The 57,671-nt window shown below is 33.8% G+C and carries 54 protein-coding genes (2 of these 54 only partly in view); 14 read left to right on the forward strand and 40 right to left on the reverse strand.

All coding sequences use genetic code 11. The features are described 5' to 3' along the window. The 10 genes from BMX64_RS02045 to BMX64_RS02090 form a co-directional block, all read right to left on the reverse strand. Positions 1-260 carry the start of a helix-turn-helix domain-containing protein gene (locus tag BMX64_RS02045; protein WP_091165604.1) on the reverse strand. 301 nt of this gene lie to the left of the window's left edge, so the window shows 260 of its 561 coding nt (coding positions 1-260); the start codon lies at positions 258-260; the stop codon falls past the left edge of the window. A gap of 2 nt (positions 261-262) precedes the next feature. Continuing rightward, entirely contained in the window at positions 263-994 is a 732-nt protein-coding gene (locus tag BMX64_RS02050; protein ID WP_091165607.1) for a DUF3347 domain-containing protein, read from the reverse strand. 76 nt (positions 995-1,070) lie between these two features. Then, positions 1,071-1,880 carry a hypothetical protein gene (locus BMX64_RS02055; RefSeq protein WP_091165609.1) on the reverse strand — a complete coding sequence of 270 codons (810 nt, stop codon included), beginning with the start codon at positions 1,878-1,880 and terminating at the stop codon, positions 1,071-1,073. Next, positions 1,880-2,410: a heavy-metal-associated domain-containing protein gene (locus BMX64_RS02060; RefSeq protein ID WP_091165612.1), complete on the reverse strand. Its 531-nt coding sequence runs from the start codon at positions 2,408-2,410 to the stop codon at positions 1,880-1,882. The genes BMX64_RS02055 and BMX64_RS02060 overlap by 1 nt, the downstream gene beginning before the upstream one ends. Then, on the reverse strand, positions 2,407-2,886 hold the full coding sequence (locus BMX64_RS02065) for a TlpA family protein disulfide reductase (RefSeq protein WP_091165615.1): 480 nt from the start codon (positions 2,884-2,886) through the stop codon (positions 2,407-2,409). Before BMX64_RS02065 ends, BMX64_RS02060 begins: the two co-directional genes overlap by 4 nt. A 21-nt stretch (positions 2,887-2,907) precedes the next feature. Then, complete coding sequence (locus BMX64_RS02070; RefSeq protein ID WP_396180310.1) at positions 2,908-3,756, reverse strand: DUF3347 domain-containing protein; 849 nt, start codon at positions 3,754-3,756, stop codon at positions 2,908-2,910. A gap of 177 nt (positions 3,757-3,933) precedes the next feature. Beyond that, complete coding sequence (locus BMX64_RS02075) at positions 3,934-4,257, reverse strand: hypothetical protein (protein ID WP_143056045.1); 324 nt, start codon at positions 4,255-4,257, stop codon at positions 3,934-3,936. Positions 4,258-4,391: 134 nt separating this feature from the next. Then, positions 4,392-4,736, reverse strand: coding sequence for a phage holin family protein (locus tag BMX64_RS02080; RefSeq protein WP_091165627.1), 345 nt, complete (start codon positions 4,734-4,736; stop codon positions 4,392-4,394). A 53-nt stretch (positions 4,737-4,789) separates the two neighbouring features. Continuing rightward, positions 4,790-5,548: an alpha/beta fold hydrolase gene (locus BMX64_RS02085; RefSeq protein WP_091165630.1), complete on the reverse strand. Its 759-nt coding sequence runs from the start codon at positions 5,546-5,548 to the stop codon at positions 4,790-4,792. A gap of 104 nt (positions 5,549-5,652) precedes the next feature. After that, the gene (locus BMX64_RS02090; RefSeq protein WP_091165634.1) at positions 5,653-6,366 is read right to left on the reverse strand and encodes a pyridoxine 5'-phosphate synthase; all 714 of its coding nucleotides are present in this window, start codon (positions 6,364-6,366) and stop codon (positions 5,653-5,655) included. A gap of 114 nt (positions 6,367-6,480) precedes the next feature. On the opposite strand from BMX64_RS02090, the gene BMX64_RS02095 reads away from it, so the two are divergent. From BMX64_RS02095 to murI, 8 genes are all read left to right on the forward strand, one after another. Continuing rightward, positions 6,481-7,140, forward strand: a complete 660-nt coding sequence (locus BMX64_RS02095; protein ID WP_091165638.1) for a CBS domain-containing protein — start codon at positions 6,481-6,483, stop codon at positions 7,138-7,140. An 80-nt stretch (positions 7,141-7,220) separates the two neighbouring features. Beyond that, positions 7,221-8,105: an NAD kinase gene (locus BMX64_RS02100; protein ID WP_091165642.1), complete on the forward strand. Its 885-nt coding sequence runs from the start codon at positions 7,221-7,223 to the stop codon at positions 8,103-8,105. A 169-nt stretch (positions 8,106-8,274) separates the two neighbouring features. Then, positions 8,275-8,958 (forward strand): type IX secretion system protein PorG, encoded by a 684-nt coding sequence (porG, locus tag BMX64_RS02105; protein WP_091165645.1) that lies wholly within the window; start codon positions 8,275-8,277, stop codon positions 8,956-8,958. A gap of 4 nt (positions 8,959-8,962) precedes the next feature. Then, positions 8,963-9,703: an isoprenyl transferase gene (locus tag BMX64_RS02110; RefSeq protein WP_091166525.1), complete on the forward strand. Its 741-nt coding sequence runs from the start codon at positions 8,963-8,965 to the stop codon at positions 9,701-9,703. Continuing rightward, positions 9,636-12,365: a BamA/OMP85 family outer membrane protein gene (locus BMX64_RS02115; protein WP_091165651.1), complete on the forward strand. Its 2,730-nt coding sequence runs from the start codon at positions 9,636-9,638 to the stop codon at positions 12,363-12,365. The genes BMX64_RS02110 and BMX64_RS02115 overlap by 68 nt, the downstream gene beginning before the upstream one ends. Positions 12,366-12,401: 36 nt before the next feature. Next, a complete protein-coding gene (locus tag BMX64_RS02120) occupies positions 12,402-13,424 on the forward strand; it encodes an OmpH family outer membrane protein (RefSeq protein ID WP_091165654.1) in 1,023 nt (340 codons plus the stop codon). Positions 13,425-13,445: 21 nt separating this feature from the next. Further along, positions 13,446-13,946: an OmpH/Skp family outer membrane protein gene (locus BMX64_RS02125; RefSeq protein WP_091165658.1), complete on the forward strand. Its 501-nt coding sequence runs from the start codon at positions 13,446-13,448 to the stop codon at positions 13,944-13,946. 110 nt (positions 13,947-14,056) lie between these two features. Next, positions 14,057-14,836: a glutamate racemase gene (gene murI, locus BMX64_RS02130; RefSeq protein ID WP_091165661.1), complete on the forward strand. Its 780-nt coding sequence runs from the start codon at positions 14,057-14,059 to the stop codon at positions 14,834-14,836. An 8-nt stretch (positions 14,837-14,844) separates the two neighbouring features. On the opposite strand, the gene BMX64_RS02135 is transcribed toward murI, so the two are convergent. Continuing rightward, on the reverse strand, positions 14,845-15,360 hold the full coding sequence (locus BMX64_RS02135; RefSeq protein ID WP_091165664.1) for a gamma carbonic anhydrase family protein: 516 nt from the start codon (positions 15,358-15,360) through the stop codon (positions 14,845-14,847). Between the two features lie 11 nt (positions 15,361-15,371). Beyond that, positions 15,372-16,370 (reverse strand): PorP/SprF family type IX secretion system membrane protein, encoded by a 999-nt coding sequence (locus BMX64_RS02140; RefSeq protein WP_091165669.1) that lies wholly within the window; start codon positions 16,368-16,370, stop codon positions 15,372-15,374. Between the two features lie 161 nt (positions 16,371-16,531). Between BMX64_RS02140 and BMX64_RS02145 the strand changes: the two genes are divergently transcribed. The 4 genes from BMX64_RS02145 to BMX64_RS02165 all read left to right on the forward strand — a co-directional run bounded on the left by BMX64_RS02145 (position 16,532) and on the right by BMX64_RS02165 (position 19,944). Continuing rightward, positions 16,532-17,431 (forward strand): NifU family protein, encoded by a 900-nt coding sequence (locus tag BMX64_RS02145; RefSeq protein ID WP_091165674.1) that lies wholly within the window; start codon positions 16,532-16,534, stop codon positions 17,429-17,431. Between the two features lie 114 nt (positions 17,432-17,545). Further along, positions 17,546-17,746 (forward strand): dodecin family protein, encoded by a 201-nt coding sequence (locus BMX64_RS02150; protein ID WP_091165677.1) that lies wholly within the window; start codon positions 17,546-17,548, stop codon positions 17,744-17,746. A gap of 764 nt (positions 17,747-18,510) precedes the next feature. Next, positions 18,511-19,017, forward strand: a complete 507-nt coding sequence (locus BMX64_RS02160; protein WP_091165685.1) for a hypothetical protein — start codon at positions 18,511-18,513, stop codon at positions 19,015-19,017. Positions 19,018-19,098: 81 nt separating this feature from the next. After that, positions 19,099-19,944 carry a mechanosensitive ion channel family protein gene (locus BMX64_RS02165; protein ID WP_091165689.1) on the forward strand — a complete coding sequence of 282 codons (846 nt, stop codon included), beginning with the start codon at positions 19,099-19,101 and terminating at the stop codon, positions 19,942-19,944. 25 nt (positions 19,945-19,969) lie between these two features. Here the strand turns inward: BMX64_RS02165 and tsaB are convergent, their stop codons facing one another. From tsaB to BMX64_RS02180, 3 genes are all read right to left on the reverse strand, one after another. Then, entirely contained in the window at positions 19,970-20,638 is a 669-nt protein-coding gene (gene tsaB, locus BMX64_RS02170) for a tRNA (adenosine(37)-N6)-threonylcarbamoyltransferase complex dimerization subunit type 1 TsaB (RefSeq protein ID WP_091165693.1), read from the reverse strand. An 82-nt stretch (positions 20,639-20,720) separates the two neighbouring features. Continuing rightward, positions 20,721-22,025: an efflux RND transporter periplasmic adaptor subunit gene (locus BMX64_RS02175; protein WP_091165695.1), complete on the reverse strand. Its 1,305-nt coding sequence runs from the start codon at positions 22,023-22,025 to the stop codon at positions 20,721-20,723. 6 nt (positions 22,026-22,031) lie between these two features. Then, entirely contained in the window at positions 22,032-23,468 is a 1,437-nt protein-coding gene (locus BMX64_RS02180; protein WP_091165698.1) for a TolC family protein, read from the reverse strand. 194 nt (positions 23,469-23,662) lie between these two features. Here BMX64_RS02180 and BMX64_RS02185 point away from each other — a divergent pair, with 194 nt between their 5' ends. Continuing rightward, the gene (locus BMX64_RS02185) at positions 23,663-25,063 is read left to right on the forward strand and encodes a DUF4403 family protein (RefSeq protein WP_091165701.1); all 1,401 of its coding nucleotides are present in this window, start codon (positions 23,663-23,665) and stop codon (positions 25,061-25,063) included. Between the two features lie 26 nt (positions 25,064-25,089). Here BMX64_RS02185 and BMX64_RS02190 read toward each other — a convergent pair whose 3' ends face one another. From BMX64_RS02190 to BMX64_RS02290, 20 genes are all read right to left on the reverse strand, one after another. Next, positions 25,090-25,356, reverse strand: coding sequence for a hypothetical protein (locus BMX64_RS02190; protein ID WP_091165704.1), 267 nt, complete (start codon positions 25,354-25,356; stop codon positions 25,090-25,092). Continuing rightward, positions 25,346-25,888, reverse strand: coding sequence for a DUF420 domain-containing protein (locus BMX64_RS02195; protein WP_091165708.1), 543 nt, complete (start codon positions 25,886-25,888; stop codon positions 25,346-25,348). Before BMX64_RS02195 ends, BMX64_RS02190 begins: the two co-directional genes overlap by 11 nt. Before the next feature lie 2 nt (positions 25,889-25,890). After that, positions 25,891-26,577, reverse strand: a complete 687-nt coding sequence (locus BMX64_RS02200) for an SCO family protein (RefSeq protein WP_091165713.1) — start codon at positions 26,575-26,577, stop codon at positions 25,891-25,893. An 11-nt stretch (positions 26,578-26,588) separates the two neighbouring features. After that, the gene (locus BMX64_RS02205; RefSeq protein WP_091165717.1) at positions 26,589-27,230 is read right to left on the reverse strand and encodes a hypothetical protein; all 642 of its coding nucleotides are present in this window, start codon (positions 27,228-27,230) and stop codon (positions 26,589-26,591) included. Positions 27,231-27,304: 74 nt separating this feature from the next. After that, positions 27,305-27,655, reverse strand: a complete 351-nt coding sequence (locus tag BMX64_RS02210) for a cytochrome C oxidase subunit IV family protein (RefSeq protein WP_091165720.1) — start codon at positions 27,653-27,655, stop codon at positions 27,305-27,307. 20 nt (positions 27,656-27,675) lie between these two features. Beyond that, the gene (locus BMX64_RS02215; RefSeq protein WP_091165724.1) at positions 27,676-28,653 is read right to left on the reverse strand and encodes a cytochrome c oxidase subunit 3; all 978 of its coding nucleotides are present in this window, start codon (positions 28,651-28,653) and stop codon (positions 27,676-27,678) included. 42 nt (positions 28,654-28,695) lie between these two features. Next, complete coding sequence (locus BMX64_RS02220) at positions 28,696-29,283, reverse strand: cytochrome c oxidase subunit 3 (RefSeq protein ID WP_091165727.1); 588 nt, start codon at positions 29,281-29,283, stop codon at positions 28,696-28,698. Between the two features lie 2 nt (positions 29,284-29,285). Further along, entirely contained in the window at positions 29,286-30,188 is a 903-nt protein-coding gene (gene cyoE, locus BMX64_RS02225) for a heme o synthase (RefSeq protein WP_091165731.1), read from the reverse strand. A gap of 104 nt (positions 30,189-30,292) precedes the next feature. After that, positions 30,293-32,416 carry a gliding motility protein RemB gene (locus BMX64_RS02230; protein ID WP_091166526.1) on the reverse strand — a complete coding sequence of 708 codons (2,124 nt, stop codon included), beginning with the start codon at positions 32,414-32,416 and terminating at the stop codon, positions 30,293-30,295. A gap of 19 nt (positions 32,417-32,435) precedes the next feature. Further along, the gene (gene deoC, locus BMX64_RS02235) at positions 32,436-33,179 is read right to left on the reverse strand and encodes a deoxyribose-phosphate aldolase (RefSeq protein WP_091165735.1); all 744 of its coding nucleotides are present in this window, start codon (positions 33,177-33,179) and stop codon (positions 32,436-32,438) included. Positions 33,180-33,343: 164 nt separating this feature from the next. Continuing rightward, positions 33,344-33,727 carry a VanZ family protein gene (locus BMX64_RS02240; RefSeq protein ID WP_091166527.1) on the reverse strand — a complete coding sequence of 128 codons (384 nt, stop codon included), beginning with the start codon at positions 33,725-33,727 and terminating at the stop codon, positions 33,344-33,346. Then, entirely contained in the window at positions 33,720-34,100 is a 381-nt protein-coding gene (gene gcvH / locus BMX64_RS02245; protein ID WP_091165738.1) for a glycine cleavage system protein GcvH, read from the reverse strand. The genes BMX64_RS02240 and gcvH overlap by 8 nt, the downstream gene beginning before the upstream one ends. A 94-nt stretch (positions 34,101-34,194) precedes the next feature. Next, the gene (sov, locus tag BMX64_RS02250) at positions 34,195-41,343 is read right to left on the reverse strand and encodes a T9SS outer membrane translocon Sov/SprA (RefSeq protein ID WP_091165741.1); all 7,149 of its coding nucleotides are present in this window, start codon (positions 41,341-41,343) and stop codon (positions 34,195-34,197) included. Positions 41,344-41,368: 25 nt separating this feature from the next. Beyond that, the gene (gene ruvA, locus BMX64_RS02255) at positions 41,369-41,950 is read right to left on the reverse strand and encodes a Holliday junction branch migration protein RuvA (RefSeq protein ID WP_091165744.1); all 582 of its coding nucleotides are present in this window, start codon (positions 41,948-41,950) and stop codon (positions 41,369-41,371) included. Between the two features lie 99 nt (positions 41,951-42,049). Continuing rightward, the gene (locus tag BMX64_RS02260) at positions 42,050-44,332 is read right to left on the reverse strand and encodes an NADP-dependent malic enzyme (protein WP_091165749.1); all 2,283 of its coding nucleotides are present in this window, start codon (positions 44,330-44,332) and stop codon (positions 42,050-42,052) included. Between the two features lie 159 nt (positions 44,333-44,491). Continuing rightward, positions 44,492-44,917 carry a CBS domain-containing protein gene (locus BMX64_RS02270; protein ID WP_091165756.1) on the reverse strand — a complete coding sequence of 142 codons (426 nt, stop codon included), beginning with the start codon at positions 44,915-44,917 and terminating at the stop codon, positions 44,492-44,494. An 86-nt stretch (positions 44,918-45,003) separates the two neighbouring features. Beyond that, positions 45,004-45,939 (reverse strand): carbohydrate kinase family protein, encoded by a 936-nt coding sequence (locus tag BMX64_RS02275; RefSeq protein WP_091165760.1) that lies wholly within the window; start codon positions 45,937-45,939, stop codon positions 45,004-45,006. A 5-nt stretch (positions 45,940-45,944) separates the two neighbouring features. After that, positions 45,945-47,120, reverse strand: coding sequence for a glycoside hydrolase 100 family protein (locus tag BMX64_RS02280; protein WP_091165763.1), 1,176 nt, complete (start codon positions 47,118-47,120; stop codon positions 45,945-45,947). After that, positions 47,120-48,496, reverse strand: coding sequence for an MFS transporter (locus tag BMX64_RS02285; RefSeq protein WP_091165767.1), 1,377 nt, complete (start codon positions 48,494-48,496; stop codon positions 47,120-47,122). Before BMX64_RS02285 ends, BMX64_RS02280 begins: the two co-directional genes overlap by 1 nt. A gap of 91 nt (positions 48,497-48,587) precedes the next feature. Then, positions 48,588-51,212 (reverse strand): TonB-dependent receptor domain-containing protein, encoded by a 2,625-nt coding sequence (locus BMX64_RS02290; RefSeq protein ID WP_208858951.1) that lies wholly within the window; start codon positions 51,210-51,212, stop codon positions 48,588-48,590. Between the two features lie 158 nt (positions 51,213-51,370). Between BMX64_RS02290 and BMX64_RS02295 the strand changes: the two genes are divergently transcribed. Continuing rightward, positions 51,371-52,399 (forward strand): LacI family DNA-binding transcriptional regulator, encoded by a 1,029-nt coding sequence (locus BMX64_RS02295; protein WP_091165771.1) that lies wholly within the window; start codon positions 51,371-51,373, stop codon positions 52,397-52,399. Between the two features lie 3 nt (positions 52,400-52,402). On the opposite strand, the gene queG is transcribed toward BMX64_RS02295, so the two are convergent. The 5 genes from queG to BMX64_RS02320 all read right to left on the reverse strand — a co-directional run. After that, positions 52,403-53,323 (reverse strand): tRNA epoxyqueuosine(34) reductase QueG, encoded by a 921-nt coding sequence (gene queG, locus BMX64_RS02300; RefSeq protein WP_167543019.1) that lies wholly within the window; start codon positions 53,321-53,323, stop codon positions 52,403-52,405. A 117-nt stretch (positions 53,324-53,440) separates the two neighbouring features. Beyond that, entirely contained in the window at positions 53,441-54,463 is a 1,023-nt protein-coding gene (ruvB, locus tag BMX64_RS02305; protein WP_091165777.1) for a Holliday junction branch migration DNA helicase RuvB, read from the reverse strand. 158 nt (positions 54,464-54,621) lie between these two features. Continuing rightward, on the reverse strand, positions 54,622-56,418 hold the full coding sequence (locus BMX64_RS02310; protein ID WP_091165783.1) for a cytochrome c oxidase subunit I: 1,797 nt from the start codon (positions 56,416-56,418) through the stop codon (positions 54,622-54,624). A 28-nt stretch (positions 56,419-56,446) separates the two neighbouring features. Further along, positions 56,447-57,604, reverse strand: coding sequence for a cytochrome c oxidase subunit II (locus BMX64_RS02315; protein ID WP_091165786.1), 1,158 nt, complete (start codon positions 57,602-57,604; stop codon positions 56,447-56,449). Positions 57,605-57,623: 19 nt separating this feature from the next. Further along, a protein-coding gene (locus BMX64_RS02320) for a cation-translocating P-type ATPase (protein WP_091165790.1) crosses the window boundary here: on the reverse strand, positions 57,624-57,671 show its 3' end. It continues 1,428 nt past the right edge of the window; only the last 48 of its 1,476 coding nucleotides appear in the window; its start codon lies off the right edge, out of view — the gene reads right to left on this strand; it ends in the stop codon at positions 57,624-57,626.

Below are 57,671 nucleotides of genomic sequence, written 5' to 3' on the forward strand. Positions count from 1 at the left end.
ACATTATTTTTATTGTAAACCAAATCAATTAGCATTGTTTTTATTCTTTCGATGGTAATGTTTTTTTTATCATCGATTAAATCAAAACCCAAAGACCGTAAGCGTTTGAGCAAATCCTGTTTTTGGTTTTCAGTACATTCCTTTTCTAATTCGACTTCTCCAAGCGTAATTGAAATGGGATGAAGTCCGAGTTTTTCTAGCTCAGACTTCACTGCCATTAAACATCGGTCACACACCATGTTTTTGATGTAGAGTTTCATGATTATTTGACAGTTCCAATTCTTCTGCCACAATTCAGCATCTCCGAACCAAAATATGGATTGATCACATCTTTAGTTTCGCTGATCCAGTACCCGGTTTTTCCTTCTCCGTACATTGGGCAGTAATCCTGATAAACCGTTTGTTTTGTTCCAAAGGTTTTAATTAAACCAAAAATATCTTGGCTTAACAACGAAAAATATTCTCTTTGGAGGTCAATTTTACTAGCATTATCGCCGATATGTTTGACATGTGCTTTAGCATCAGCCACAAAAGCATTGTACTTATTTTTTGATTTGGTATCTACAGAAGTTGTGCTCGAACTATTCAAAGTAATTAACAAATTTCTTGCGGCAACGGCAGCCCCATTTGAATCATCTTTCGTTAACGCATTTTTGATATTGAGGTAATTCGAAACAATTGCATCGGTTGGGAAAGCCGTTTTGCTCACATTTCCAGATGCAGTTATAGCACTGGATTCTTCGTTAGCAACAGCAACAGGAGTTGCTTCACTATCAGCAGGGGTTGTTTGCGCCACTTTGTCGGTTAATTCCATTCCGCATTCTGGGCATTCACTTCCCGCTGTGCCAGTAACTTCGGGATGCATCGGACAAGCATATAATTCAGCCGATTTTTCTGTTTTATCAGAACTAGCAGCGGTTTCATCTTTGCTTTTTTGGTTACAAGAAACCGTCATAAAAGCCGTTATTATGGACATAAATAGTATTTTTTTCATGGTATTTTTTTTTATGATAATATTAATGACTTCTATTTAAATCAGCTATTGACTGCCTAAATTCAAGCCCTAAAATTTATTTTATGATATTGAAAAAGTTATATTCTAAGTTTAGATAAAATCCATTTGGCGCAGACCGCAACATAGAACTGTACAATTCGTGCCTGTAAGCAAAATCAATTCGTGCCTGACTGTTTATGATAAATTGAATGGAAGGCACAATATCCAAATACGATTTTCCATTTTCGTTTAGAGTTTGCCCTACAAACTCAACCATTGTGTTGATATTTGTTTGCTTAAAATTAGTGTATTTTTTTGGATACATCAGTCTTCCAAACGACAATGTATAATTAGCGGCGTTATCACTTTGCGCTGCAGGAAATTTGTAACTCGGCTTATTATCGAATGCTTTTTCATAACTAACAGAAGCACTTATGGCTAGTTTTTTTATCAGTTGAGTAGCCACAATTCCAGTTTCAAAACCTGTATTTTGTCCCATAATTTCTAACTGTTCCTGATGAATATCGGAGTTATTAAAACTATATCTTCCAAATGCTGCCATCCTAAAATGGCTGTGCAAGTCATCTGTGGAAAGGAAACGATATTTAGTATAAAAACTGGCGCCTTCAGCAACTAACTGACTGTTTCTGTTACTAAGAAACATGGATGTTCTCACCATCAAATTTTTATTGATTCCAAAAGTAACTTCGGGCATGACATGGTAATTATATCGTGATTGCATTTGCTCCTTAAAAATGGATTGTCCCAAACGAACTCCTAATGAACCCGCAGGAACATTACTTGCCGGATCAGTAACCACAAAAAGCTCCTGAGCCGATATTCCTTGAATAACAAAAAGGGTAAATACAGTTAAAAAATTTCTCATTATAATACAGCTTTGATATGGTAATCGTCTTCGTTTTCTACTGCATATGACGCTATTTTTGAAAACGTTTTAAGCAGTTTTTTATGTTCTTTTTGAGTGACATATCCTTTGTCAAAAACCCTTACTTTTGTTTCTCCAGTGCTGTTTTTAAGCTCTTCATTCAATAAAACGAAAGTGGAACCGTTTACCGAAATGGCTTTATCACCTTCGATTTTTAAGCTTTCTGTAGGCATTGTAATTACTAATGAACCAATAAAGAAACCTGCTTTTTCAACACCTTCTTTCAGTACTCTTGGCATAATTTTACTTTCTTTTTTAAAATAAACCGTGAAGGTATTCGTGTTCAAATCAGTACTCACGCTATCCACACCAACGGTTGCCTTCAGTTGTTTGTTTATTGCATTAGAACACATGGAACAGGTTAAACCAGTTGCCATTATTTCTGCTTTTGAGATTTGAGAATAGGATTGTATGCTTGTCATCAAAACCAAACAAGCGATACCTATGAATTTTAAATTTATATTTTTCATTCTACTTTATTTTTTATTTGCATGATTATTTCTTCCTCCGTTGGATTGATGGCAACTAATTTTCCTGATGCATCAAATAGATACGAATTAGGTAATTCTTCAACTCCAAAAAGCAGTGCAGATTTCGCATCAAAACCTTTAGCGTCGATTAATTGCTCGTACGCTAATTTATCTTTTTGAATAGCATTCATCCATTTGGTTTTGTCCGTATCTAGCGATATTCCAACAATTTCGAAGTTTTCATCTTTGTACTCATTATATAAAGGAGCCAATTTTTTATTAGCCAGCCTACAAGGTGCGCACCAAGAAGCCCAAAAGTCAATCAGTACCGTTTTCCCTTTCAGAGAAACTAAATTTATTGTTGTGTCTTTATTATTTTTGAGTTGAAAATCAGGCAAACTGTCTCCAATTTTCATTTGGGCGGATGCAGTTGAAATACTGATTATTAAACTTAATAGCAGCATTATTTTTTTCATTTTATATTCCTTTTTAAATGCTTATTGAATCGTCTCGACCGTTTTTCCACAAGTCATCATTTGAGAACCGTAATATGGGTTTTTAACTGCATTTTCTTTGCTTAACCAGTTTGCACCTTTACCGTCATTTGCCATTGGGCAAAACTGAAGATAAACCGGAGTTTCGTATTTAGCCACTTTTATCAATTCATACATCGATTTTGAAAGTGGAATGAAAATTTCTCTTTGACGTTTGATGTCTTGAGTTTCCGAAATATTCTTGGCACCAGCCATTAAACCGTTCATTTCTTTCATCCAAATCATGTGAACATCCATAGCAAGTTCGTCCATTTTTACTGCATTCAAAGCTGTCAGAACGTCTTTCGCTGCAGTAGCAGCAGCTTTTCCGTCAGTTTTCACCAAAGCATCTTTCAATAAGAAATAAGTATCAAAAACAACTTTTAGTTTAGTATCCACTTGTTGTTTTGCAGCTGCAGTATCAGAATGATTGGCGTGATTTGCATGATTTCCTGTAGTGGTTTCAATTTTCATTTCTGTTGAAACCGCAACTTTAGCTTCTCTTTCATATTGACAACATCCATGTAATACGTCATAAGTAGCATCCGGAGCAAGAAATTTATCGCTGTCGTAACCGGCTAAAGCAATACGTTTCAAAATTTCGTCTTGGCTCGTTTTAGTGGAATCATAGTTAAGTGTAGCCATTTTAGTGTCTTTATTCCACTCGACTTTTGCTACTTTTTTCAGATTTCCGGCAGTTTCTATCTTGCTTTTACACATGTCACAGTTTCCGTATATTTTAACGGTTTCTGTCTTGTTATTTTTAATTTGCGCGCTTGCAATTGTAACTGAAAGCAATAGTATTATTGCCATCAATATTTTTTTTATTGAGTTCATTGTATGAATAATTTTGAGGTGAATTAGTCGCAAAAACATTGAAAAAAATAGCCTGTTTCGCTACATTTCAAATTGTAAAGGACTAAAATTTAATGATTGTAAAAGCATAAAATGCTTTAAAAAAAACAGTTTTTTGGCTGTCATAAAAGTGATTTAGCTTATTTTAGGTGGAAGCCAAATAGAACGGAAATGGGAAGAAATAAACATTTCCGAGTAATAATAATTTTGTTTTTCAGTAGAAAAACTAAAAACTTGGTTGTTTAATTCGGTATAAAACGCCGAAGTTAAACCCAATTGAAATGCTGAACTGCTGCAAGTAACATCTTTACAGGCACCGTTGCAGCCGTCATGCGAACTTTCATTCGATTTTTTTTCTTTCTTGCAACAGTCTTTCTGCTCCTTTTTTGAAGAAGATTCTTTTTTGCAACACGACTTGTCTACTTTTGTTCCACATGCAAAAGCTACGCTTGGTGTCATAAAGAAACCAAGCATAACCAATAACAATATGTAAAACTTTTTAGACATAATATTCTATAAATAAAGTACAAAGGTATTAATTGGACAGAAATAAAACCGGAATTCAATCATAAATACGTGTTAAAAACAACGTTTTATTTTCCTTCCCCTAATATTCCATTCATTATAGACTGCAAAACTGACAATATAATACTAAAGAATAAGGCCGTCCAAAACGTGTCAACGCTAAATCCGCCCACAATTTTTGTACACAACAAAATCATTAATGCATTGATGACTAATAAAAACAATCCTAAAGTAATGATGGTAACCGGCAAAGTTAGTATCACCAATATTGGCTTGATAAATATATTAAGTAACCCTAGAACAATGGCTACAATTAATGCTGTAGTAAATCCAGCCACATGAACTCCCGGCATAAAGTTCGCAATAAGCAAGACCAAGCCCGAAGTAATAAGAATTTTGATCAGTAAATTCATGGTTTTTTATTTTAAGATTTAATAAATGTAAGAAAAATTTAAATCTGATTAATTTATTTTAAAAAGGAAATAACTTTTTGATAGAAATCGGCTGGGTTTTCGGCATGAAGCCAATGTCCTGCATTCGGGATTGTTTCAATGCTGGAATCCGGAAAATGCTGCTTTATGTTTTCGAAATCGCTGTCTAAAATATACTTTGAATTTCCACCGCGAATGAATAATGTTGGTTTCTCTAAAACAAATCCTTCTGGTAACGGAATTCCTATTTCATCCATTTTTGTATTAAAAACTGCCAAATTAAATCGGAACGCTAATTGCCCCGGCTCTTGCCAATATAAATTTTTCATTAAGAATTGTCTGGTTCCAAAATCAGGGACAAACTTCTCCATAATTTCTTCCACATCACTTCGGCTTGGTTTTTTTGAAAAATCGACGGCATTCAATCCCGCCAAAATATCCTGATGGTGTTGCGGATAAAATTTTGGACCAATATCTGCCACAATCAATTTATCTACTAATTCCGGATGTGTCGTTGCCAAAAGCATGGCCACTTTCCCGCCCATCGAGTGTCCTATTATATTGATGTTTTCTAAATTATGAGCTTTGCAATACTCGTAAACATCCTGCGCCATGATTTCATAACTAAATTCTTCTGAATGTAAGCTTCGTCCGTGGTTGCGTAAATCGAGAACATGAACTTGAAAATCAGCCGCAAATTGCGTTCCGAGTGTTTTCCAATTATCTGACATTCCCAGAAATCCGTGAAGAATTAAAAGTGGTTTCCCTGAGCCTTCTATTTTTGAAAAAAGCATATCATTTTAGATTTTAACGTTATAATTTAAATTACAAACCATCAAGAAATTAAGGTTATTAAGCTTTACACTTAATCTATCTTAATTTCTTAATGGAAAAAAAACTACTTTAATTTTTGCAAATACATATTTACCACATTATCCAAGCCTAAATAAATAGCTTCGGAAATTAATGCGTGACCAATTGAAACTTCCAATAATCCTGGAATGTTTTGTTTGAAAAACTGAATGTTATCCAAACTTAAATCGTGACCAGCGTTGATTCCTAATCCAAGTTCGTTGGCCAAAATTGCCGATTCAGTGTACGGCAAAATTCCGTTTTGATTCCCTAAACTGTATTGATGTGCGAATGCTTCTGTGTACAATTCGATTCTTTCGGTTCCAATTTTCTTGGCGCCTTCAATCATTTCGAGAACAGGATCCACAAAAATGGAAGTTCTGATTCCGTTGCGTTGAAATTCCTGAACGATTTCGGTTAAATAAGAAGCATGTTTTATAGTATCCCAACCCGCATTAGAAGTTATGGCATCAATTGCATCCGGCACCAAAGTCACTTGAGTAGGTTTTATTTCGAGAACAAGATCGATAAATGTTTGCTCTGGATTTCCTTCAATATTATATTCAGTGTAAACGATAGCCTTTAAATCACGGGCATCCTGATAGCGGATGTGACGCTCATCAGGACGCGGATGAATGGTGATTCCTTCAGCACCGAACTTTTGAATGTCAGTAGCAACTTTTAATAAATCGGGAACATTTCCTCCGCGAGCATTACGTAAAGTGGCTATTTTATTGATATTTACACTTAATTTTGTCATTGAAACATATTTTTATTTTGATACTAGTATTTACTTGGAACAAAAATACAAAGTAAAACTTAGGAGATTTTGCTTATTTTTGATTATTTTGCATGAAATATTGCCGATTGATTTATGACAGAAATAACAGAATATATTACCAATGACTTTAAAGCGATTGACAGCCAAGATTCTATTGCGGCTATTCAAGACTTTTTTAGTGAATTACACTTTTCACATTTTCCAATTGTCGAAGAGGGAGTTTACATTGGCAGTATTGCATCCGAGGATATTGAGACTTTTGACAGTGATAAAAAAGCATCTGATTATCGATTTACACTTGAAGGTTTTTTTGCCAGAACAAATACGATTTGGTTAGATGTTTTAGAAGTTTTTGCAAAAAATCACACTAATTTAGTTCCTGTTTTGGACGAAAACAACACCTACGTGGGCTATTATGAAATAGAGGATATCATGAAATTTTTTCATGAAACACCCTTTTTAAAAGAACCGGGTGGAATCATTGTGGTCAAAAAACCAATTTTAGATTATTCGATGAGTCAGATTACTCAAATTGTCGAAAGCAATAACGGCAAGCTTTTGGGATTATTCATTTCTGAGGCCGATGTCGACAGTGTGGAAGTGACCATGAAAATAACTTTGGGAGCGATGAACGAAATTATCCAGACGTTCAGAAGGTACAATTACGAAATCATATCAGAACATCAAGAAGACAATTACATCAATAATTTAAAAGAACGCTCTGATTATTTAGACAAATACCTGAACATTTAACCGCTTATTTGGTGATTTATTGATTCGGTAATTCATAATCTCAAATATCCAAATAATCAAATTAACGATTAAAAAACACAATGAAAGTAGCCATCTACGGTCAATATTATCAAAACAGTACAGAACCTATTATAAACGACATCTTTGTTTTTTTTAACAAAAACAATGTAGAGATGATTATCGAGGCTCATTTTTTATTGATGCTTAACGAAAGGAAGATTGTAGAAAAAAAATACAAAACTTTCACCTCGCATACGGAACTCGACTCTAGTTTTGACATGCTAATCAGTATTGGCGGAGACGGAACAATACTAAGAGCCGCAACATTAGTAAGGGATTCAGGCATTCCTATATTAGGTATAAACGCAGGGAGACTCGGTTTTTTAGCATCGGTACAAAAAGAAAATATTGCTGAATTTATGCAGTTTGTTATTGATAAAAAATATACGATTTCTAAAAGAGCTTTATTAAGCTTAACCTGTTCGCCACCTAATGAATCAATTGAGGAAATCAATTTTGCGATGAATGAAATTACGGTCAGCCGAAAAGACACGACATCGATGATTACGATTGATACTTACCTGAATGATGAATTTTTGAATTCCTATTGGGCTGACGGTTTAATCATTTCTACGCCAACGGGATCTACAGGATACTCGTTAAGTTGTGGCGGTCCAATTTTGACCCCTGATGTAAAAAGTTTAGTAATTACTCCTATTGCACCGCATAATCTCACTGCCAGACCACTTGTTGTTCCGGACGAAACTGAAATCAGATTAAAAGTTTCGGGAAGAGAAGAAAATTATCTAGTTTCCTTAGATTCAAGAGTAACTTCTGTGAAAAACGAATCGATTCTGACTTTAAAGAAAACGCCATTTCAAATTAATATGGTCGAAATTCCCGAGGAAACATTTTTGAAAACACTACGCAATAAATTACTTTGGGGAGAAGACAAGCGCAATTAAATCATTTTAGCTAAACATTATACGATTATATCAATTTTTCTCGTTTAAGTGAAACAAATACTCATTTAGTGTCAGTTGACTAACCAAATAGTCAAAAAAACACACATTTAACTAATTGGGTATTGAATCGTATTGATAATTATTATATTTGCACGCAATTTTTGATTAAATGAACAAGATTTTTTATTTATTTTTATTGTTTTCCCCTTTGATGGTCATCCAAGCTCAGATACATGAGATTGGTGTTTTTGCTGGCGGAAGTAATTTTGTAGGAGATGTAGGCCCTACAACCTATGTTTCACCAAACAAACTTGCTTTTGGATTGCTATATAAATGGAATAAAAGTCCAAGACATAGCTATCGCTTTTCCTACACACAATCAAAAATAACTTCGAACGATTTAGATTCTAAAGAGGCGAGTCGAAATCAAAGAGGCTATCGTTTTGACAACAGTATAAAAGAAGTATCTTTAGGTCTTGAATTCAACTTTTTTGACTTTAATCTTCATGAATCCAATACTAAAATTACGCCTTACCTATACTCTGGCTTAAGCTACTTTCGATACGATGCGTTATATGTATTTAATGGACAAACTGAAAAGGATAAAAATGATGGTTCATTTGCAATTCCCATGAATTTAGGAATAAAATCAAACATTACACGTAATTTAATACTGGCTGCGGAAGTTGCCGCAAGATACACTTTGACTGACAATATAGATGGAAGTAATCCAAAAAACACAAATTTGGAATACCTTCGGTTTGGAAATATAAATAACAATGATTGGTATGTTTTTTCAGGAGTTACTTTAACGTATACTTTTGGAAACAAACCCTGCTATTGTGCAGAATAAAAAAATGAACTTACTAGAGAATATCGACGCAAAAAATTTACCTCAACATTTAGCCATCATCATGGATGGTAATGGGCGTTGGGCAAAACAAAAAGGACTTCTAAGAGCTTTAGGCCATGAAAGCGGTACAAAGTCAGTAAAAGTAATCATAGAAGCCAGTGCCAAACTAGGCATTGAGTTTCTTACGCTATATGCTTTCTCAACCGAAAATTGGAACAGACCAAAACTAGAGGTTGAAACTTTAATGAAAGTACTCATCAACTCTTTAAAAAAAGAACTGACAACCCTACAGAAAAATAACATCAAGTTGAACGCTATTGGTAATCTGGAAAAACTACCAAAATCAGCCCAAAAAGAACTGCTTGACGTAATTGAAAAAACCAAAGACAACACTCAAATGACTTTGACCCTGGCGTTAAGCTATGGTTCCAGAGAAGAAATTGTAAGTGCGGTCAGAAACATCTGTAATAAAGTTAAAAATAATATAATTTCAATAGACAGTATTGACGATTCAATTATTAATGAGCATCTTTACACGCAAAATTTACCAGACGTAGATTTATTAATACGAACAAGTGGAGAACATAGAATAAGTAATTTTTTGTTATGGCAAATTGCCTATGCAGAATTGTATTTTACTGATATATTGTGGCCAGACTTTAAAGAACAAGATTTATATGAGGCTATCATTAGTTATCAAAAAAGAGAACGTAGATTTGGAAAAACAAGTGAACAAATTAAATAATTTTTTAGTGTTAAATAAAAGCATAAAAATAGTCCTTTCCGTTTTGATTTTTGGAAGTTTTGCTCAAATTAAAGCCCAAGAAAGAGTTCCTTTTGATCAAGGAAAAAAATACATATTAGCAGATGTGGCAGTTGTTGGAGACATCAGTTTCAACAGTCAGACCGTTGTTACCTTTTCAGGCCTACAAAAAGGCCAAGAAATCACTATTCCAGGTGAAGAAATAAGTGCTGCTATAAAAAAACTTGGTAAATTAGGTCTTTTTGATGAAATTTCGTTCTATGTTAATAAAATACAGAATGACAGTATTTATCTTGATTTAAATATTGTTGAATTGCCTAAATTGAATCAAGTAAAATTTGTAGGTGTTAAGAAAAATAAAACTGAAGGTTTAATCAAAGACAATAGCCTTAATAAAGGTAAAGTAGTTAATGAAAACTTGATTACTACCACCAAAAACTACATTGAAAACAAATACAAGAAAGACGGCTACTACAACACAAAAGTAAACATAAACACTGTCAAAGACACCGCTGCAGTAAATCAGGTCAACATGCTTGTAACAATTGACAAGGGTGACAAAGTAAAAATTCAAAAAATTGATTTCGTAGGCAATACAAAAATATCCGACAATGCTTTGCGTAAAGCGATGAAGGAAACCAAGCAAAAGAAATTTACCCGTATTTTGAAAGCTTCAAAATTTATAAAAGATAAATATAAAACCGATTTAGAAAAAGTAATTGAATCCTACAAAGAAAAAGGATATAGAGATGCTCGCATAGTTTCGGATTCTGTCACATTTGACAAAGCTAAAAATGCGTTGTCTATAAAAATAAATGTAGAAGAAGGTAATAAATATTATTTTGGAAACATTAAATTTTTAGGAAATACAGTATACACAGATCAAGGATTAAGCCGAGTTTTAGGGGTTAAAAAAGGAGAAACTTATAATGGTGTTCTTCTTGAAAAAAGAATTGCAGACAAGTCTAAACCAGATGCAGAAGACATCACGAATTTATACCAAAATAATGGGTATTTATTTTCTAATATAAATGCCGTTGAAGTAAAAACAGCAAACGACACTATTGATTTTGAGATACGAATCACGGAAGGTCCAATTGCTTATTTTAACAAAATTACGGTTGTAGGCAATGACAAAACGAATGACCGCGTAATTTACCGTGAATTAAGAACAAAACCAGGAGAAAAATACAGCAAAGAAGAATTAGTTAGAACCATTCGTGAAATAGGACAATTAGGATTTTTTGATCCTGAAGCGATTGATCCAAAGTTTAAGAATGTTGATTCAGGAGCAGGAACTGTTGATATTGAATACAATCTTGTAGAGAAAGGATCAAGCCAAATCGAACTTCAAGGAGGTTATGGTGGTGGTGGTTTCATTGGTACGCTTGGACTATCCTTCAATAACTTTTCGGCAAGAAATATACTAAACAAAGAAGCGTATAAGCCACTTCCTATGGGAGACGGTCAGAAAGTCTCTTTGCGTTTGCAAGCCAGTACCTTCTTTCAAACCTATAGTGTATCATTTTCAGAACCATGGTTTGGGGGTAAAAAACCAGTATCTTTTAGCACCTCGTTGTCATACAGTAAACAGTTTTTAAATAATTTTGTCACTCAGAAAGCAGATAAAACCAAAAGTTTTAACATCTTGACATTATCCGTAGGTTTAGCGAAAAGACTTACCGTACCAGATGATTTCTTCGTATTGTCACAATCTATAAGTTACCAACATTATGATTTAAATAATTACAATACCGGATTATTTACATTTGGAGACGGAGCGTCTAGAAACTTAGCGTATACAATAGGACTAACTAGAAACAATAAAGGAGTTAACCCAATATTTCCAACGTATGGTTCCGAATTTAGTATTTCGGCAAAACTAACACCTCCTTATTCCTTGATTAATGGAGTTGATTACGCAACATTAGGAGATAAAGAAGAGTATAAATTAAAAAATACTGTTGACAGATCCAACCAAGCTGATGCAAATGGAAATACAGTTCAGATAGGTGATTATATAGATGCAGAAGGAAATAAAGTCTTCAAATTTGAAGACGCAGCAGCAGATCCAGCTAAAGTAGATCAAAAGAAATTTAATTGGTTAGAATATTACAAAATCAAATTCAAGGCAGATTGGTACACTAAGATTTACGGTAAACTAGTACTTAGAGCCTTAACTGAATTTGGATTTCTTGGAGCCTATAATCAAGAAAGAGGTGCTGTTCCTTTTGAACGATTCTACCTTGGTGGTGATGGTTTAGCAAATTACTCAATGGATGGTAGAGAGACTATTCAATTGAGAGGATACCCAAACAACTCATTGACGCCAGTAAATAACACAGGGGATCAAATTGGAGCTACTGTTTTCAACAAATTCTCTATGGAGTTGCGTTATCCAATAACATTAAAATCATCAGCATCAATTTATGCATTAGCATTTATGGAGGCAGGTTCATCATATAAAGATTTCAAAAGTTATAATCCTTTTGCTTTGAGTCGTTCTGCAGGAGTTGGATTACGTGTATTTATGCCTGCATTTGGTTTATTAGGAATAGATTTTGGTCACGGTTTTGATGCATTACCAGGACAAGCAAAAGCAAATGGATGGGAAACCCATTTTATCATTGGACAACAATTCTAAAAAAATTGATTTTAGATTTTCTAATACAGTACCGTTATGAGAAAACAATTTTTATATCTATTTTTAAGCTTAGTAATTGTACAAACAATTAATGCGCAAACCAGAGGAACAAAAGTAGGTTACATTGATATGGAATACATATTACAAAATGTACCCGATTATACTGAGGCAACAATTCAATTAGAGCAAAAGGCTCAAAAGTGGAAACAAGAAATTGAAACCAAGAAAGTTGAACTTAATAAGATAAAAGACGCTTTAAAAGCGGAAAAAGCATTACTCACAAAAGAGCTTATTGATGAAAGAGAAACTGAAATAAAGTTTTTGGAAAATGAAATGTTAGAGTATCAACAGAAAAGATTTGGACCAAATGGTGATTTAATTCAGCAAAAATCTATTTTGGCAATGCCAATTCAAGACCAAGTTTTTACCGCAATTCAAGATATAGCTGTAGCAAAAAAATATGATTTTGTTTTTGACAAATCATCCGATTTAACAATGCTTTTTGCTGACAAACGATTTGACATTAGTGACCAGGTCCTTCGCGTTTTAAACCGTTCCGAAAAACGAGAACAGTTGACTAAAAAACAATTAAAAGAAGAAGAATCTAAACAAAACAGAGAAGACGCTTTAGATGACAATCCTATATTAGCGGAAAGACAAAAAGCCTTGGATGAGAAAAAAACATCCAGAGAAAAAATACTGGCCGACAGAAAATTAATTCAGGAACAAAAGAAAAAAGAATTTGATGACAAAAGGAAACAAATTCAAGCGGACAGAGAAGCCAAAAAAAATGGCACGATTTCTGCAAATGTTAAAATAGAAGAGACCGCAAAAACTAAAATTGATAATGATTCTAACAATGCTAGTGCAAAAGATAGTATTGAAAAATTGAAACAAAATCAAGCTGATGCAAAAGCGCAAACATTAGAAGACCGTAAGAAAGTTATTGAAGATCGTAAAAAAGCTTTAGAGGAAAAAAGAAAAAAAATACTGGAAGAAAGAGAAGCTATTAAAAAAGCTAAAGAAGAAAAATTAAAAGAAAACACAAACAATAATTAATTACTTAATATTTTAAAAACGATGAAACAAATCAAAACTTTATTAATTGCTGCAATATTTATCTTAGGAGCAAACCAAACTATGAATGCACAAGCAAAAACTGCGCATGTTGATGTAAGCGAAATTATGACAAAAATGCCTGCAATGTTAGATGCTCAAAAACAACTAGATAAATTGAGTACTACCTATGATGGTGAATACAAAAAAATGGTTGAAGAATACCAAGGAAAATTAAAAAAATACGAAGCAGAAGCTGCAACCGTTACTGAAATTGTAAATGGAGAGCGTTCTAAAGAAGTACAGGACATGCAAAAAAGAATTGTTGACTTTAGAGACAATGCTCAAAAAGAATTACAACAAAAAGAATCTGATATCGTAAAACCATTAATGGAGAAAGTTAGAGCTTCTATCCAAAAAGTAGGAAAAGCTAAAGGATTTCAATATGTGTTAGATGGTTCTACACTTTTACTTGCAGATGGTCCAAACTTGACTGCTGATGTAAAAAAAGATTTAGGTTTCTAAAAAAATCACAATTCACACAAAAAACTGCTCACCTCCAATTGGATTTGAGCAGTTTTTTTGTTTAAAATAAATTTTAGGAAAATTAAGCATTAGCGCTTAACTTTGTTTACATGAATAGCAATAATCAACCTATAGGAATTTTTGACTCGGGAATTGGCGGAACATCAATTTGGTCTGCAATTCATCAATTGCTGCCTAATGAAAAGACAATATATCTTGCTGACAGTAAAAATGCGCCTTACGGACAAAAATCTAAAGAGGAGATTGTTGCCTTAAGCATGAAAAATACTGATTTTCTTCTTGAGATGAATTGTAAGTTAATTGTAGTTGCTTGTAATACTGCAACTACCAACGCAATTCAGGAGCTACGAGCTAAATATAACGTTCCTTTCATAGGAATAGAACCCGCTATAAAACCAGCAGTAACTCATTCTAAAACACAAACAATAGGAATCCTGGCTACACAAGGAACGTTGAACAGTGAGCTTTTCAACAAAACTACAGAGAAGTACCAAGACACAAAAATAATTGAGCAAGTAGGACACGGATTAGTCCAGCTCATTGAAAACGGAGATATCAATTCACCAGAGATGATTAAACTGCTTCGCTCCTATCTGACTCCGATGATTGAAGCTAATATCGATTATCTAGTCTTAGGTTGTAGTCATTATCCGTATTTGATCCCTCAAATAAAAAAAATCCTTCCAGAACATATTCACATCATCGATTCTGGTGAAGCTGTAGCAAAACAGACTCAAAAAATATTACGAGAAAAAGTAGGCTTTTCATCGGCAGAAAATAGTCAGCCCATTTTCTATACCAATACAAATGCAAAAGTTTTGACTGAAATATTAGAAAATAAATTTACGGTTGAAAAAAAAGAATTCTAGAACATTATTTATTCTTCTTTAAACCAACTCGAATACATCACGTAATTATTAGAAATACGCTCAATTTCACCAGCAAAGTCTGATTGATCAATGTCTTTAACTTTCTTTGCAGGAACACCCGCCCAGATTGTACCAGAACCCACAATTGTATTCTGAGTAATTACAGCACCGGCGGCTACAATAGAGTTACTTTCGATAATACAATCATCCATCACAATTGCTCCCATTCCTATCAAAACATTGTCATGAATAACACAGCCATGCACAATGGCATTATGACCAATAGAAACGTTATTGCCTATAATTGTAGGATGCTTTTTATACGTACAATGAATAATAGCACCATCTTGAATGTTAACTTTATTTCCAATTTTAATAAAATTCACATCACCCCGTATTACAGCATTAAACCAAACGCTGCAACTTTTTCCAAAAGTCACTTCACCAACAATAGTGGCATTTTCGGCTACGTAACAATCTTCAGGAATAGAAGGTGATTTACCGTTAACAGATTTAATTAGCATAATAAAGTAAATTAATTGATTGCAGGGCAGTTACACTCGTATTTTTCTCGTTTGCAAAACAAATTGATTCCCAACGTAATTTGGTGATACCCCCCATTATCAAATTTAACATCCCCAGTTACCTGTGAATATGTATATGCAAACATGAAGTTATTGTAGTTAACCCCAACAATTGGAGTGAAATATTGTAATTTTTGATTCGATACACTATTACCATTGAGATATTCAGCACTATCAAAACTTCTTCTATAGGACAATCCGCCCCAAAGCGTTCCAAAGTCTAAATTTTTATAGGCTTTTAAGTTAATATCAATAGATTTTTCTTTAGTTTTTTCCACTAATTGAAATAAAACGGATGGTTCCCATAATATTTTTTCTTTATTTCCAAAAACATAGCCCGCACTCAACAAATATTTCCTTAAATTATCACTTTCGTATTCCGTATAAATTTCTCTTCTGGTTTCTATGGCATTTTTAACCGTTGCATGTGCATAAAAATCCAAAAAATTATACGAGGCACCAATATCGACATTAAAATAAGAATCCTTTTCTACAATAGAACCGTCAACAATAGGGTCATAATCACCAGACTGTAAGAACTCAGTTTGATCTAATTGACTTTGGATTAATCCCGCACTGACACCAAAAGACAATTGATTTAAATCAATCTCATCTCTAGAAAACATAATGTGATGAGCAAAACTAAATTTCACTCCTTTTTGAGAATGATATCCATTTTTATCATTGAAAACAATTATTCCTGCACCAGATTTTTCACCTACTCTACCATTAAAACTTAAGGTTTGCATTTGAGGAGCATCTGACTGATCAAACCATTGCTTGCGGGCTGTAAGTCTGACTTTAGCACAATTAGCAGCTCCAGCCATTGAAGGATGAATCAGATAATAGTTATCAGAAAGATAATCAGAATATACCGCAATTCCTTCTTGTGAAAAAGAGTACTGATAAACAAAAAAAGAAAGTAGTAAAAATCTAAATTTTATAAACATCACGAGTAATAAAAAATGAAAAAATCTAAATCAATAAAAATATCAAAAAAGAGGAAATGCTTGATCTAAAAATTAAACTAAAGTTAATTTATTCATTAAAAAATCAAATATAGTTATTCGTAGAAAATAACTTTAGTAAATTTGTGAAAATTTCAAAAGCCATGAACAAAGTTACTATAAAAGAAACACAAAACCCAACCATACTAAAGTTTGAATTTCAAGAATTTATCACTCAAAATGAAAGTTTTGAATTTAAAAACATTGATGAAGCCAAAACATCACCGCTAGCACAACAATTGTTTTACCTACCCTTTGTAAAAACAATTTATATCTCCGGAAATTTTATCGCAATCGAAAAATACAGTATTGTTGAATGGGAAGATGTTAAAGATGCTGTAGCAGAACAGATTGAAAAATTCGTGACCGATGGCGGGACAATAATTACTGTTGACGAAAATAAAACGAAGAAACAGCCCGTAACCGTTTATGGAGAATCCACTCCAAATCCTGCTGCTTTAAAATTTGTAGTAAGCAAAATGCTGACTAAAAATGCTATAGAATTCAAAAACATTGATCAAACTGCCGCTTCACCATTAGCTAAAGAGCTTTTCAAATTTCCTTATGTAAAAGAAATTTTTATTGATGAAAATTATATTTCAGTAACCAAATATGAAATCAATGATTGGCAAGAGATCACGTTAGAACTGAGAAGTTTCATCAAACAGTATATTGAAAACGGAGGAACTGTTTTAGATGAAAATTATGTTGCTGCAGTGACAGCAGAAGAAACTGTTAAGGCAAAAGAATTTGACACACTGGATGTGACATCGCAACAAATCATCAACATATTAGAAGAATATGTAAAACCTGCCGTACAAGCTGACGGTGGAAATATCGCATTTGACTCTTACAACGAAAATGACAAAACCGTAAAAGTGATCTTGCAAGGTGCCTGCAGCGGTTGTCCTTCTTCCACTTTTACATTAAAAAGTGGTATCGAAAACATGCTGAAAAGTATGCTCAACGATGAAAGCATCAAAGTTGAAGCCGTAAATGCATAAACAAAAAATACTATCATATTGACAATCTTATTGTTAAGTTGAATTTTTACCTTTTTTAAATGTTCAATTTAAAAAAAATTGGTAAATTTATATTTCACTTAACAAATAGAAATCATGTCAATATTAAAAGTAATTGAAATACTTTCAAGCTCTGAAATAAGCTGGGAAGATGCAGCCCGAAAAGGAGTTGCTAAAGCGTCAAAATCCGTAAAACACATCCGTTCTGTCTATATTCATGAACAAAGTGCAACAGTAAGCGATGGGGCCATTACAGAATTTCGAGTGAATCTCAAATTGACTTTCGAACTCGAATAAAGAACTTAACAAAACAAATCAAAGCGTTTCATTCGAGACGCTTTTTTTTAGAAGCTATTCCCGTTATCCGTTGCAATTTTCCTAGTGCTGAAAAAATTCAGCACTAGAAAGGATTTCCACTACTACCGGGGCTAAAACGACCCCATGAACGAATTACATTCAGAAGCTAGTCCACATTTAATTGGCTTCACGATGCCAAACAACTGACTAATTACAGTTTGAAACATTTTTATGACAATAAAAAATCCTTTTTTGTTTTTACATCAAATCTAGACGAAGCCTTTACCACCGCATATTAAGAAACTAAAGACAATATGATTCCAGCTTCTGATTCGGTGATGGCAAAAAACGTATTTCAACTGAGTATCTATTTCAGTAATTCTTACTATGAAAAAGTCAGCCTTCAAATGCTGCTGGTCACACAACATGGAATTGAGTACCAATCCGCATACTCGAATTGGATGGATTTGGCTTTAAATTATCCCAAAAAAACAAAGAATTAGCCATTTATGGAGAACAGGCCTTAGTGCTTTGCACAAAAACAGCCAGTATATCCCCAATGTTGTTTTGTCCGGGACACAAAAAGAATCTAACATTGCCTTTTTTAAATTCCCGCTACCAAAACCAGGAAACACTCTTTTAGCGGTACCAAAACAAAACCTGTTTAATGCCAATTACTGATTTTCAGCAAATTATTAATGATTTAATAAAGCAATCATAGAAAAAAATGTTTAATATTGTAGGACTAATCAAATAAAAATACCATGGGACTATCTTCATTTTTTAAAAATCTATTTGGCTCAGCCAAAGAAACAGCCGGTGAATTAGCCGATAAAGCAGAAACTACTTTTGAACAAGCAAAAGAAGCAGCAGCACCATATCTTGAAAAAGCAGAAATATTTGCTGAGGAAACATTTGAGAAAGCAAAAGAAACAGCTACTCCCTATTTAGAAAAAGCTGAGAATTTTACTGAAGAAACATTAGATAAAGTCAAAGAAACAGCTGCACCAATTATAAATAAAATAGAAGACTTTAGCGGTCATGCTAAAGAATCAGTTGCAGAGACTTCAGACAAAGCAGAAAATTCTCTTGAAAATGCAGCCGAAACCGTAAAAGAAAAAGCAGAAACAACCGTTGATAAAGTAGAAGATTTAGCCAGTGAAGCTAAAACAACAGCTACTGAAACTGCTGAAAAAGTAAGCTCATTTGCAGAAGACAGCAATGAAGAAGCTAAAGAAACTATAAATAAAATAGAAGAAGACGCTGATTAATTTATAAAAAAATAATTTATTCGTATTTTTGCCTTTCAAACTTAACCTTCTCCTTTGAGAAGGTTTTTTATTATACAAAAAATGAATTTAAATCCAGACCAACTTACTGATTACGCCAATACTTTTCTAAAAATATTAATTGACTATTCCCCAAAATTGATTTCTGCATTTATTATTCTTTTTGCCGGACTTTATATCATTAGACTTATCAATAGGTTCATAAGAAGAATAATGGTAAAAAGGAATTTAGATCCTACACTGACACGATTTCTCGCCGATATTTTACTTTGGGTATTAAGAGTAATTTTATTTGTATCTTTTATTTCCAAACTGGGAATTGAAACATCGTCATTTGTAGCCATCCTGGGAGCTATGGGACTTGCGGTAGGTTTATCACTTCAAGGTTCCTTATCTAATTTTGCTGGCGGAATGCTAATTATTCTCTTCAAACCGTTTCGAGTAAATGACACCATCGAAGCACAAGGAGTGATTGGAACTGTGAGCGAAATACAAATATTTGTAACCAAATTAATTACAGCCAACAATCAAACTATTTTTGTCCCTAATGGTTCGCTATCTAATGGAAACATTATCAATTATTCAATGGAAAAAATAAGAAGAGCTGATTTGACCATTGCTATCTCCTATGATACGAACATCAAAGAAGCCAAAGACATTATTACTGCCGTTTTAAAAAACAATCCAAAAGTATTGGAAACACCAGCTGCTGAAGTTTCTGTAAAAAACCTCACCGATAGTGCTATCCAATTAGCGGTAAGACCTTGGGCAACAAATGAAGATTTCTGGGGCGTCTATGCAGACACACTGCAAAATTGCAAACAAGCTTTTGATACGGCAGGAATTGTTATTCAGCCATTTGTAAAGGAGTCTTCTAAAAAGAACAATCCAACTGATCCGAAATTATAGAGCTTCCATAAGTAAGAATTCCTATTTACTTTTTTGGAGCGGTAATCATAAAATCTTTCAAATAATACGGTTCAAAATAAGCGACATCAACAGTGTCGTTTATTTTGAATTTCTCATAACTCAAAGCGCTCATCTCCTTAGCCGAAGGATATTTTATATCTTCTAAGAAAACATAGTTGTCTTTATTTAATACTGATTGGCACTTTTCCGCACAATCACCAACGAAATAAACTGTTCCCTGCAAATCTTCAAATGAATTTTCATCTATAATTTGGGCAAGAACTTCTCGTTTTTTTTCTAAAGTCGGACTGAAAATTGCACTGTACACTTCCATTCTTCGGGCATCAATCATTGGAATAATTAATCCGCTAGAAACAGTCACTTGTGATGCCAAAGCTTGTAAAGTATCCACCGCAATCAAGGGAATATCTAATGCATAACAGAGTCCTTTTGCTGCAGACACTCCTATTCGCAATCCGGTGTAAGAACCAGGACCTTGACTCACTGCGATGGCAGATAAATTATTGAGCGTAATTCCTGCTTCTTTTATAATCTCCTCAATAAAAACATGGAGTCGTTCCGCATGGGAATATCCTTCTTCTGCAATTTCTTTGCAAATTATCGTTTTTCCTTCTTTTGCAAGAGCAACAGAACAGTTCTTAGTTGCAGTTTCAATGTTTAGTATATAGCCCAATTTCAGATTTTATTTTAAATTAAAAATCACAACCACAAAATTAGATTTTATGATTGTGATTTCAAAATTGTTACGTTAAAGGTTACTTTTTACTTTCTCCTTTTTCTTTATCTGTTTTTAATGCCACCTTATCTCCTGAATTCAAATCCTTAGCCACAGTTGAATAAGGTCCTGTAATGACAACATCTCCTTTTTTAAGACCAGTCAAAACTTCAATATTCGTATCGTCTTGAATGCCGGTTTTAATGATTCTGATTTTAGCCTTATCACCCACTTTTACAAAAACACACTCAAACTTCTTATCACTTTTAGGCGCCACTCCTTTTTGTTCTTCATTTGGATCAACAACTTTAATCTCTTTTACAGCCGCAGTATCTGATTTCACGACAACAGAGCTAATTGGCACAGACAAAACATTACTTTTTGTTTCTGTAATGATGTCAACAGTCGCAGTCATACCAGGTCTAAAAGGCGAATACGTGTCTGGTTTCCCTTCTAATAAATCTTGGTAGGATTCTTTAAGAATTCTTACCTTAACTTTAAAATTAGTTACTTGATCCGCAGTCAAAGCTGAACTCGCCGAATTTGAAATACTGGTTACAATTCCTTTGAATTGTTTTTTCAAATAGGCATCCACTTCCACATTCGCTTCGTCTCCCACTTTAATTTTTACAATATCATTTTCATTGACATCGACTTCAACTTCCATGTTATTCAAGTTGGCCACTCTCAAAATTTCCGTACCCGTCATTTGTTGGGTACCCAAAACGCGCTCCCCTAATTCTACGTTTAACATCGAAATAGTTCCATCTGCAGGTGCGTAAATTGTAGTACGCCCTAAGTTGTCTTTCGCTTCATTTACTGTTGCCGAAGCACTTTGAACATTAAAATAAGCTGTTTGTTTAGCCGCTTTAGCAACCTCAAAAGAAGCAACAGCTTTATCCCAATCCGATTTAGAAATAATTCCTTTTTCGAATAATGTTTTGTTTCTGTCGTAATTGGATTTTGATTCTCTGAAAGAAGCATCTGCTTGGCTTAAATTTGCTCTGGTTCCTGATAAGTTAGAAACCGAGCGGTTGTAACCAGAAGTATATAAATCTGGATTTATTTTTACCAATAAATCTCCTTTTTTTACCACTTGACCTTCTTTTACATTTAAAGAAATAATTTCTCCAGATACTTCTGATGAAATTTTCACTTCAATTTCCGGTTGAATTTTCCCGGTAGCTGAAACCGTTTCTACAATAGTCGAAGGTAGAACTTGAGCGGTTTCAACTTCAGTTCCTTTATCTTTATTACCGATGACTCCAGATTTTGAAAGTATGATAAGACTTGCAATGATTACTACTGCACCACCTATTAAAATATAAATTGTTTTCTTTGACATGATAAATTAGTTTTTGATAAGAGGAATCCCAAAATAGAATTCTAATATTTTAATTTTAAATATATAATCGTATTTAGTTCTGAGAACTTCTGACTGCGCATTAGTAAGCAATGTTTGCGATTGATTAAAGTCAAACGAATTCATTAAACCCACCGCGTATTTTTCCTTGGCATAATCATATGCACCTTGTCTGGCTTCTAGTGCCACAACTGATGATTCGTAAGCATTTAGTGCTCCTTTAGCATCGGCGAATGCTGTAAAAACGTTTCTTTGCAAATCTAAGTCTTGTTGCTCCAATGCAATTTTTGATCGTTCTAAACTTACTTTAGAACGCTCTACATTATTTCTCACAGAAAATCCATTAAAGATAGGAATCGACAATTGCGCTCCAAAGGAATGTCCTTTATTATCACTAAATTGATCAAAGAAAGGCAGTGCTTTCCCTAATACGGGAGAAAAATTATTTTGCAAAACATTTTGATTTGTACCTTCCACATACCCAACTACAGATGTAGGATTTGAAGTATTTGGTTGAAATCCCACAACTCTATCGCTATAACCGACCCTCGAACTAAAACTATAAAACCCTTGTAAAGTAGGTTGAAAAGCACCCTTGGCAATTGCTACATTTTTCTGTGCAATCTCTAAATTAGTTCTGGCAATTTTCAATTCAGTTCTTCCTTCCAAAGCTTTATCATAAATAGCATTTGGTGTTTGTGCCAAAATATTATTTTCATCTTTAACATCGGTATCATCAACAACATCAAAATTTTCAAAGTCTTTCAACTGTAACAATTGAGCCAAACTTAATTTTGAAATTAATAACGCATTGTCAGCAGCAATAACATTTTGATTGTTCAATGCTACAGTGGCTTTCACATCTAATAAATCTCCACGAGGAATTGATCCTGCTTTTACTAATTCTTCAGAGCGTGCATATTGTTTTTCATTAATCCCTAACTGTTGCTTTTGCACTTTTAGATTCTCTTTATTGAAAAGTACTTGTAAGAAAGCGTTGGCAACATTCAATGCTATATCCTCCTGCATTTTCAATAATTGATACTTGGCGGCCACTATTGAAAGATTGGCTTTACGAAGGGTGTTCTGATTTTGTAATCCCTTATAAATATCGATTCCAACATTTGCTCCAGCAGAAGTAAACTGAGTAGTTTGATTTTGTAAAAGCCCGGTTGTAATATCCTGGTTCAAACCAATATTCCAAGAATGGGAAGCACTTGCGTTAAGAGAAGGAAGAAAATTTCCAACGGCGCCTTTTTTATCAATTAATGCGGTTTTTGAATCCAATTCGGATTGCTTAATGGAAATGTTATTTTGTATGGCGTATTTCACACATTCCTCTAAGGTCCATTTTTTAGATTGTGCCTGAATTGTTACGCAACAAATTAGCATGGTAATTAAACTAAGAAAACTTCTTTTTTTCATATATTTTTGAATAAAAGCGCAGTATAGCTGCAAAACAAATTTAACTTTTTCTAATAAAAATCTATGAAATAAAATTAAAATATTTTACCCATAAATCAATTATAAAACAATTAGACATTAGAAATTAGCATTTGTTACAAAAATTCATAAAAAAAGAATTCTTTTGTTAATTTTGTTTTTTAAACTAAACTAAAATGCACATTTTTTTTCGAATCCTACTTGGAATTCTCTTTGGTATATTTGCTTCAGGCTGTTCGTCTACTAACAAGATCGCTACATTAAAACCGGAGCCGGACGATGCAACGCCTTTGGTTTACGAAAACATACCTTCGTATATAAATTTACCTATTAGTATCAAATTAAAAGATATTGAAAATCAAACCAATTCAGTACTAAGCGGACTAATTTACGAAGACAATACCATTGAAGATGATGACATAGAAATGAAAGTTTGGAAACAAGCACCAATAACCATTGTTACTGATAAAGGTGAAAAAATAAAAACTATTTTACCTTTAAAAGCGGTTATAAAATATAGAATCGGGACCAAAAAAATGGGAATCGAAATGTATGATACCCGCGAATTCAATTTGGATGGAATTGTGACTTTACTCAGCGATGTCTCTTTGACAAATTGGAAACTAAATACAAAAACAGAACTAAAATCTTTGGAATGGAATGAAAGTCCAACAATGATGGTTTTTGGAAAAAATATACCGGTTACATATTTAATCAATCCAGGCGTAAAACTTTTCAAATCTAAAATTGAAAAGAAAATTGATGAAGCTATTGCAAAATCAATGGATTTTAAACCAAATGTTCTGGCTGCATTAGAGAAAATTTGCACTCCTTTTCTAATGAACGACACCTATGAAAGTTGGCTTCGAATTGTGCCTGTTGAAATTTATTCTACTACTGCTAAACTAAAAAATGACACATTTGTTTTAGACATGGCAATGAAATGCAATATGGAGACATTAATAGGCAAACAACCGGATTCTAAATTTAATACAAGCAAAATTGTTTTAAAATCAGTTACTAAAATACCCCAAGAAATTACTGCCAATATCGTTGCCGTTTCTACCTATCAGGAAGCCTCAAAAATAATGACCCGAAATTTTGCCGGGCAAGAATTTAGTTCCGGATCTAAGAAAGTAAGGGTTCTAAATGTGGCAATCTGGCACAAAAAAGGAAAAATGATAATCGCTTTAGATGTATTGGGCACTGTTAATGGAACTATCTATTTAGCCGGTTTCCCACAATATAATGACAAAACCAAAGAAATCTATTTTGATCAGTTAGACTATGCTCTGGACACTAAAAACAAATTGATGCGAACAGCTAATTGGTTAGCACAAGGGTTGATTTTAAGAAAAATAGAGCAAAGTTGTCGGTACTCCATAAAAGCAAATCTTGAAGAAGGTCAAAAAAGCATGATGATGTATTTAAAAAACTATTCTCCTATGCAAGGTGTGTTTGTAAACGGAAAAATGGAAGACATTCAATTTCAAAGAATTCAATTGACCAATCAAGCTGTTATTGCTTTCATAAAAGTAAATGGAAACGTCAATGTATCCGTAAACGGATTAAAATAATTCGGATTGATAAAGCAGAGAAATGCTTAACTTGATTTATTCTTCTTCATTCGATAAATTGCATAACCAATTCCTGCTACCAAGATGTATGGAATTACCATTAAGTAAACAATTCCGTCATTTACTGCTGCTGCCTGCGTTGCATTACCTTCACTGGTCAATGCAGCACGACACATGGCACATTGTGCATTTGCAGATAGAGAAGAGAAACTTAAGACAAGAAGAAAGATGTAAATACTCAACTTCTTGAATGCAACATTCCCTTTAGAGCTTTTATTAGATTTAATATACATAATATGGTGATATCATTAAATAAACAACTACTCCGGTAACGGCAACATACAACCATATTGGGAAAGTGATTTTCGCAATCTTTTTATGCCTATCAAAATTTCCTGCTAATGCTCTCACAAAGGTAATTAAAACCATCGGAATGATAGCAATTGACAAAACAATATGGGTAACCAATATAAAGAAATATACATATCGAATAATTCCTTCCCCACCAAATTTAGTAGAATCAGAAGTCATGTGATACGCAACATACATCACAAGGAAAGCAACAGACAATGCAATTGCGCTCGTCATCAATCTTTCATGAAGTTTTCTTTTACCGTTCTTAATCGCGACTACAGCAGCGATAAGTAAAACGGCGGTAATTCCGTTTGTAGTAGCATAAATGGGAGGTAAAAAAGAAAGAGGTTCTACATTATATCCAAAATCTTTTAGCTTGACTCCAAAAAGAATAGCAACTGCAACTGGTATTATGATGGACACCGCTATAATGAACGTATTGAATTTTTTTTCTAAAGAATTATTTTCCATTTTTATTCTTCTAATAAAATATTAATGTCTTGTTGAATGTTTCTTACTCCCTTTTTATCTAAACCGTCGTAATATAAAATCGGATTTCCAAATTCATCATTTCTACAACGAATATTTCCATTTTTATCAATCAAAGCAAATAATCCTGAATGTTCGAAACCACCAGCTACTTTTTTATTTTCTCCTGCATAAAGATTAAAACCTTTGTTGGCTAAATTAAATATATACGCTTTATCGCCTGTAAGGAAATTCCAATTCAAGGATTTTACACCCAATAATTTCGCATGATCTTTTAACACTTGCGGATTATCATGTTCAGGATCGATCGTAATGGAAACAATCCCAAAATTAGGGTTTCCAAAAAACTTTTTTTCGATAAGAAGCATACTTTCATTCATTTTAGGACAAATCGTTGGACAGGTTGAAAAGAAAAACTCCAATACATACACTTTACCTTTGTATGTTTCATTCGTTATTTTTTTATTGTCCTGATTTATTAATTCAAATTTAGGAGCTGGGCCAATCTTGATTAACTTATCCTCATCTGCTGTCTTTGGATTCACCCTGTCGAGTCGTTCCCCCTGAACCACTTTGTCTTTTTTAATTCTTTCCACTATTTTTGGAACAGCATAAATTCCAAAAATTAAAACGATAAAGGAAATTCCTATGTAAGATTTATTTTTAAACATAAAATATACAATTAAATTTTTCTGGTAGCGTTATTGTTTTTTTTAAGAGCTGCACGATATTCATAAAGAATAACCTTAAAATCATCCAGCATTTCATTGCTTAACTCAGCAGGATGGAATGTATTATAACCTTCTTTAGCATCTTTTACCGATTTTCTACCACGAAGATTTCTTTTTTTGTCAATGATGTACACTTTAGGAGTTCCTAATTTATCATCTAATTTTTCCACCAATTTCAATTGGGAATAATACGAATTTATATCTTCAGGCGATGCAAATACAAAACGCCATTGTGCCACATCTGTAAAAGCAGACAAAGCATCAACAACTTTCTTAGCATCATTTTCAGTTCCAGTTGGACAAATCACAACAAACTGAACATCTTTGAATTCATGATACCGTTGATAAATTTTTTGATTTAAATTAAAAAAATTCCCTCTGTTTTTTAAAAGTTCTGTTCCGGAAAAACCAAGAATCGTTACTTTTCCATCCAAACTAACTTTTTTACCATCTAAAGATTGCCAATTTCCAAAATCAGCAGTATTTGGAGTTATAGTCGGCAATTTAGTAAACCCGTTTACACCAGAAGCAAAAAAGAGATATGCAACTATGGGCAAAATAAAAAGAACAAAGAGGACAATATTTTTTTTCATTACACTATTATTATTGAAGTACAAAAATAAAAAAAGGTACGCAATGCGTACCCTCTTTTTGAATTAATATCTTGTTAAAAATTCCATTTAATAGTAGAATTTTTAAAAACCTCATAAATATAATCCCCTTCGGTCAAAAGAATAAAGAGTATATACAATATCAGAAAAATTAATGGATAAACAACCGCACTTCTTAAACTACTCTTCTCGCCTTCCATGTGCATAAATGCCCACACAATATAATAGGCTTTGTAAATCGTAAGAGCATAAAAAATCCAATTAAGTAAATTCATACCTAAAAAATTGTTCATGTGAAGAAATTCGGGTTTCAAAATCCCTAAAAAAACTTCTATTATTGTAACGGCAGACAATATTCCGAAAACTTTCCAGATTCTACCTGTATTAGATACGTGTACGTGTGACATGATATTACTTTTTTTGAAAATTAAACAAGATAGAAAACGGTGAATACAAACACCCAAACTAAATCTACAAAGTGCCAATAAAGACCTACTTTCTCTACCATTTCATAGCTTCTTCTTTTTTCATACGTTCCAATTAATACATTGAAAAATATAATGATATTAATTATCACTCCTGAAAGAACGTGAAATCCGTGGAATCCCGTGATAAAGAAAAAGAAGTCAGCAAATAATTTACTTCCATACTCGTTTCTTACCAAATTGGCACCTTCCACTACATAATGTGCCTGACTCAACCTTGCTTCAGATTCCGCTCTCGAAAGAATTGTCTTTTGCTTTGCTACAGTAATAACCTCTGTTCTAATTAAAAGTTCAGGATGTGCTTTGAAACCTGCTTGAACTTCCGCAACAGAGTAAGAAGGCAAAGCTGGCTCACTCATAAACCATTTCGCTTTATTTCTTGTCAGTTGTTCTCTATCCTCCGGTAAAGTTGCCGCAAAATCAGCCAAAGCTACTCGATGACCCTCTTTATCTACAAACTGGAGTAAACTACCTCCTTTTGTTTCAATGGCACCATATTCTCCTTTGATGAAATTTTTCCATTCCCAAGCTTGAGATCCAACGAAAATCATACCTCCGATAATGGTTAAAAACATATAAAGAATCACTTTGTTTTTTTTCATTTGATGACCAGCATCAACGGCCAAAACCATTGTTACAGATGAAAAAATCAAAATAAAAGTCATTAATGCTACATAATACATTGGAGCAGATACCCCATGCATAAATGGAAAGTGAGTGAACACTTCATCGGCCAATGGCCATGTCTCAATAAATTTAAATCTAGAAAAACCATACGCCGCCAGAAATCCAGAGAACGTTAAAGCATCCGATACGATAAAAAACCACATCATCAATTTGCCATAACTTGCTCCCATTGGCTCATTGCCGCCTCCCCAAGTTTTTTCTTCACTATTTGCAGTAGTAACTGTCGCTTCCATAAAAGTTATTCGTTAAAAAGTTCCCAAATTTACGTTTTTTTCTTATTTAAAGAAATATAAAAACAAAAACAAATAAACCCATAATAAGTCAAGAAAGTGCCAGTACATTGCACCTAGTTCTATTCCAAGGGTTTGAGATGAATTGTATTTTTGTTTAAAATGATTATAAATTATAATTAGTAGTGAAATCATCCCACCAGCAAGGTGAATCAAGTGCACAACAGTCACAACGTACAAAAAAGTAGTAGTTATTGAGCTCCCACTTCCTGTGAAATAATAACCGTTTTCCACTATTTGTCCAAATCCTACGAACTGTAAAATTACAAACAATATTCCTAGAACTAATGTACTCAAAAGAAAAATTGTTGTTTTACTTTGATCGTTTTTTTGAATGGACTTTTTCGCCAAATGAAACGTCACACTGCACGCGATAATCGCTACAGTACTGTAATAAAATGCCGGTGGTAACTGAAAATCTTTCAACCAGTCGGCTCTGGATTTACTTACCACAAAAGCACTCGTAAGTCCTGCGAACATCATGGTCATACTCACCATTGCAAACAACAAAATCAATTTATAGGATCTTGCCGTTCTCGATTTTTGCTCGGCTGCTGTCATTATCATCTCCATAACTATCTTAAAAATTTATCAAATATGTAAACTAACTGTAATAACGTAATATAAGAAACACTCACCAACATTAAGGTACGGGCTGCCTTTGCTGTTCTCAACTTATACAATCGTACGGCGTAAAATAACATCCATAGTCCCAACAAAAATACGATAACCGCTGCAAAAGGGGTTATATACAAACGACCCGTATAACCCAAAACAGGTAAAAGTGAGGCTAAAATCAACCAAACTGTGTATAAAATAATCTGTAAGGCTGTACCTTTATCTTTCTTACCTGTAGGCAACATAAAGAAACCTGCTTTTTCATAATCTTCATACAAAAACCATCCAATAGCCCAGAAATGTGGGAATTGCCAAAAAAATTGAATCAAAAATAAAGTTCCAGCTTCTATTCCAAATTCTCCAGTTGCCGCAACCCACCCCAACATGAAAGGGATTGCCCCTGGAAAAGCTCCTACAAAAACTGACAATGAAGTCATGGTTTTCAAAGGAGTATAAACGCTTGTGTATAAAAATATCGAAATAGCGCCAAACATCGCCGTTTTCGGATTAATCGTATACAGCAATGCAATTCCAATAACAGTTAAAAGACTTGCAATAACCAAAGCTGTAATTCTAGACATTCTGCCAGCAGGAACGGGACGATTTTTCGTTCTATCCATCAATGCGTCTAAATCTTTTTCGATAACCTGATTAAAGGCGTTAGAAGCCCCCACCATGCAATAACCTCCAACAGCCAACTTCAGCAACACCATCCAATCCAAAGAATGAAAGTCATAAATCCCAAGCATAAATCCTGCTATAGAAGAAAATACAACACTTACAGCAAGACGCGCTTTAGTAATCTCGCGGAAATCAATATAAATGGATTTTAATGAAAATGTACTTTGTGTTGCGTTCAATGCTGGAATTTATTTGTTTCTAAAAACTTCTGCAAAAGTAGGATATCAAAAGGGATTTGACAAAAAACAATTCATAAAAAGATTATTAATCAGTAAAATAAAGATTAATAATCAAAATACCAATTAAAGATATCCGCTCTTAATCCTAAAGTTAACCAATTTGTGCTCTGGCTGAAAGTAGTCGCCGTATTTTTTGTTGGATCAAAACTCCTGTAGATATAGCTTCCAAAGAGCTTCAAGTTGGTTGCAGGATTCACTAAATAACCGCCCTGAAAATCGGCAATAAACACTGTCGTTCTATTTCCCTGCCCCACTTTTACACCACTATCAAAGGGTCTGTTTTCGTCGTAATCTTTATAAATATTGCTCCCGTAATTAAAATTATCTTCGGTTGTATCAAAATCTAGCCCTCGTGTTCCCATAGTAATTTTTGCATCAGCAAAATACCTTCCTTTATGATAGCGGGCAATAGCGATTAATTCCTTAAAATTTCCACCCCATTGATGCCCTACACTTTGGTTATTATGCCCGTAATTTGTGACTGGAACACTATGAGAATACACATATGGACGTACATGATTGTATTCTAATTGCAGCAATAAATCATTAACCTTGAAAGCATTATAATACTTCATCCCTAATTGATAACCGTATTTGTTTTTCCAACTTTTATCTCTTTCTTTGATATCTCCAAGAGAAAATTCATCCAAAACAAACTGCCCGTATAAGTTGATTTGATTATTCCATTTGTATTTATAAGTCAATCCTAAAAGTGCATTTCCCGTTCTAGATGATGATGCAAATTCAACCGCTCGATAAAAAATAATTGGATTAACAAAACTCATATCAAATCCTCTGTCGTTTGTATTGGTCCAAATCACCGATTCAAAGAAACCTAGATTCAATCTGTTGGAAACATTCCAGCTCAAATAATGGTTTGCCATGAACTTTGTAGCATAGGTTCGTTCGAGCGTCACCTCGGGACGAACATCTTTGAGCCACATATATGTATTAGTATATTTTATTTTCCAAAAATTAGTATTCAATTTAAAATACGGATATGGACTGGCACCATCACTTTCTAACAGAGAACGGTATCCATCACCAATAAAATTTCGTCCATAACCTAGTTGTAAATCAAAGTGTTTACTAGGTGCAAAAGTTAAATTAGCTTCTGCCAAAGGAAAATCATAAGAATCTGTTTTGAAATCTTTAGCAATCCCTATTCCCGGAACAATTGCAGGATTTCCTCCCGCAGGTTTAATGAGTTCTGCATATCGATTGTAATAATCAGCAAAACGTCCTTGGCTTTCAAAAATGGTTGTAGTAAAATTGAGCTGTTTCCCCAAACCTCCTCTAAAATTAATTCCGCGTGTATTAACGTAAGTGTAAGACGCTTCGGTTTGAGAAGCTTTTCCAACTTGCAAATCAAATATTGGATTCAGCGTAAACCAATAGCCTTCCCCTTGAATTTCTACAGTATTCTCATTCCATAATTTCTTAGCCCACCAGCCCGAAACATTTTTTTTCAAGTTTTCGTTGACTCTTTTTAAATTATAATATTTTGAAACTTCAGTATAAGTGTATGGTTTTGAAGCAGTATGATTATTACTGCCCACTTGATTTAGAGAAGCATCAAATTGAGCATAATAACTGTGCGAAAAAGGAATATTCAGATGACTTTCGAACTCAGGATTCGTAAATTTATCATAAACGATGCTATCCAGTTCGGTTAATTTTTTGGTGTTATTAGGCAAAATTCTGGCTTGCGCCAAAGCCTTCTCTGCTAATTCCTCCCTGCTCTTTAAAGGTATTGAAATTATAATAGTAAACTTAGAATAAGTTGGTCTTCCGTTATACGTTGACGGTTCAATTTTTGGAAATTCTGCAAAAACTCTTTTTGTTTCATTTATTAAATTTTCATCTGCGGCATCTGCATAAATTACTTTAAAAACACCGTTGCTATCAACCTCAAAAAGGACTTTTATTTCTCCTTGAAAATTATTTTGTTTTAAGTTCTCTGGAACTTCAAAATTTGTAAAAACAAAATCCTGCACTTGATTGTAAAAACAATTTTCTAATGCTTTTGATTGTAAATTGATACAATTAGAAAAAACAGGAAACCGTTCCGCAGAATTACTAGACTGTACGGCTCCGCTGTTTGAATCTTGAGAATAGGAAAAAAAGGAGTACAACAATAAAAACAACGTTAATAATCCTTTATTCATACTTATTTCCTTTTTGAATTTAATATTCATTAGTTGAATTTTGACCATTCGCAATCATTTTGGCTCCTGAAGTGCCAATTCGTTTTACGCCTAACTGAATCATGGCAACAGCTTCTTCATACGTTCGGACTCCACCCGCAGCCTTAACCGGAAGTGGCGAAGCATTTTCAAGCATCATTTTTATAGCAGGAATAGTAGCTCCATTTGGCAAATCACCTTCTGTCTTATAAAACCCTGTAGAGGACTTTACAAAAACCTTAGGAAACAGCTCTTGTTCAAAATTAGAAACAATTACATTTTTTATCAAACTAGACAATTGTATGATTTGTTTATCGTTGAGCGCCGCAACTTCAATAATCCACTTCACGACTTTTTTACTGGCTAGACCCAATTGCGTGCATCTCAGAATTCCTTCTTTAACTAAATCTATATCGCCCTTTTTGAAAGCTTCGTAATTGCATACAAAATCTAAATCGTCGGCACCATCATGAATCGCCTGAATGGCTTCACTCAGTTTTTCTTCTAACGAAGATTTACCTTCTGGAAAATCAATTACAGTTCCTATTTGCAAGGTTGAATTTGCTTCAGTAATCATTTTTTTTGCTAAAGAAACCATATCAGGCCGAATCATGATGAGCTTAAAACCTTCCTCAATGGCTTCTTGGATAAATCCTTTTGCCACAAGAACATTTTTTTCTTCACTAAGTCCTGCCTGCTCTGCAGTTTTTAAATAGGTTGAATCTAAATATTGCTTGATATTCATGGCGTTATTGATTTCTTAATTACAGTAAATTCTAATAAACAAAAATACATTTTATATGCTTATGTGTTTGCTATAAAATTTTACAAATTCATTTTTTAATTTTAGTACTTACATCTATAGTATAAAACAAAAAAATCCCACTTAAGTGGGATTCCTATTCTATATTAATTTTCATTTGATTGACGATATTTCTCATACAGCAATATCAAAACAACTGCAAAAATTGCTCCCAAGGTATTTGCTAGAACATCATATCCATCAGCCACTCGACTAGTTGTAAATATATTTTGAAAAAGCTCTATAAGTAACCCAAAAAAAATGGAAAGCAAAAGCGGAATAATTACTTTTTTAAAAGTATCCATTCCTAAAAAATGATTTTTGAAATACAAAAACCAAAGTAAAGTGAATACAAAATGAAAAAAGGCATGAGCCATTTTATCTAGATTAGCAATTTGAACAACAGGAACTGCACTTGATTTCATCAAACAAAAAAAAGCAATCATTCCGGTCCATAATAAAGCAACCCAAAAATAAAGTTGTTTAGGCACCAATCAATTCTTTGTATGATTCGTTAGAAAGCAATCCATCAACTTCTGCCATATTTGCAATTTTTATTTTGATCATCCATCCCGCTCCGTAAGGGTCCGAGTTTACACTTTCTGGAGTAGCTTCAAGAGCATCATTAAACGCAACAATCTCTCCTGACAAAGGAAGAAACAAATCAGAAACGGTTTTCACTGCTTCTACAGTCCCAAAAACTTCGTCTTTTTCTAAAGTTTGGTCTAAGGTTTCTACTTCCACGTAAACAATGTCGCCTAATTCCTTTTGTGCAAAATCAGTGATTCCTACTGTTGCGATATCGCCATCAATACTAACCCATTCGTGATCTTTAGTGTACTTTAAATTTGCTGGTATGTTCATATAAATTGTAATTGATAATTATTAATTAATAATTGAAATTTTATCTCACAAATGTAACAATCTCTATTCAAATCTAGTTTAGATTTTAAAAAAATTAATTGCCAAAATTATAACGCAAGGTTAATCCAGAACGAATATTTGTCATTGGAAAAGAAGTTGATATTACCGCTTTGGAAAAAGAGTGATCATAATAGAAAATAGCGGTTAGGTTTTTACTGAAAGAATAATCCGCTTTGACGGTTAATGACCACAGATTCTGTCCTCCTGCTAATTGATTATTATTATAATCCAAATACCTGACAATAGTCTGATTATTTCTATACGATAAATCTGCTTTCAAATTGATGTCACTTTTTATTATTCCTGTTGGATTATCAGCGAGTCTGGAAGAGAAAATCACATCTTTGAAGCGATACCCCAATCCTACAACATATTCTATCCCTTTAACCTCTGTTAACAAATTATTATCAAAGCTCATCGATAAAGCTCTGTCTTTTTTGATTTCAGCCAATACCTTTAACGAGCTCTTCAATTCGAAATCCATTCTGATAAGCGGACTAAACTGTTCAACTAAGTTAATATTTGACATAATCGTTTGGTTGAAAAAATTACCACTCGCATCTACTCCATTTGGCGTTTTATCATATTCAAAATTAGATCTAAATGCATTTATCGTGTAAGAAGCACGATAATTATGCTGCAAAGAGAATCGTTTGAAATTCTTCTTAAAAAGTTCGTAACGCATCAACCCATTATATTTTACTGCCCAATTTGGAATTGGAAAACTTCTGAAAATTCCAAGGGAAACATCTGAAGCATTTCCGCCAGAATAAGCCGCTAAAAAAGCCGGCAACAATACCGCTTGATTATTTTTTCCATATCCTATTGGAAATCCTTCTAGATCTAAATTACTAGGATTATTAATGTCAATCCCCCGCTGTGTTGCTAATCGATTGGCAACGGTAAGTCTATTGGATCTAAAATCATCAAATGCTTCCGACATATTTTCATCGCTTGCTGAGAATGCTGTTTTTATTAAAACCGTTGAAATTGAAAAAATACCAGTATGATAAGGTGATCTGGCATTATAAACACCATTTGTGACATCATATTGCTCTGAGAAATTCTCAGAAAACGCTCGGTCTAATGTCAAATCAACTTTCAAATCCGGAAATAGGTCGACATTCGCAGTAGCTTTAAATAATTTATTAGTTACCTGTGAGAAATTTTGGTTAAAATCAGGGTAATTCGTCAACCAACCGTTTTTCGCAGCTTCATATCGCACATCATCTTGACTTCCAAAAATAAAACCTAACGACGGTCTTGACGACCCTAAAAATCCTATACTTGGTGTATATCCTGGTAAAACCGTACCACTGTTGTAGGTATAATTCATTTGAATATTTTTAACGCTCGTTAAAATACCCATCAGCCCATCAACAAAAGGGTTATTCTTGTCTGCTGGATTAACAGGATTCGTATTCACGATTTTCTCTCCCGGTTTAGGCGCAGCTACTTTAGGTTTCGAAGATTTATTTACTGGAGCTTTTGTCAATCCTAAGTATTTATATAGAGCATCCATATTGAATGTTGCGTTCAGATTATTTGAGCTTGCGTTTTGAATGGTATTACCTAGATTATACTTACTCCCTTCAATTTCTATTTCAGATAAGGCATTCGAAGTTCGCTGCCAACTATAGTCTCCTGTGTAGGAATAGTTCGCTTTAACAAAACTAAATAATGGTATCTTATTAATAGGTATTTCGTAATTCAAAACTAATTGTTGCATGTGTTGATTAGGATCGCCAATATCCCAATAACTGTCCCAAATAGTAAAACTTTCAATAGGTTCATTATCCTCATTCAAGTAGTTTTTTACAATATTACTCGATGATGCGGTATAATTCAACTTCAACGATTTAGTCAAGTTATAATTAAATCCGTATTGATAATTAAATGCAAAATTTCTTCGGTACAAAGGGTCTAACCCTATACCTTCTACCTCAACCTGTCTAAATTGTTGACGGTTGTATTGTCTGTTTATATTAGTATTAAAAAAGATATTAGCAGGTAAATAATTAAAATTGAAATCACTTAATAATTTCCAGTAATCACTCTTTTTCATAAATTTAGTCTTCTTGAATGGCTCCACCGATTTAGACTTAAAAGCATAGGCATAATCAACCGAAGAGTTCACTTGCTGATCTACATAATCTTCGATTTCAAAATCATGTCTTTCGACCTCGTTAAAAGATTGAGAGAAAGTAAAATTTTCCGGATCATATACGTGTTGTTTTTGCTCTGGACTACGCTCTTTTTTTACTCCAATAAAGTTGATACTTTTTCGTTTTGTGTAATCAATTGCTCTATTGGTAATGTTTTCTTTTTTTGCTTCATCTGAAGTATTGTCAAGCAACTGTTTTAATTTTATATCTTGATTAAAAGGGTCGTATTCCGGGGTTATGATTTCCTCACCAATAGCATAATTAAACGGCAAATTAATTCCCCATTTTTGCGGCAATAATTTCCCAAGATTTAAATTGGTTACAATATTATATTGTCGCGTATCCTCTCGATTTCTTTCATTAGGTCCTTGTTCCAATGCCCCAAAACCAATGGTGCTTTTTCTTCCTGAAGCTGAAACGGTTGCAAAATCAGCCAAATTTGAATCTACATTCAAAACAGCAGCCATTCCACCTTGGTTATCCATATCAGCCAAGCGGAGTTCATTAAACCAAACTTCCCCTTTGATATCGTTACGGAGGTCACTGTTTTTCACCCCAACCATAAGCGTTCTCACTAATCCAAAGTTCGGATTTCCTTTAATTCCCAATCTTAATTTACTATTACCATCACCGTCTGGATTACTGTCATCACTGTCCGGATAATAAATACCATCCAAAGGCAGCGTACTTTGATCGATAGTCATTGCAAGAATTTTCAATTTGGTCAATAAAGCCAATGACAAATCAATTTCATTTTCTTCAGGCCAAACCACTTCAGCACTCAATGGAGAACAGTCTGAATTCGATGCAGACGAAGGAGTCGTAACTTTTAAAGGAATTTCAATCTGGTAAAAATTTTGAGTAAAATCATTCCCAAAACGAATAAAACCAACCATCTGATTGTCTTGAAGTGCAATTTCGCCTGGCAGAGATTCAGCGTGTAAAAACATTTTCAATTTCTTGAATTGACGCATATCAATACTCACATTTTTAAAAACGGCTCTTGAATCTTCTGGTTCTAAACCATCTCCAGAAACCCGCAATGCCAACGACTGTTCGTTTTGATTGATCACTGTATTATTGTTATACAACTGCTCGCGTTCTACTCCCGGAGGTGTAACGTAATTAACAGGACATCGCTCATTGTTCTCTTGTACGTTTACCGCTAATACGTCTAAATTAGTATTATCATCATCTATATTCGTATCATTAAAATCTAGTGTATTCGTGTATCGTCTCCATTCACCGCGAACCAAATCCAGTGCTCCAAAACGAACTGTAACTTGTTCTTCAAAACCCGTCATAAACATCCTCATGAAACGTATCGATCTAAAATCAGATATGTTTCCTATCGTGTTCTCGGGTTGTGAAACTGGAATTTTAAACTGAATCCATCTCGCATCTGTATTGGACCCATCGGGAAGGGTTACCTGAGTATTTCTGATGTCCGTAATGTAATTTTGACCAATTTTCATGTTGGGTTCAACAGCAATACTATATTCATAATACGCATTAATCGTATTCATTGTATTGTCCCTGTTAATATCTTCTACATCCGGCACTGTTGATGACCCTCTATTGTTATCGTTAATCTCAACGGGGGAGTTTGCTTCAGTTCCATTGTAATTTTTATATCGTTCTACAATACCTCCCGATGCGTTCAAATAAAATCTGTAGTCATCTGCTGCAGGATCCAGTTCAGAAGCAAAATTTGTGTAGACCGATCCTTCATTGGCATTAGCCAAACCATCTAAACCAATATCTTGATTTTTTCTATTGTCAGCGTTGGTATCAAAAGCATAAATTAGCGATTGAGAAGCAGGAACATCTCCCCACAATGGCTGTGGATTTACCAATATCTGATCAGGTCCAAGTCCATTTTCATATTGTTTTCTTCCGTCCTTCAACACATCCTCGGATATTTCACCTAAATTAAAATAGATCTTCCCTGTATTCGACTGCGGTACTTGTCCATTTCCTACATAAGGATCTAACACCCAAAACTGAATATATTCAACATTTCCTTGTTCGAAATTAGTAGAATTTAATGCCCGCATAATTCCCCCAAAATTGTCTCTTGGACTTGAATCTATAGTTGAACTATTATTATAAGGCCCTCTTTCTGATGGATAATAACTCAAATCTAATGTATTTACAACTTGTGATTGTCCTTGAGCAATATCAGTCAAAGGATATAATTCTTCACTGTAAATTCTTCTTGTAGTGTTAAATGATAAATCTTCGTTTGAAATTCCTGATGGTTTTTGAGCATAAAATATAGGATCGATGGCATACCAAGCCAATTTAGCTCGTTTAAATCCATAACTTAAATCGTTTGCGTTCGCATTGAAGTTGTACGTGCTTGAAGTATTTCTATCCGGTGTTGATGCTAAACTCCAAGCATAAGGGGAACGCATATCTATAGTAGATTGAGATCCTTCAAAATCATCTACATAAATGGTTGATTCTCCTTGAAATTGATCGGCTTTTGGGGAATCCGGTTTTAAAAATGCAATTTCTCCTCTCACGGAAAGATTAGAAGGCACATCAGTATCCAAATTGGGTAACATATTTACCAATCGAGTTAAAAAAGGCACTTCAGTTGAAAAATTAGTATTGAATCCAAAAATGGTATTATTTACGGATTCCTGACCAAAACTCGATTTCTGGGTAAATGGTCTTTCGGTCATTTTTAAAAAAGTACCTCCAACTAAGAAATTATCGGATATTTTATGTTCTACATTTACTCCCATGAACCTTCTGGTTTGTTGGCCAAAAACAGAATTATTCTCCAGAGATACTTCAATGGGTGTATTTGAAGCTTGAAGTGAGGGATCTAAAATTTGCACTCTTCCCAATTGGTAATTTACACTATAATCTATTCCTTCTACTAAAACTCTACCCGCTGCAGTTACCACTACAGATCCTTGGGGTACATTAAAAGCACCAATAGGTATTCCGTCCCCGCTTGTCGATTTGTATTTTCCTCGAAGTAAAAATTTATTCTTATCGCTATCTTGTAAGGCTCCTGATTGTGTACTGCTGTACATATTACGGAACACATATTTCTTTTGATTCGGATTATAGGTATTAGCATCCTCGTAATTTTCACTAGAACCAGTATATGATAATTTAGAAAATAATAATTCTCCAAAAGGTTCTTTGTTCGTGAAAATTATTCTTCCGTTTTGAGCATCTACTGTTAAACCTGGCATAAAATCAAAAAAACCATCGCCGCCAGTTTGTGGATCATTGTTGTAGTTTAATTTGTCCAAATTAAACACTTTTAGCAATGGGGTTTCGGCCACTTTGTTTTCAGGCAACGGATTAACGGGAAAAGGACTTCCCTCGACAGCTGTAATATAATTTAATGGAGATGGATCGGTGTAAAGAATATTAAATCTAAAATCTTCTTGTTTCACTTGATAAGCACCAGGGATTTGATAGATATTTTTCATCATCAAATTCCAAACCGGATTCTTAACATTTGTCAAATTACTTTTCAACATTTTCAAGATCAAACTTTGCGAGATAACGGCTTGGTTTGAAGGACTGTTCCCGGTCACTACAGTTGCATCCACTCCGTCATTACCAAATTCCCCAACTTGATATACTTGATCACCTATGGTATATTGATAAGCCACAGCAAGAACTTCATCGTTAGCTAATCGCTGTTGCAATGAGATGTAACCTAATTGTGCATTAAAAGTATATTCGTTTGGATTCAGTTTTCTGGCATTTTCCAATTTAGAGTAATCCTGACCTTCGCTTACCGTAACATTAAATCCAGAATTTGCCGTTACAATTTCACGTATATTTGGATTTAACAAACCGCCTCCTGTATTTATCTGTGCAGGATCATAATCATTATTTGAATTATCAGTAGGCGAATCTAAAGAATTATTAAAAATTCCCGTAGAAGGATCTAAGACAACAACTTCATTATCATCTAAACCTGACAATTGACCTTCTCCTAAATCCTGCAGCGCAATAATATTTCTTAAATTATTATTGGTAGTCGTTACGCGATTTTGTTTATTGGTAACCCAAATTTCGATACGAGAAATTTGAACTCTACTATCAATAAAAGGATAATTAATTAATGATTTATCGTATTTATTCCTAAAATATTGGGATAAGAAAAAATGCCTGTCACTGTCATAATCCAAGGCAAACATTTCAAATTCTTCAATTTTTCCTCCTCCTTGAGCAACTATACTTTTAGTTTGTGATTTCTGCTCTGAGAAAACGCCTGTAATTGTAGTTTTACCAAACTGTAATTGTGTTTTTACTCCAAATAAACTTTGCGCTCCCCTGATTAAAGAACTATTCAAAGGCATGCTTACATTTCCTACCTCAATTTTTTGAATAATATCATCTTCTGACGGGGCATACTCTAACTTAATTAAGTTTTGAAAAGCAAAAGTAGACTGTGTATCATAATTCGCATTTACACTGAGCCGAGTTCCTACTTTACCCATCAAACTCATACTGATTCTCTGATCAAAATCGAAAGAAATATTAGATCGGTTTCGAGGAGAAAATGATGGATTGTCTTGTTTTGTATAACGCATTCCTAAATCCATTTCTATAGATCCGGTTGGCTTTACGTCTATAGTATTACTTCCAAAAACAGATTCAAAAAGCCCTGATTTTATGTAATATCGTGGCAATAAATCTTTTTTCGCAGCTTCGCTTCCTTCTTTTTTCCCATCAATAGCATCTCCCTTTTTCCTGAAATAATCACGCATAGATTCTTTCAAGACAAGTCTTTCATACTCTTTTGGTGTTAAAATAATAGGGTAATTAATGGAAAATCCATCGACAGTATTAGTATAAACGTAACGATCCGTAACTGGGTCATAAGTATAGGCCGAAAGAATGCTCTGAGAATCTTTCAATTGAACTTTTCCAATCGAAAATTTATTTTTAATGGTATCCTGAGCCTGCTGTCCTACCTGAGCTTGCGAAACAAATCCACAAAATAAAACAAGCAAAAAAATATAAATTTTATGCATACAACTCGTGTTACTTGAATACCTTTTATAGGTTTTTTAAAGCTTTTTTAATGATTGATTCTACTGAAGCTTCTGGATCTTCTTTCACAATCTTTTCTATAATTTTTTCTGAAGATTTTCGTACAAATCCCAAAACTTCTAAAGCTGATAACGCCTCATCTCGATTTGTATTGCTTTGTGACATAGAAACTTCATCTAAATCATACAATTTTAATACTTTTTCTTTTAAATCCAGTATTACTCTTTGTGCCGTTTTGCTGCCAATTCCTTTTGCAGATTGTATTGTTACAACATCTCCAGATGCAATCGCATTAGTGACTTGCTTTGGATCTAATGAAGAAAGCATTGTTCTTGCTATACTGGCTCCTATTCCGGAAACGGATAATAACAATTTAAAAATCTCTCTTTCTGATTTTTCCACAAAACCAAATAGTGTATGCGCATCTTCTTTTATTTGAAGATACGTATACACTTTTATAAAATCTGTATTGGGAAGCAAAGAATAGGTATGTAAGGAAATATTTACGTGATAACCAACCCCTCCACAATCAATTATTATATGTGTTGGTGATTTTTCTACTAATTTTCCTTGAATGTGTGCTATCATGAATTATAAATATATCACCAAATATAACAAAATTAGCATACCTTTTAATTATTTTCATCAATTTAACTATCTTCTGGAGTACAGAATATTAAACTAATTTTATTTTATTATTTTCTTGTCTTTTTCTTGAGCATCTATCACGGCAATAGCTGCCATATTAACCATTTCCTCCACACTGGCACCCAATTGAAATATATGAACTGGTTTTCCCATTCCTAACATGATAGGCCCTATAGAGTCTACTTTATTCAATTCTTTCAAAAGCTTATAAGTAATATTTGCGGATTCAAGATTTGGAAAAATCAATGTGTTTACTTTTTTTCCGGCTAATTTAGAAAAAGGAAATTTTTCTTTTAGCATTTCTGGGTTCAGTGCAAAATCCGCCTGAAGTTCGCCATCAATAACTATCTCTGGATAATTTTTATGCAAATATGTTACCGCTTCTCTAACTTTACTAGCACTTTCATTTGTTGAAGAACCAAAATTAGAATATGATATCATTGCAATTACGGGCTCAACACCAAACATTTTTGCTGTTTTTGCAGTCATAATAGCAATTTTAGCTAAATCGTCCGCTGAAGGATTAATGTTTATAGCAGTATCTGACAAAAACATTGGTCCACGAGCCGTCATCATAATGTTTGTAGTAGCAACAATGGATGCTCCCGGTGCTTTTTCGATAAGTTGCAACATTGGTTTCACAACAGACGGGTAACTTCTGGAATGCCCCGTTACTAAAGCGTCCGCCTCTCCTTCATTGACCATCATGGCCGCAAAATAGTTTCTTTCACGCATTAATTTTTGAGCATCTAACAAGGATATCCCTCGTCTTTGTCTGGATGACCAGTAGGTAGTAGCAAATCTATTTCTTCTGGACTCTTCTTCTTTAATTTTTGGATCAATGATTGGAACATCGGCATCAAATCCTATTTCTTCTTTTAATTCTAAAATAATTTCTTTGTTCCCTAGTAAAATTGGAAAACCTATTCCTTCTTCGAACACAATTTGTGCTGCTTTAAGAACATCTAAATGATCCGCCTCTGCAAAAACAATTCTTTTAGGATCCATCTTAGCTCTATTGGCAATCAAACGAACCATTTTATTATCATTCCCTAAACGATCTAAAAGTTCCTCTTCGTACTTTTTCCAATCTGTAATAGGATTCAAAGCAACTCCGGAATCCATTGCTGCTTTGGCCACAGCCGGTGCAACAATAGTTATTAATCTTGGGTCAAAAGGTTTAGGAATAATATATTCTCGTCCAAAATTTAATTTTGTCGCACCATAAGCAACATTTACTTGTTCTGGAACAGATTCTTTAGTCAATGAGGCCAATGCTCTCACGGCGGCCATCTTCATGGCTTCATTAATTTTTGTTGCACGGACATCTAATGCACCTCTAAAAATATAAGGAAATCCAAGAACGTTATTTACCTGATTAGGATAATCCGAACGACCGGTAGCCATAATTACATCTTTACGAGTTGCTACTGCAAGATTATAGTCTATTTCCGGATCAGGATTTGCCATGGCAAAAACAATCGGATTATCAGCCATTCCCAATAACATTTGCGGAGACATAATATCTCCTGTTGACAATCCCAAGAAAACATCAGCATTAACTAATGCTTCTTCAAGACTCATTGGTTTTATGTCTTTTGCATATTTTTGCTGTAAAACAGACAGGGAGGCATTGTCCTTAGTCAAGACTCCTTTACTGTTGAACATTAATATATTTTCTATTTTCACACCCAACAAAACATACAAATCTGCACAGGCAAGAGCTGCAGAACCGGCTCCTGAAACTACCAACTTCACATCTTCTGCTTTTTTGTCTGCTAATTCTAAAGCATTCAATAATGCTGCAGATGATATGATGGCTGTACCATGCTGATCATCGTGCATTACAGGAATATTTAATTCTTCCACCAATCGTCTTTCAATTTCAAAAGACTCTGGTGCTTTAATATCTTCTAAGTTAATTCCACCAAAAGTAGGCGCTATATTTTTAACCGTTTGAATGAATTCTTCTATATCTTTTGTTCCAATTTCGATGTCAAACACATCAATATCAGCAAAAATTTTAAACAACAATCCTTTACCTTCCATCACTGGTTTTGATGCTTCCGGACCAATATCACCCAATCCTAAAACTGCTGTTCCATTTGTGATTACAGCAACTAAATTTCCTTTTGCGGTATATTTATAAACGTTGTTTACATCTTTCGCTATTTCTAAACACGGCTCGGCTACGCCAGGAGAATAAGCTAAAGACAAATCTCTTTGTGTTGCATATTTCTTAGTCGGAACTACTTGAATTTTACCCGGAGTAGGCTTTGCGTGGTATAATAATGCTTCTCTTCTTTTGCTATTTTTGTTCATTTTTTTAGATTTTATTCTAGCTTACAAAGATAAGAGTCTTGATTTAAAAAAAGAGGACTTTTCACCCATTCTTTTGCATAAAAACAAGCCTGTTTTAATTCCAAAAAAAAAAGCTACAGTAAATATAGCTTTTTATGATTACAACTTTTTTAATTCTTTTTATTGTGTAATGTAAGAATTTAAATGTTGGATGGTATCTTTTTGCATCTCGATTATGGCTTTTACCACGTCACTTATAGAGATAATCCCAATTACAACATTATTATCTAAAACGGGCAAATGCCTTACCCTTTTAGTACTCATTAACTCCATGCAATATTCTAAATTATCTGATGGCTTTACAGTGACTATATCAGTTTCCATAATTTCATGAACGAAGGCCTTCTTAGAAGTTTTCGCTTTCAAAACAATTTTTCGAGCATAATCTCTTTCAGACAAAATTCCTTTCAGGATAGCATCTTCAATAATAAGAATTGCCCCAATGTTTTTTTCGCTCATCACTGTCAATGCTTCGTAAACAGTGTTTGTCGAAAGTATGGAATAAACTTCCTTCCCTTTTGTGCTTAATATTTGATTTACAGTCATATCCGAAAATTTAAGTTGACTATAAAGTTAAAAAAAAAAACATAAAAAGGAAATAAATTCTAATAAGAATAACTTTCGGAGGTTTATTACTCCAATTCTATAAAAGAACTAATGTCAATATCAGCAGGAAGCCTACCAACATTTTGTAATTTCAGCACTGCTAGTTTTTGCGCTATAGTAATAGTATCATTAAAATTTTTATCCAAAAGCTGTGCATACAAAAAACCTGTCCAAAAAGCATCACCTGCACCTGTGGCATCTTTTATCTCAAGAACTGGAATTGCTTTTTGATGAAAAAGCCCAAATTTTTTGTCTGATAAAACTACTCCTTCTTTCCCTTTTGTCAAGCAAATAGTTGAAGCGCCCAAATTATGAAAATATTCAAAAATAAAATCTTCCGTTTTTGATTCTGAAAATAACCTGTAGCAGTCGTCTTCACTTAGTTTCACTAAAGGATCCGTTGCCAAATACTCTTTTAATACCAATTTAGCTTCGTCTCTATCATTCCAAATTCGTTCCGAAAAATTAATATCAATACTTGTTTTCAGTCCCAATTGCTTCGCTCTTTTAGCACTTTCAAGAATCGTGGTACGAGCAGGATCTTTACTTAATGCGAAACAAGTTGTATGAAAAATTTTAGCACTTTCAAGTAAATCATCTGTAATTTGACTTGGGTCAATTTGAGAGTCAGCTTCTCTAAATGGAATAAAATCAGGGGTTCCCGTAGATTTAGAGACAAATATTACCGAAGTTGGCATATGATCAATTTTTTTTACATGAGAAGTAATAACATTATTCGCCTTCAATTTACGAACAATATATTCTCCTAATCCATCTTGACCACAAGTGGCTACTAAAACTGAATTCAAGCCTAATCTTGTTGCATTAACAGCAACATTTGTAGGGGATCCACCTAAAAATCGGTGAAAATCTTTAGTTCTATTTATTGAAGTATCAATTTGATGACCAATAAAATCAATTAAAACTTCCCCAATACAAATTATATCAATAGATTTTTTCATTTTTTTTAAACTAAATATTTAAAATCACTATAAATACTTTGATGCAACATTACGGTTGCAGCTGCACTCCATGCGCAATATGAAACCCCATTAGGCAATTGGGTTTTACTGTTGAAATTTTCATAAAAACTATAATTCTCAATTTTATTAATAGCATTTATAGCTTCCAGTATTTCAATAGCTTCTTCTTTTTTTGTTGAATTCAATAACGCAAGTCCGTAAAACCCATTAACCATTGACCAACTCCCACCATTATGAAATTCGTTTGGAAAATTCCTGAATTCGTATTTATAGTTATTCTTAAGCAAGTTCCAGTCTACATCATTTTCTTTTATTGGCGGCCAGAAAGCGGGCAATAACTTTAATGGCATTTTGTTTTTTAAAACTAAAGAATAGGACAAAATATTTTCTTGAAGCGCAGTTGTCCCTATATTTAAAAGTAGCGCTAAGGAATTTGCAAAAGCATCAAACTGCATTTTATAACCCGCTGGCGAAAACGAACAAGGCATAAAATTTTGAATATTAGCTTCCTTGTATGCCCTTTCATGGTATTTCTCTCCTACTGAATCAGGACAAAAATTAATTGCTAACTGTTGCGTTATTTGTTCAATTTTACTTGCTATCAAATCACTTTTACAAAAATAATTATAACTTTTTAGAGCCCATACTCGCAATAATTGATCATATAATACATAACCATCCGTTATGTATTCATCCGCCCAATTTCCAGAAAGAGGAACATAGAGCAAATGTTTATTATTAAATTCCCATGCTTCTAAAAGCTGCAAACACTTTTGAATGTTACTATCATATTTCCGAATAAATACCTCGTCCTTTTTATAAAAAGCGTATTGACAAACACCAATAATAAACCAAGTCACCGCATCAACCCTTCCGGCTAAACCTCCATAACTCACTTCTACAACATCTCCATCTGTCATTACATTTGAGGGAATTGTACCATTATAATGCTGATTTTTTGCTAATGTTTCTAATGTGTTCCCAAAGGTCTCAATCAATTTTTCATCAGCTGAAGCCAAAGCTGCCAAACCACATATTACTCCATCTCTAGCCCAAACTCTTTTGTAATTTGAAATGTTTTGAGCGCTTGCTAAAAATCCTTCTTTAGACGAAGCATTCTGCAATAATTCAATTGCTTTTTTATAATCTATATTTTTCATTATACTATCGCTTCTTTTCTATTTTTAACAGTTATAAAAAGAGTAAAAATCGCCCCCAAAATTAAAAAAACACCTGCTAATTTAATCACATTCAATGGATTTCTCCCTAATAAATCATACACAAAATACTGCATAGTCAACACTTGAATCGCCATTGGTATTACAATAAACATATTAAAAATCCCCATATAAATACCTGTTTTATCTTTTGGAATAGAACCAGCCAAAAGCTGATAAGGCATAGCCATCATTGAAGCCCAAGAAATTCCTAAACCAAATGAGTATAAAAAGATGATGGTCACTGCTACGTTTTCTCCAAATGGATTGTGCATTACAAATAGAACATCTACATTGTTTAAAAACGGAATACTCAATAAACCTATTCCGCCTAATAATAAAGCAAAAAAATGAACTCCTTTTGCCCCTATTTTAAGTGCTAAAGGAACCAGTAAAAAAGCAACCATAAAACAAATTATATTATAGGTCCCATTTAAACTACCTGTCAACAATTGTGCTTTAGAAAACCCTTGTGATGACTGATCTGTGGTATTGTAAATAGATATTGAAAGTGTAGATGTGATGTATTGCCAATAACAAAACATAGCATACCAAGTAAAGAATTTAACAGGTATTAATTGTTTCATTGTTAAGGGCATTGTTTGGAAAGCCTTTACAATGTCAACAAAAACGGTATTAAAAATATTTTGTTTTTTCTTTTCATTAATCAATGCTAACTCCTCGTCAGTAGGCGGATATTCTTTTGTTGTAAAAACTGAAATCAGAACCGATACAATAGAAGCAAATGCTCCAATGAAAAAAGCCCAATAAGTATACGTTGGAATCCCATTTGATAATTTATCCGTAATTGCCAAAACCCCTAATGCTACTAAAATAGCGGGTGTAAAATTAGCCAATGTAATACCTAATCCTGTAAAGAAACTCTGCATTAAAAAACCTAATGATTGTTGCTTTTCATCTAATTTATCGGCTACAAAAGCACGATAAGGTTCCATGGCTAAATTATTTGCAGCATCTAAAATCCATAGCAAACTCGCAGCCATAAAAATAGAATTAGAAAAAGGCATGACCAGCAACGCAAAACTTGATATTAAAGCTCCGATAAGGAAAAATGGTTTTCGGCGACCAAATTTTGGCGACCAAGTGCCATCACTAATCGCTCCTACAATAGGCTGAATTATTAAACCTGTAATAGGTCCTGCAAGCCATAACATAGGCAAACTACCTTCATCAGCTCCTAAATATTTATAAATCGCACTCATGTTACTTTGTTGCAACCCGAAACTGAATTGAATTCCGAAAAACCCAAAATTCATATTCCATATTTGCCAAAAATTGAGTTTTACCTTTTTAAACATGCTCCTATTCTTTTTTTAATTTTAAAAAAACAACTCCTATATTTAAAAATATAGGAATTGCCCAACAATTAACTAATCATGAAACATTTTATTAAAATCTATAAGACAAGGCCATAGAAATTGATCTTCCGGTCAATGATCTTGCTCTTACATAGTTTACCGTATTCTCAGTTATACTTCCTTCTTCTGACTCCGTAATTGCCAATGTATTGAATATGTTATTACCAGAAAGATTTACTGATAACCCTTTTGTCAAACCAACTTCAACAAAACCATTTACAATTACAAAACCATTCATTACGAGTTGATTTGAATCTTGAGCAAAAGCTTTAGTCTGCCCAATAAAACTTAATCCTAATGTGTTTTTTCTATCCATAAATTTAAACGTTGGCATTACACCATACATTAATTTAGGTTGTCTTCTTGGTTCATTTCCTTCATCAGTGCCGGATGTAATTTCTGCTTTTGTATACGTCATAGACCCTCTTAGGTTCAAGTTATCTGACAAATCATACGCTGACTCTAATTCTAATCCTAAAGATTTGTAATTATTTTGTCTAATTACATTTGCTCCAGCCTCATAACCCGCTTGCTCATCTGTTTTAGAACTAAAGGCAGTAGCATAAAGGTATCCTTTATCGAATTTTTGCTTATACCCAATTTCTGTCTGCGTTAAAAAGTCTAATGCATTGATTTTATTTCCGTCTAAATAATCCAATCCGCTAAATAAAATTCTATCAGCCTTCGCAGAAGCGCCTCTACTAACTCTAGCAAATAACGATTGTTTCGCATTTAACAAATAGTTCCCACCTAACGTGTAAGAGAAATAGTCGTAAGTATAATTAACTGGAGTTTCATTAGCAGTATTCACAGCAAATACATTGTTTTCCGGTGCAGATAATACTCCATCATTATTGATGTCATATTGTGTCGCTGTCCCACCGGTAAAAGAACCTGTGGCTTTTCCATTATCATATCGTACCCCACCTTCAAAAGAAAGGTTTTCAGAAGCATCAAATGAAACATTTACGTAAGGGGCAGACACGTTATACTGCGTATCATAATTTCTAGCTAAATTTCCCCAAGCAGGAGTCCCATAAGCATAGAGCCCATTCTCTGACAAGAGATTACCGTTAACATCCGTTACATTAATTAAACGAGGATTAGTATCCGATACTTCTTGTAGGTAAGAATTCCATAGCCAAGACATTGAAACATTTTGCATTGATTTGAAAAACCCAAAAGTGATTCCTACATTATCTATTTTTTTTGTCAATCTCAAATCATTCATAAAATTACTCATATCATTCAATTGTGTATCAAACATATGAATTCTAGCAACTAAACCATTAGGAGTATTAAAAGCAGTCCCATCATTTGCATAACTTAGCGTTGCACCCGCACCAAAAGAACTTGCGATAGCAGAAGCTGTACCCAATTCAGCAGGAAAAGGAGATATAAAGCCCCCACTGTTTGCAGAGTAACGCAAATTATCTGAAACTTTCCAGTTATTATCTAAATCAAAAGTAGCATTTGCGCCTATGGATTTTGAAATAGGGTGCATTCCATTAGCAACTTTTTCTCTTCTTACATTTCCTTCTGTCCCAAGTCCAACATTATGGTTTAAATAAATAGATTGCATCGCACCTCGTGTAGCATCATAGCCATCTACACTCGTCCAATTTGGATTTGCATTAGTTCCAGAAACCTGAACAGGCATTGGCATATATGCTACTGCTCTATCATTTAAAAATTTAGCATAAACTGTTACTGATCCTTTTTCGAATTCTTTTGTAACATTGAATTTTACTTGACCGCCATTATTGCTATTAAATCCTGTTTTTCTAACACCTTCACCTGATCTGTAAAAACCACCTACATGAAAATACAATCCATCACCTATTTTAGTCCCATAATCTAAATCTGTTCTGAAGTTTTCATAATCTAGCCCAAAAGTAGTACTCAAAGTTCCACCTTCAGTTTTCCCTGTTTTACTAATGAAATTGATAATTCCTCCAGGAGAATTTGAAGACAATGTTGAAGCTGAGCCTCCACGAATAGCTTCAATTCTGGCTACGTTACCATCAAATCTTGTAAAAATATCGGCTGTTGCAAAAGCAATATCTCCAAATAATAATACTGGAAGCCCATCTTCTTGAATTTGTAAATATTTGGAACCTCCAGATGATATTGGCACCCCACGGACAGAAATATTGGAATTACCTTCTCCTCCTGATGATTCTGAACGTATCCCTGGAATAGTCCTAAAAATCTCAGCAGTTGATCTTGGTGCAGATTGCTCAATTTCCTTTGTATTCATTGATGTAATAGAAACACTCGATTTAATTTTTGTTCTTGGATTAATTACCCCAGTAATTATAACATCATCAAGCACATTAGTATCTTCGATTAATGTAATATTTTTAATCACATTTCCATTTACATCCATTTTAAACTCCACATTTTTATAACCAATGTATGAAGCAATAAAGTCAAAAGTACCATTTTGAAGATTTGAAAAATTATATTTTCCATCAATATCAGTCACAACTGACTTTGACGAATCTTTAATTAAAATATTAACACCTGGTATTGGTGCTCCATTAACATCCGAAACCACTCCTGTTACGGTAGCATTTTGTGCAAAAGAAAGATTAAATAGCAGTAAAGCTACAATCATACCTATTTGCTTGATTAATAAATTAGGTTTTTTCATGGTTTTGAAATAATTTAGTTAGTAAATTTTAGTTAGTTTTATTATCAAATGTATAATTATAAAGAAATAAAATAACGAATTACACAATCGAAAACGTTTTCGAAATACCGAAAACGTTTTCGATTTGATATAAAAAAATATTTTACCATATTTGTCTCATGAAAGAAGCTACTCTTAAGGAAATTGCAGAAAAATTGGGTATATCCATTACCACAGTTTCTAAAGCATTAAAAGGCTATCCAGACGTTAGTTTAAAAACGAAAGATGCGGTTATTTCATTAGCAAAAAAACTCAACTACAGCCCTAATTCTTTTGCTGTTAATCTAAGAACAAAAGAATCAAAAACAATTGGCTTAATTATTCCCGAAATCGTTCATCATTTTTTTTCAAATGTAATAAATGGAATTATTGCTGAAGCTGAAAAAAATGGTTACCTAGTTATCATTCTACAATCCAATGAATCATTAGAATTAGAAAAAAAACAGGTCGCCTTACTAATTAACAAAAGAGTAGATGGAATAATTATTTCTCTCTCTAACGAATCAAATGATGACAGCCATCTTAAGGAAATTATAGCACGTAAGATCCCGTTTGTGCAATTTGACAAAATTGCAAAGTTGATTCATAGTTCTAAGGTCGTTATTAACGATCAAATTGCCGCCAGAAATGCGGTTCAGCATTTAATAGATAACGGCTACCGAAAAATTGCCCATATAAGAGGCCCCTTAAATCCTCAAAATGCCATTGACCGTTTTATTGGTTATAAAAAAGCACTAGAAATAAACAACATCCCCTTTGATGCTTCTCTAGTCTATACGTGTGAAAAAGTAACTTTTCAAGAGGGAATAGATTTTGCAAAACAAATAATGACTGACCATCCTGATGTTGAAGGAATATTTGCCATTACAGATCTTGTTGCTGTAGGAGTACTTTCCTATTTTAATGATATAGGAATTAAAATTCCGGAACAAGTAGCCGTAATAGGCTTTAGTAATTGGTTTATGTCTCAAGTACTAACCCCTAAACTTAGTACAGTTGACCAACCTAGTCATGAAATGGGAGTAGCTTCTTTTAAATTATTATTAGAAGAAATGAATTGTCACAAAAAAGAAATTCCTTTTACACCTAGAACCATAGAACTAGAAACAAAAGTGATAGCAAGAGAATCTACTTTTAAAAAAAAATAGCTTCTATTGTAAAAAATCAATGTTTCTTTTGATTCCTTGAAACTTGGCTCTTTTCAGAGACGAATTTTTAAATACTACTTTAAAAGTCTCTTCCGTGATTTCTCTCCAATCTTTTTTGGACATTGAAAGCACTTCTGGATTTGGATTAAAGAGAGGTTCATTGTGTGGTTTCGAAAACTTATTCCAGGGACACACATCTTGACACACATCACAACCAAAAGCCCAATCATCAAATTTCCCTTTCATTTCCTGTGGGATATTTTCTTTTAGTTCTATAGTGAAATAAGAAATGCATTTACTACCGTCAATAATATAAGGTGCGACAATTGCTTCCGTTGGACAAGCATCCATACAAGCCGTACAAGTACCACAATGATCCGTAGTAGCATTGTCATAATCTAAGTCTAAATCTATAATAAGTTCCGCAATAAAGTAAAAAGAACCTACTTTTTGAGTCAACAAATTACTGTTTTTCCCAATCCAGCCCAAACCACTTTTTGCAGCCCAAGCTTTATCGAGCACCGGCGCAGAATCAACAAAGGCACGTCCTGAAACTTCCCCGATAGTTGACTGAATAGAAAACAAAAATTCTTTCAACTTTTCCTTAATCACAAAATGGTAATCTTCACCGTAAGCATATTTTGAGATTTTATAAGCATCCGAATTTTGACGTTGTTCCGGGTAGTAATTCATAAGAAGCGAGACGACACTTTTGGCATCATCAACTAGTAACGTTGGATTTAAACGTTTATCAAAATGGTTTTCCATGTAAGCCATTTGGCCGTTTCTATTCTCATTCAACCAGTTTTCTAACCGTGGTGCTTCTTGTTCCAAAAACTCAGCTTTAGAAATACCACCTGACAAAAAACCGAGGCGTTTAGCTTCGGATTTAATGAACTCAGTGTATTTAGATTTTTGAATTATGACCCAGAAAATAAAATTAATAACTTATTCAAATTAGCCCTGATGGAAGCGGCATCCTTTTCAGGCTTTCTTTAAGCCGGAAAAGATACAGCGTACAGCAGGAAATAGCTCCAAAAATTAAAACAATCCGCCCTGATTATTTGTATTTAATTTTCCTAGATGTTTATAGGCTTTGTCAGTAACTTCACGTCCTCTTGGAGTTCTCATAATAAATCCTTCTTGTATAAGAAACGGCTCATAGACTTCCTCGATTGTTTCACTGCTTTCTGATACGGCTGTAGCCAAAGTTGACAAACCTACCGGACCTCCTTTAAATTTTTCAATAATTGTGGTCAATATTTTATTGTCCATTTCATCCAATCCATGTGCATCGACATTTAATGCTTTTAACGCATAACGTGCAATTTCAATGTCAATTTTACCATTTCCTTTTATTTGTGCAAAGTCACGAACACGGCGCAATAAAGCATTTGCGATACGAGGCGTTCCCCTACTTCGTCCTGCTATTTCGATAGCAGCTTCCATAGTAATTGGCATTTTAAAAATGGCAGCACTTCTCTCGACTATCGTGGTTAATAACTCCGTTGTATAATATTGCAAACGGGATGATATCCCAAAACGGGCTCTCATAGGTGCAGTTAACAACCCAGAACGTGTAGTTGCACCAATTAAAGTAAAAGGATTTAGGTTAATTTGAACAGTTCTTGCATTTGGTCCAGATTCAATCATGATGTCGATTTTAAAATCTTCCATTGCTGAATATAAATACTCTTCGACTATTGGGCTCAAACGATGAATTTCGTCAATGAATAAAACATCTCTTTCTTCAAGATTAGTCAACAAACCAGCTAAATCTCCAGGCTTATCTAAAACAGGACCCGAAGTGATTTTTATACCTACTTGTAACTCATTAGCAAGAATATTGGCCAAAGTAGTTTTCCCTAAACCAGGAGGACCATGAAAAAGGGTGTGATCAAGTGCTTCATTTCTTTGATTGGCAGCTTGAACAAAAACTTTCAAGTTTTCCAATATCTGATCTTGACCAGCAAAATCATCAAAAGAAAGCGGTCTTAATCTTTTTTCAAGATCAAGCTCTTCTGTATTATAACCGTTAGTTGTAGGATCTAAATTCTCATTCATTTAACAAAGATAACAAAGCAAATTTGATTTATAAATTATAAATTATAAATGCAAAAAAAATTAAAAAAGGACAAATAAAGAAGTGTACTACGAATGGTTTATAAAGCTAAAACACCAAAAAAAAAGTCTCTACATTCGCAGAGACTTTTTCTTATATTTTAGTGATGTAAAACTTCTTCACCTTCTTTCATTGGGACCGTTTGAGGTACAAAATCTACATCATGTGCAGGATTAGTGTAGTCATAAGGCCAACGGTGAACTTCAGGGATTTCTCCTGGCCAGTTTCCATGTATATGTTCTACTGGGGTAGTCCACTCTAATGTATTAGATTTCCATGGATTTTGCACTGCTTTTTTACCGTAGAAAATGCTACTAAAGAAGTTATATAAGAAGACCAATTGAAAGGCTCCTCCAATTAAAGCAAAAACAGTAATAAGAACATTTACATTTTGTAAATCATCAAATAATGGAAAATTCGTGTTTGTATAATAACGTCTTGGTAAACCAGCTAAACCGATAAAATGCATTGGGAAAAATACACCATAAGCACATACTGCTGTTACCCAAAAGTGAACATAACCTAAGTTTTTATTTAACATTCTACCAAACAATTTTGGAAACCAGTGATAAATACCAGCAAACATTCCGTAAAGAGCAGAAATACCCATTACTAAGTGAAAGTGAGCAACTACAAAATACGTATCGTGAACATTAATATCCAAAGTACTATCTCCAAGAATAATTCCTGTTAAACCACCTGTAATAAATGTAGATACTAAACCAATTGAAAACAACATGGCTGGATTCAACTGTAAGTTACCTTTCCAAAGAGTCGTGATGTAATTAAACGCTTTTACAGCCGATGGAATAGCAATTAATAATGTTGTAAATGTAAATACAGATCCTAAAAATGGATTCATACCCGAAATAAACATATGGTGTCCCCAAACTATTGTAGACAAAAATGCAATAGCAATAATAGACATAATCATCGCTCTGTATCCAAAAATAGGTTTACGTGAATTTGTAGCAATAATTTCAGAAGTAATTCCTAATGCAGGTAAGATTACAATGTATACTTCAGGATGTCCTAAGAACCAAAATAAGTGCTCAAATAAAACTGGAGAACCACCTTGATAATGTAAAACTTCACCAGCGATGTAGATATCAGACAAGAAGAAAGAAGTACCAAAACTTCTATCAAAAATCAATAACAAAGCTGCAGATAAAAGAACAGGGAAAGATACAATACCAATTATAGCAGTAACAAATAAAGCCCAAATTGTAAGTGGCAATCTTGTCATAGACATTCCTTTTGTTCTTAAATTAATAACCGTAACGACATAATTTAAAGATCCCATTAAAGAAGAAGCAATGAATATTGCCATAGAAACCAACCACAAAGTCATACCCAGTCCAGAACCAGAAATAGATTGTGGCAAAGCACTCAAAGGAGGGTAAATTGTCCAACCAGCATTCGCAGGACCAGATTCAACAAAAAGCGACCCGATCATAATAACACTTGATAAGAAAAACAACCAATAAGAGATCATATTCATAAAACCCGAAGCCATGTCTCTAGCTCCAATTTGAAGTGGTATTAGTAAATTACTAAAGGTACCACTCAACCCTGCGGTTAACACAAAGAATACCATTATAGTACCATGTATGGTAACTAAAGACAGGTAAATATCATTAGTCATTACTCCGTTTGGAGCCCACTTATCTCCTAGCAATATATTAAAAATCTTGAAAGACTCTTCTGGCCAAGCCAATTGCATTCTAAAAAGCAAAGACATTGTTACACCAATTACTCCCATAACAATACCCGTAATAAGATATTGTTTAGCAATCATCTTGTGGTCAATGCTAAAAATATATTTAGTAATAAAAGTGTCTTTATGGTGATGTTCGTGTTCGTGATCTATTGTGTGATCGTGACCTTCTGCTGACATATATGTTTACTTTAAATTTTCTTATTAATTATTTCATGGCCGTTATGGCAACTGCTGCAGTATCTTTTGTTTTTATAGAATCTGTACCAGATGCTCCGTCAGTAGCAGCAGGCTCAGCCATTGCAGCTTTTACTTCACTTACGATTGTAGCTTTGTCTTTCAACCATGCCTTATAATCTTCAGGTGTGTCTACAATAATTTTCATTTGCATGTTATAATGAGATGCTCCACAAATTTTATTACAAAGCAATAAGTAGTCAAACGTGTATGGATCCAGAGCAGTTTCACCCTTAGCTACTAATTCTAAACTTTTCTTAGATCTTAAAGCATTAATATTAGCCACTTTTTCTACCATAAAAGGTAATTCTCTATATTCTGCTGTAGTATAAATCGGTTCAAATGCAAATTGTGTAACCATACCAGGAACACAGTTCATCTGCGCTCTAAAATGAGGCATATAAGCTGAATGCAAAACATCTTGAGAACGCATTTTAAAAAGTATTTTTTTACCTTTAGGAATATGCAACTCAGTTACGACAATATCATCTTGAGCATATGGATCAGCTAAGTCAACACCAACTGAATTAGCGCCTTCGATAAACCTAACATTAGCCTTTCCTAGAACATTATCTTCACCTGAATATCTTGCTTTCCAATTAAACTGTTGTGCATACAATTCTATCACAACGGTATCTTCATCTTCATCAACAAACATAATATTTGTCCATGCATAAAGACCATATAAAATCAATCCAGCCAAAACAACCGCTGGAATAACACTCCAGATTGCCTCTAATTTATTATTATCTGCGAAATAAAGTGCCTTTTGATCCTTTTTACCTCTGTATTTAAAGGCGAAATAATGCAATAAAACTTGAGTTATAGCTTGAACAATAAAAATAAGAACCCATGTGATGTTCATTAAATTATCAACTTCTCCACCATGAGCAGAAGCTGGTGTGTGAAGAACTAGCGGCCCCCATTTAAACAATCCGTAAATTGAAAAAATATAAATGAAAGCTAGAAAACCAAACATTAAATAACCTTGAACGTTATTATCGTCATCCGTAGCTATTTCTGATCTATCTGAATTGGATCCAACTTGCGTCAGGTCGAATATTTTAGTCAATTGCCATAAAGCAACAGCTAATAAAACTAAAACTATAATTACCAACAAACTTGTCATCTGTTTTTTTCTTTAAATATTAATAATGAAAATGTTTACTTTCTTCGATGAAAGGATTTCTTTTTGG

Source organism: Flavobacterium sinopsychrotolerans, assembly GCF_900110375.1.
Taxonomy (GTDB): domain Bacteria; phylum Bacteroidota; class Bacteroidia; order Flavobacteriales; family Flavobacteriaceae; genus Flavobacterium; species Flavobacterium sinopsychrotolerans.

Excerpts from the sequence above, each read along its gene's own strand:
- BMX64_RS02050 (WP_091165607.1), bottom strand. The coding sequence starts at position 994 with ATGAAAAAAATACTATTTATGTCCATAATAACGGCTTTTATGACGGTT.
- BMX64_RS02055 (WP_091165609.1), bottom strand. The coding sequence starts at position 1,880 with ATGAGAAATTTTTTAACTGTATTTACCCTTTTTGTTATTCAAGGAATA.
- BMX64_RS02060 (WP_091165612.1), bottom strand. The coding sequence starts at position 2,410 with ATGAAAAATATAAATTTAAAATTCATAGGTATCGCTTGTTTGGTTTTG.
- BMX64_RS02065 (WP_091165615.1), bottom strand. The coding sequence starts at position 2,886 with ATGAAAAAAATAATGCTGCTATTAAGTTTAATAATCAGTATTTCAACT.
- BMX64_RS02070 (WP_396180310.1), bottom strand. The coding sequence starts at position 3,756 with ATGGCAATAATACTATTGCTTTCAGTTACAATTGCAAGCGCGCAAATT.
- BMX64_RS02075 (WP_143056045.1), bottom strand. The coding sequence starts at position 4,257 with ATGACACCAAGCGTAGCTTTTGCATGTGGAACAAAAGTAGACAAGTCG.
- BMX64_RS02080 (WP_091165627.1), bottom strand. The coding sequence starts at position 4,736 with ATGAATTTACTGATCAAAATTCTTATTACTTCGGGCTTGGTCTTGCTT.
- BMX64_RS02085 (WP_091165630.1), bottom strand. The coding sequence starts at position 5,548 with ATGCTTTTTTCAAAAATAGAAGGCTCAGGGAAACCACTTTTAATTCTT.
- BMX64_RS02090 (WP_091165634.1), bottom strand. The coding sequence starts at position 6,366 with ATGACAAAATTAAGTGTAAATATCAATAAAATAGCCACTTTACGTAAT.
- BMX64_RS02095 (WP_091165638.1), top strand. The coding sequence starts at position 6,481 with ATGACAGAAATAACAGAATATATTACCAATGACTTTAAAGCGATTGAC.
- BMX64_RS02100 (WP_091165642.1), top strand. The coding sequence starts at position 7,221 with ATGAAAGTAGCCATCTACGGTCAATATTATCAAAACAGTACAGAACCT.
- porG (WP_091165645.1), top strand. The coding sequence starts at position 8,275 with ATGAACAAGATTTTTTATTTATTTTTATTGTTTTCCCCTTTGATGGTC.
- BMX64_RS02110 (WP_091166525.1), top strand. The coding sequence starts at position 8,963 with ATGAACTTACTAGAGAATATCGACGCAAAAAATTTACCTCAACATTTA.
- BMX64_RS02115 (WP_091165651.1), top strand. The coding sequence starts at position 9,636 with ATGAGGCTATCATTAGTTATCAAAAAAGAGAACGTAGATTTGGAAAAA.
- BMX64_RS02120 (WP_091165654.1), top strand. The coding sequence starts at position 12,402 with ATGAGAAAACAATTTTTATATCTATTTTTAAGCTTAGTAATTGTACAA.
- BMX64_RS02125 (WP_091165658.1), top strand. The coding sequence starts at position 13,446 with ATGAAACAAATCAAAACTTTATTAATTGCTGCAATATTTATCTTAGGA.
- murI (WP_091165661.1), top strand. The coding sequence starts at position 14,057 with ATGAATAGCAATAATCAACCTATAGGAATTTTTGACTCGGGAATTGGC.
- BMX64_RS02135 (WP_091165664.1), bottom strand. The coding sequence starts at position 15,360 with ATGCTAATTAAATCTGTTAACGGTAAATCACCTTCTATTCCTGAAGAT.
- BMX64_RS02140 (WP_091165669.1), bottom strand. The coding sequence starts at position 16,370 with ATGTTTATAAAATTTAGATTTTTACTACTTTCTTTTTTTGTTTATCAG.
- BMX64_RS02145 (WP_091165674.1), top strand. The coding sequence starts at position 16,532 with ATGAACAAAGTTACTATAAAAGAAACACAAAACCCAACCATACTAAAG.
- BMX64_RS02150 (WP_091165677.1), top strand. The coding sequence starts at position 17,546 with ATGTCAATATTAAAAGTAATTGAAATACTTTCAAGCTCTGAAATAAGC.
- BMX64_RS02160 (WP_091165685.1), top strand. The coding sequence starts at position 18,511 with ATGGGACTATCTTCATTTTTTAAAAATCTATTTGGCTCAGCCAAAGAA.
- BMX64_RS02165 (WP_091165689.1), top strand. The coding sequence starts at position 19,099 with ATGAATTTAAATCCAGACCAACTTACTGATTACGCCAATACTTTTCTA.
- BMX64_RS02175 (WP_091165695.1), bottom strand. The coding sequence starts at position 22,025 with ATGTCAAAGAAAACAATTTATATTTTAATAGGTGGTGCAGTAGTAATC.
- BMX64_RS02180 (WP_091165698.1), bottom strand. The coding sequence starts at position 23,468 with ATGAAAAAAAGAAGTTTTCTTAGTTTAATTACCATGCTAATTTGTTGC.
- BMX64_RS02185 (WP_091165701.1), top strand. The coding sequence starts at position 23,663 with ATGCACATTTTTTTTCGAATCCTACTTGGAATTCTCTTTGGTATATTT.
- BMX64_RS02190 (WP_091165704.1), bottom strand. The coding sequence starts at position 25,356 with ATGTATATTAAATCTAATAAAAGCTCTAAAGGGAATGTTGCATTCAAG.
- BMX64_RS02195 (WP_091165708.1), bottom strand. The coding sequence starts at position 25,888 with ATGGAAAATAATTCTTTAGAAAAAAAATTCAATACGTTCATTATAGCG.
- BMX64_RS02200 (WP_091165713.1), bottom strand. The coding sequence starts at position 26,577 with ATGTTTAAAAATAAATCTTACATAGGAATTTCCTTTATCGTTTTAATT.
- BMX64_RS02205 (WP_091165717.1), bottom strand. The coding sequence starts at position 27,230 with ATGAAAAAAAATATTGTCCTCTTTGTTCTTTTTATTTTGCCCATAGTT.
- BMX64_RS02210 (WP_091165720.1), bottom strand. The coding sequence starts at position 27,655 with ATGTCACACGTACACGTATCTAATACAGGTAGAATCTGGAAAGTTTTC.
- BMX64_RS02215 (WP_091165724.1), bottom strand. The coding sequence starts at position 28,653 with ATGGAAGCGACAGTTACTACTGCAAATAGTGAAGAAAAAACTTGGGGA.
- BMX64_RS02220 (WP_091165727.1), bottom strand. The coding sequence starts at position 29,283 with ATGGAGATGATAATGACAGCAGCCGAGCAAAAATCGAGAACGGCAAGA.
- BMX64_RS02230 (WP_091166526.1), bottom strand. The coding sequence starts at position 32,416 with ATGAATAAAGGATTATTAACGTTGTTTTTATTGTTGTACTCCTTTTTT.
- deoC (WP_091165735.1), bottom strand. The coding sequence starts at position 33,179 with ATGAATATCAAGCAATATTTAGATTCAACCTATTTAAAAACTGCAGAG.
- gcvH (WP_091165738.1), bottom strand. The coding sequence starts at position 34,100 with ATGAACATACCAGCAAATTTAAAGTACACTAAAGATCACGAATGGGTT.
- sov (WP_091165741.1), bottom strand. The coding sequence starts at position 41,343 with ATGCATAAAATTTATATTTTTTTGCTTGTTTTATTTTGTGGATTTGTT.
- ruvA (WP_091165744.1), bottom strand. The coding sequence starts at position 41,950 with ATGATAGCACACATTCAAGGAAAATTAGTAGAAAAATCACCAACACAT.
- BMX64_RS02260 (WP_091165749.1), bottom strand. The coding sequence starts at position 44,332 with ATGAACAAAAATAGCAAAAGAAGAGAAGCATTATTATACCACGCAAAG.
- BMX64_RS02270 (WP_091165756.1), bottom strand. The coding sequence starts at position 44,917 with ATGACTGTAAATCAAATATTAAGCACAAAAGGGAAGGAAGTTTATTCC.
- BMX64_RS02275 (WP_091165760.1), bottom strand. The coding sequence starts at position 45,939 with ATGAAAAAATCTATTGATATAATTTGTATTGGGGAAGTTTTAATTGAT.
- BMX64_RS02280 (WP_091165763.1), bottom strand. The coding sequence starts at position 47,120 with ATGAAAAATATAGATTATAAAAAAGCAATTGAATTATTGCAGAATGCT.
- BMX64_RS02285 (WP_091165767.1), bottom strand. The coding sequence starts at position 48,496 with ATGTTTAAAAAGGTAAAACTCAATTTTTGGCAAATATGGAATATGAAT.
- BMX64_RS02290 (WP_208858951.1), bottom strand. The coding sequence starts at position 51,212 with ATGAAAAAACCTAATTTATTAATCAAGCAAATAGGTATGATTGTAGCT.
- BMX64_RS02295 (WP_091165771.1), top strand. The coding sequence starts at position 51,371 with ATGAAAGAAGCTACTCTTAAGGAAATTGCAGAAAAATTGGGTATATCC.
- ruvB (WP_091165777.1), bottom strand. The coding sequence starts at position 54,463 with ATGAATGAGAATTTAGATCCTACAACTAACGGTTATAATACAGAAGAG.
- BMX64_RS02310 (WP_091165783.1), bottom strand. The coding sequence starts at position 56,418 with ATGTCAGCAGAAGGTCACGATCACACAATAGATCACGAACACGAACAT.
- BMX64_RS02315 (WP_091165786.1), bottom strand. The coding sequence starts at position 57,604 with ATGACAAGTTTGTTGGTAATTATAGTTTTAGTTTTATTAGCTGTTGCT.